We start from the raw sequence: 57,671 nt of genomic DNA, 5'->3' as shown, positions 1-57,671 counted from the left end.
GGGGCTACCGCTCCCGCCCGCCGAGGAAACAGGAGAATACCGATGGCCTCTCCCACGCATGTGGGCGGCGGCGTCAATGTCGACGACCTGCCGCACGTAGACCAGCCGATGATCCAGATGCTCACGCCTGAGGGCAAGCGCGTCCCGGGCGGCGAGTACGAACGTTTCGCGGAGGATCTCGATGACGAGATGCTTCGCCTGATGTACCGGGACATGACCCTCAGCCGGCGGGTCGACGCCGAGGGCACGGCACTGCAGCGGCAGGGCCAGCTCGGCCTCTGGGTCCCCCTGCTGGGGCAGGAGGCCGCGCAGATCGGCCTCGGCCGGGCCACCCGGCCGCAGGACTTCATCTTCCCGTCCTACCGCGAGCACGGCCTGGCGCTCACCCGCGGGGTGCCTCCGGAGACCCTGCTGGGGATCTTCCGCGGCGTCTCCCACTCCGGCTGGGACCCCCAGGCGCACAATCTGCACCCCTATGCCATCGTCATCGGCGCGCAGACCCTGCACGCCGTGGGCTACGCGATGGGCGTGCAGCTGGACGGCGATATCGCCACCGGCGACCAGGACCGCGACACCGCCACCATCGCCTGCTTCGGCGACGGCGCCACCTCCCAGGGGGAGGTCAGCGAGGCCCTCACCTTCGCCGGCACCTACAACGCGCCGGTGCTGTTCTTCCTGCAGAACAACCAGTGGGCCATCTCGGAACCCACCACCGTGCAGACCAAAGCGCCGCTGCACACCCGCGGCGTGGGCTTCGGAGTCCCGGGCGTCCGGGTGGACGGCAACGACGTCATCGCCACCTACGCCGTGGCCCGTGCCGGCCTGGACAGCATCCGCGCCGGCAACGGACCGCTGCTGCTGGAGGCCTACACCTACCGGATGGGCGCCCACACCACGGCGGACGATCCCACCAAGTACCGCAGCGACGCCGAGACCGAGAACTGGCGCGCCAAGGACCCGATCCGGCGTCTGCGCCGGTACCTCCTGGAGTCCGAGATGGCGGACCAGGAGTTCTTCGACGGCGTCGACGCCGAGGCCGATGAGCTCGCCGCCGGGCTGCGCAAGGCCTGCGTGGAGATGCCCGATCCCGATCCGCAGGAGATGTTCTCCCACGTCTACTCGCACGAGCACGCCCTGGTGAGCGAGGAATCCGCCTGGCACGCGCAGTACGAGGCCTCCTTCGCGGAAGCCGAGGCCCGGTGATGGCGCAGCTGACCATGGCGAAGGCCCTCAACGCCGGCCTTCGCAAGGCGATGGAGTCCGATCCCAAGGTGCTCCTCATGGGCGAGGACATCGGCAAGCTCGGCGGCGTCTTCCGCATCACCGAGGGACTGCAGAAGGACTTCGGCGAGCAGCGGGTGCTCGACACCCCGCTCTCCGAGGCCGGCATCATCGGCACCGGCGTGGGGCTCTCGGCACGCGGCTTCCGGCCGGTGTGCGAGATCCAGTTCGACGCCTTCGTGTACCCGGCGTACAACCAGATCGTCACCCAGGTCGCCAAGCTGCACTACCGCACGCTGGGGCACGAGAAGATCCCGATGGTCATCCGGATCCCCTTCGGCGGAGGCATCGGGTCCCCCGAGCACCACTCGGAGTCTCCGGAGGCGATGTTCGCCCATCACGCGGGTCTGCGGGTGATCAGCCCGGCCACGCCCCACGACGCCTACTGGATGATCCAGGAGGCCATCGCCGACGACGATCCGGTCGTCTTCTTCGAGCCCAAGCGCCGCTACTGGCTCAAGGGCGAGGTCGACACCGAGCGCAGCGGCAAGGACACCTACCGGGCCACGGTCCTGCAAGAGGGCAGCGATGTGACCCTGGTGACGTACGGCGCCCTGGTGAGCACCGGCCTGGAGGTGGTCAAGGCGGCCGCCGAGGAGGGCACGAGCGTCGAACTGATCGACGTGCGCAGCATCTCGCCGCTCGACGTCGACACCCTCGCGGCATCGGTGGAGAAGACCGGCCGCCTCGTCGTCGCTCATGAGGCACCCACCTTCCTGGGGCTCGGGGCCGAGATCGCCGCGCGTGTCACCGAACGCTGCTTCTACTCGCTGGAGGCGCCGGTGATCCGGGTGGGCGGCTACCACACGCCGTACCCGCCGTCCCGGATGGAGGAGGCCTACCTCCCCGATCTGGACCGGATCATGGACGGCATCGACCGGGCACTCGCCCACTGACCACGAAAGGTGATGAGCATGACCGACGTTTTCACGCTCCCTGACGTGGGCGAAGGCCTCACCGAGGCGGAGATCGTGTCCTGGAAGGTCCAGACCGGGGACACCGTCACGGTGAACCAGGTGCTGGTCGAGATCGAGACCGCCAAGTCCCTGGTCGAGCTGCCCAGCCCGCAGGCCGGTACGATCGGCGCGCTGCTGGTGCAGGAAGGCCAGACCGTCGAGGTGGGCACGCCCATCGTGCGCTTCGGCGGGACAGGCGGCGCCGATGACGCCCCCGCAGCTGCATCCGGGGCCGGCGGGCAAGCCGGCGCCGATGCGGCCGCCCCGGCCGGTGGAACTGCGGAGGAACCCGATGATGCCGGCGGGGCGACCCTCGTCGGCTACGGAGACCGCGGCGGCTCCGGCTCCCGCAGGCGAGCCCGCCGCGCGCCGGCCGCGGGATCGTCCGCCCCTGCCGGGCAGACGACGGGCGTGCCGGCGGACACGACCACCGCGACTCCGGCGGCCACGAGCGGTGCGGCACCGGCGTCCGCTCCGCCGGCCACTCCCGCCGGGTCGCCTGCGGCGGAATCCGGTCCGGTTCTCGCGTCCCCGGGACGTCCGCTGGCCAAGCCGCCGGTGCGCAAACTGGCCAAGGACCACGGCGTGGACCTCGCCCGGGTGCCGGCCACCGGCAGCCGCGGCGAGGTCACCCGGGAGGATCTGCTGGCCTATCTGGACGGTGCCGGCGGCGGAGGTCAGGCAGGCGCTGTCGCTGGATCCGGGCCCGTCGCGGCGAGTTCCGCGACCGCGGGGACGGGGCAGCCGGAACGCCGTGAGGAACGGGTCCCGGTCAAGGGCGTGCGCAAGGCCACCGCGCAGGCGATGGTCACCTCTGCTTTCACCGCCCCGCACGTCACCGAGTTCCTCGAAGTGGATGTCACCGGCACCATGGATCTGGTGCGCCACCTGAAGGCCACCGGCCTGCTGGGCGAGGACGTGCGGGTCTCCCCGTTGCTGATCGCCGCGCGGGCCGTGTGCTGGGCGGTCCGGCGCAATCCCATGATCAACGCCACCTACGCCGATGACGCGATCACGATCAAGCACTACGTGAACCTCGGCATCGCCGCCGCCACGCCCCGCGGACTGCTGGTGCCCAACATCAAGGATGCGGACCGGCTCGATCTGGCCGGCCTCGCCCGCGAACTGGGCCAGCTCATCGGGCAGGCGCGTGAGGGCAAGACCCCGCCGTCGGCGCAGCAGGGCGGCACCATCACGATCACCAATGTCGGGGTGTTCGGCGTGGATTCCGGCACGCCCATCCTCAACCCGGGGGAGGCGGCGATCCTGGCATTCGGCCAGATCAGGAAGAAGCCCTGGGTGGTGGACGATCAGATCGTCCCCCGAGAGGTATGCCAGCTGGCGGTCTCCGCGGATCACCGCGTGGTCGATGGCGAGACCATCTCGAAGTTCCTCGCCGATGTCGGCGCCGCCATGGAGAACCCGGCCGTCATGCTCTGACGCCTGTTCCGGTCTCTCGCGCCGCTATCTCCCGGGCGGTGCGCACATTCCACCTGAGCTCACCAGGAATGTGCGCACCGCCCGGGACTCACCGGGTCCGCTCGCAGTGCGTCCGTAGGTCGTCGCTGTGCCCTTAGGTCGTCGTCGCCCGGGTCTGGAGGGTGACGATATACGGGCGCGCTGACGATCTAAGGCCGTATCCGCCTGCGGCCCCTGAAGCAGGACGGCCACCGCTTATCGACGGTGGGAATCAGGAACAGCCGCGGGTACTCGTGCGCCCAGCCGCGGAGACCCAGCCCCAGACGCCCGGCTCCGGGGACCCGGCGCCGGTGTCTTAGCGGGCGGCGCTCAGGGCTGGAGCTTCGTGGAGCCCTCGGGGTCGTCGGTATCGGAGAGCTTACGGGCGAAGCAGTCGTCCCGGGAGAGCTCCTCCTGCGCGCAGAACTCGAGCGCGTCATCGGCTTCCCGGTACGGCTGGTCCAGTACGACCACCCAGAAATCGGACATCTGGAAGGTGCTCCAGTCCCCGCTCCACAGCAGCAACGCTTCCGGATACTGCGCCTGATACTGCTGGTAGGACTCCAGGATGTCCCGGTTGGTCCAGGTCTTGCCCTCGGCGCGCAGGCCGACCTGCTTGGCGCTCAGCTGGGTCACCCAGGAGTCGTTGAGCCGGTCGAACGACGAGTCCAGAGTCTCCTCGCGGATGCGCTCCAGCTCCGCCAGCGCCTCTGCTTCCGTGTCCGGCACCGAGCCCGGCGGAGCCGCCTCCGGGGCGCTCTGCGGATCCGGTGCCACGCCGTCGGTGGCCGCGGTGGTCGGGTCCGGCAGGGTCATGGGTTCCGGAGCGGTGCGGTTGCGCTGTTCCAGCAGCACCACTCCGCCGACCATGAGTGCCACGATCAGCAGCGCGCCGGCCACCAGGAACAACATCGGGCCCGCTGCCGGACGCTTCTTCTTCTCTTCCGCTTCGGAGGCTTTGACTACCGGCTGCTGACCGGTGTGATGCTCGATGTACTCGTAATAGTTCGAGTATTCCGGCTGCGAATGCGGCGGCACCGGCACGCCGCCGGTCTGCACCCCCGGCTGTGTGCCCGGAGCTTGCGCGCCCGTCTGTGGTCCCGGGGCGGGCGTACCTGGCCCCGGCTGCGCATCCGTCCCTCCAGCGTTCCCGAACCCTCCGAGCCGGTCGGCCCATGCCGGCTGCCCATCAGGGCGCGCCGGTCCATAAGCTGGCTGCCACGGGGGACGCGGCGGGGCCTGAGCGGCACCGGGTTCCAGCCAGGCCTCGCTGGTTCCCGGCCGGATGCGCGGACGCGGAGGCGTGCCGGGCTGCCCGGATTTCCCGGGTTTCCTGGAACCGGCGGGTGTCCCCTGGTCGGAGGCCCCGCCGTGCGGGGGGTTCGACATCGGGCTCCTCCTGTTCGGATGCGTCTTCGGATGAAAGTGTACGTGCCCCGCGGCCGTGCGGCGGGCCGAACCGCCAGGAACCACAGCACGGCCGGATGCGGCCCTTGTTCGCTCCGGTTCCGCGCGCCGCTGACCTGTCCGGACGGCCCCGGACCTGTACCCGTCTGCCAGATCGTCGCAGCTGCCCATCTTTCTTCTCGCCCCGGCGCCCTGGATCGGACCCATGCGCCTGTGCCATACCGCTGCTGGACGCGCTGGGCCACGGTCCCTGTGCCATACCGCCGCCACGGCCGACCGCGCAGTACTGCACCACCCCGCCGTCGCCGGCGCGCCAACAGGGTGGCGTAGAGCACCGCGGGATCGGTGGAACGCACGCTGTACGCCGCTCCCCGGAAGCCGCCGCCGTACCGGGGCCCGGCCCATCGTGCACGCGCCCCAGTGGTTGTGAAAGCCATGTCCCGGGCGCGGCCGTACTGCGGCACCCGCATGGCGCTACCCGGGCCGCGGGGGGGGCGGACGGGGCGCCCGGGTGAAGGGCATGAGCGGCTCAAGTTGCGGCCGGGGCGTGGAAGTCCATAGAATTGAGAGCTGTCGTCTGCGTCCATTGCGTCATCTGGCGCCGTGAACGTGGGCACGCACTCATTGTGCGCTGCACTCGAGGCTCTTCGACACTCACGCGAGGTGCTTCAGCGCCAGTGAGACATCCGTGTTCGCCCGCTCAACCCACGGGTGACGCGAACATAGCCCGCCACCGGGCGATTGATGAAGACAGTGCACCGCATGAATCTGCTCGGCTCATTCGAAATGTGAGAGCCGAGGGGTTTGAGCCCGGTGACAAAGGTACAGATGTCTACCGGCCGGCAGCACCGCTGCGCGTGGGCGCGCCGGCCGAGAACTGTGAACTGGAGGAGAGTCATGGCAGCCACCTGCCAGGTGACCGGAGCCGTCCCCGGCTTCGGGCACAACGTGTCGCACTCGAACCGCCGCACCAAGCGCCGGTTCGACCCGAACATCCAGAAGAAGCGCTATTACGTGCCTTCTCTGCGCCGCACCGTCACGCTGAACGTGAGCGCCAAGGGCATCAAGGTCATCGACGCCCGCGGGATCGACGCCGTGGTGAGTGAACTCATCGCGAAGGGAGTGAAGCTCTGATGGCCAAGGCACAGGACGTCCGCCCGATCATCAAGCTCAAGTCCACGGCCGGCACCGGTTTCACCTACGTGACCCGGAAGAACCGCCGTAACAACCCCGACCGCATCGTGCTCAAGAAGTACGATCCCGTCGTCCGCAAGCACGTCGATTTCCGAGAGGAGCGCTGATCTCAGCGTGGCCAAGAAGTCCAAGATCGCCCGTAACGAGCAGCGCCAGATCGTCGTCGAGCGCTACGCGGAGAAGCGCGCTCAGCTGAAGAAGCAGCTGATCGACCCCAACAGCACCGACGAGCAGCGGGAAGAGGCACGCCTCGGCCTGCAGAAGCTTCCTCGCGATGCCTCGCCGGTCCGGCTGCGCAACCGCGACCAGGTGGACGGCCGTCCGCGTGGCCACCTGCGCAAGTTCGGACTCTCCCGCGTCCGCTTCCGTGAGATGGCGCACAAGGGCGAACTGCCGGGCATCACCAAGTCCAGCTGGTAAGTTACGAGCTGGTACGGTACTGGTTACGTTCGTACCACCAGTACGCAATCGACTCGGTCCTAAGGAGGACAACCTATGGCTAAGAACCGCAGCGAGCTCGTCGCCGAGGTCGCAGAGAAGTCCGGCCTGACTCAGAAGCAGGTCTCCGATGTGCTCGACGGCGTCTTCGAGGTGTTCTCCTCTGCCGTTGCCAATGGCGAGAAGCTGACGGTCCCCGGCTGGCTGTCCGTGGAGCGCACCGAGCGTGCCGCCCGTAAGGGCCGCAACCCGCAGACCGGTGAGGAGATCGAGATCAAGGCCGGCTACTCGGTGAAGATCTCCGCCGGTTCCAAGCTGAAGGCCGCTGCCGGCTCGCCCAACTGAGCCTAGGTCGTCCTTGGCCACACGCGTGGCGTAGGGCCGCTTGAGAAGCAACACGAAGGCCCGCCCCCCATCTCCCGGGGGCGGGCCTTCGTGGTGCCCGCCCGGCTTCCGGGCCGACACCCGGCGCATAGTTCCGGGGGTGTGCGCTAATTCCGCGTGAACTCACCCGGAATTAGCGCACACCCCCGGACTCAGGGGCTCCTGGGGCGGCGGCTGGGCCGTTGGCTGCCTCCCAGGGTGGGCGCGTACCCTGGAACCATGCGAGTTTCCTCGATTCAGCTGGCCTACAGTGACGACGAGCCGATGGAGGATCGCGTTGCACGTGCGGCGCAGCTGGTCCGGTCCCAGCACGGCGCGGATCTGGTCGTCCTGCCCGAGCTGTGGGCGCCCGGAGGATTCAGCTACCGCGAGTGGGGACACCGTGCCCAGGCCGTCGACGGCCCGGTCGTGGCCGCCATCGCCGAGGCCGCCCGGGACATCGGCGCCTATGTGCACGCCGGGTCCATCATCGAGGCCTCCCCGGAAGCTGCCACCCGGCTGGCCGAGGCCGGCGGGGACATCACCGCGCTGCCCGAGCTCCCCGACGAGTTGCGCGGGCTCTGGAACACCTCCGTGCTGCTGGACCCCGCCGGTGAGGTGATCGCCACCTACCGGAAGATCCACCGCTTCGGCTTCGGCGTGGGCGAGCCCAAGGTGCTCGCCGCCGGCGATGACGTCGTCACCGCCCAGATCGTCGTCGGCGGCCGGCCGGTCACCCTGGGCCTGGCCACCTGCTACGACCTGCGTTTCCCCGAACTGTTCCGCGCCCTGCTGGACGACGGCGCCGAGGTCGTAGTGGTCCCGGCCGCGTGGCCCGCCGCCCGGGTGGATCACTGGAGCCTGCTGGCCCGGGCCCGCGCCATTGAGGACTTCGTCGCGCTGATCGCCGTGAACACCGCCGGATATCATGCCAAGACGCAGATGGGCGGGCACTCCGTCACGCTGGCCGCCGACGGCACCGTCCTGGCCGAAGCCGGCCCCGACGAGACCATCCTGCAGGCGGAGATCGACCTCGACGCGATCGCGGAGCGACGCCGGAGCTTCCCGGCACTGGACGACCGCCGGCTGGGCTCGCCCGCCTCGTGACCGCCGTGACCGCCCGCCGGCTCGGGATCCTGATCCTGCCGGGCCTGCTCGTCGCCGCGTTCTGCGTGGTCCTCCTGGCCGGCACCTACTCCGGGGCCCTCGACGCCTACACCCTCGGTGACCCCGGCCCGTGGGTGCGCTACGGCCTGCCGATCGTGAAGGTGCTCTACAACCTCAGCATCGCCACCTGCATCGGCGCCCTGGCCCTGGCCGCATTCGTGCTGCCGCGCACGGGCTCGCTGCGCCGGTCCCGCGAGCAGAAGCAGCACGGCGCCGGCACACCCGAGCCGCTGTGGGAGGCGGCGATGCAGTACGCCGCCTCCGCCGCCGTGGTATGGACCGTCGCGGCCGCCGGCACCACGCTGCTGATGTACATCGACATCGCCGGCGCCCAGGCGTTCCAGGCCGGCGGCCTCTCCGCCGATTTCGGGTTCTTCCTCACTGGCCTGGACACCGGTCGGGCCTGGCTCGTGATCACCTGCATCGCCGCGGTGGCCGCCATGCTCTGCATCGCCGTGCGCTCTTACACCGGTGTGGGCCTGACGCTCCTGCTCGCGGCCGTCGCGCTCGTGCCCCAGGCGCTCACCGGCCACGCGGCCGGTTCGGACAACCACTCCCTGGCGGTCAACAGCATCGGGCTGCACCTGGTCGGCGCCGTCGCCTGGCTCGGCGTGCTGATCCCGTTCGGCTTCCTGGCGCCCCGGATCGCCGGGCGCGCCGATGCCGGGGCCCTGCTGCGCCGGATCTCCGCCCTCGCACTGTTCGGCTTCGTGCTGATCGCCTCCTCCGGCATGATCAACGGCAGCGTTCGCATGGCCGGCCCCGAGGACCTGCTGACGCCCTACGGGCAGCTGCTGCTGGCGAAGCTCGTCCTCACCGTGGTGCTGGGCGCCATCGGCTGGGTGCATCGCAGCCGGATCATCGGCCGGGTCGAGTCCGGCGCCGGTGCGCTGCCCCTGTTCTGGCGACTGCTCGGAGTCGAGGCGCTCATCTTCGGTGCCGTCTCCGGACTGGCGGTCGCCCTGTCCCGGACTGCCCCGCCGGTGCCGCAGGAACCGCCGGAGGTCGCCACCGCCGCCCGCCTGCTCACCGGTGAGGACCTGCCGCCTCCGCCCAGCGTCGAGGCGGTGTGGACCCAGTGGCACCCGGACGTGTTCTGGATCGCAGTGGCCCTGCTGGCCTCCTACGCCTACATCCGCGGCTTCCTCGCGCTGCGCCGCCGCGGGGACTCCTGGCCGGTGCTGCGGCTGATCTGCTGGCTGCTCGGCATGGCGGGCCTGATCTACGTGACCTCCGGGGCGCCGGCCGTCTATGGCACGGTCCTGTTCAGCGGGCACATGGTCCAGCACATGCTGCTGGTCATGGCAGTGCCGCTGCCGATGGTGATCGGCGCGCCCATCACCCTGCTGATGCGCGCCGTCGCGCCCCGCCGGGACGGTTCCCGCGGGCCGCGCGAGTGGATCCTCGGCGTGGTGCACTCCCGCTTCGCCGGGGTGCTCTCCAACCCCATCGTCGCGGCGGTGAACTTCGCCGGATCGCTCGTGGTGTTCTACTACTCCGGGATCATGTGGTACTCCCTGGACACCCATCTGGGGCACGAGATCATGGTCGCCCACTTCCTCGTGGCCGGGTACCTCTTCGCCCAGAGCCTCATCGGCACCGATCCCGGGGTAAAGCGCTACCCGTACCCCATCCGGCTCCTGGTGCTGCTCATCACGATGGCGTTCCACGCGTTCTTCGGCATCTCCATCATGTCCTCCACCAGCCTCATCGAGCCCAACTGGTTCGGCAACATCGGGCACGGCTGGGTCTCGGCCATCGAGGACCAGCAGACCGGCGGGGAGATCGCCTGGGGCATCGGCGAGCTGCCCACCCTGCTGCTGGCGATCGGCGTGGCCGTGCAATGGACCAAGAGCTCGCGCCGCGAGGCGGTCCGCTCCGACCGGCAGGAGGACAAGACCTCCGATGCCGAGCTGCGCGCCTACAACGAGATGCTCGCCTCGCTCTCCAAGCGCCCGCAGGACCCGCGGCGCTGACGAACGTCCGCCGGGGACCTTACGCCGCCGCGCCGACGACGCCCGCGCCCGTCCGGGTCCCTCGTGCGGCGGGCCTGACGGCACCCGCCCGCCGGGACATCGTGCCACCACGCTGATGACGGCCCGACGAGGTCTTCGCGCCGACGCCCGACGGGCCTTCACGTCGGCGTCCGCCGGTCCGGGGCCCGGGTGTCGCCGCGCTGGTCATGCCCGACGGGCCTTCACATCGGCGCCTGCCGCCGGGGGCCGCGTGCCACCGCGCTGACGATGCCCGACGGCCGGGGAGACCGTGCCGCGGCTCGCCGGGGTTCAGCCGAGCGATGAGCGCGGCGGCTCCGGCGCGTCTTCCCCGTGACCGGAGGAGGGCGGCCGCAGCAGACCGTAGTGCAGCGCGCGGGTCAGCGCCTCCTCCCGCGAAGAAGCACCGAGCTTCGCGTACAGACTGCGCAGATGCGCCTTGACGGTGTTCACCGAGACGAACAGGCGCGCGGCGATCTCGCTGCGCTTGTCCGTTTCGATCAGCACCAGCAGGACCTCGCGCTCGCGGGACGTCAGTGCCGGCGGTGCCGGGTGCCGGGGCGCCTCGTCCGGCAGCATCGGCGGGACGATGGCGCACGCCTCGGTGAGGATCCGCGCCGCGCCGGTGGACCCCGCATCCGTGAGCGCGGCCAGGAGCGCGGCCCGGTCCGCCTCCGGCATCAGTGCCAGCGGCCAGCGCAGCTGATCGCTCTCGACGATGGTGGCCAGGCGCAGCCCGGGCCCGGTCGCGTCCAGGCCGATCCCGCCGCTGAGCGCCAGCCGAACAGCGACCACGGCCGCGATCATGCGGTCCACGGGCGTACGGGCCTCCACTTTGGCGCCGGCCAGGAGCGGCACCGCCTCGTCCGAGCGGCCCTCGGCGGCGGCACTCAGCGCGGTGAGCGCGGACACCGCCGCCGGACGCCGGGAACGGCCGGGGCGGTCATTGCCTGGCGCGGCGCCGCGGGCCAGCGCCAGCAGGGCTTCGGTCACGGCGATGTGCCGGTGCGTGGAAGGCAGCGTGCGCCGGTCCCGCCGTTGCCCGGTGATGTGCTCCCATCGGGATGAGGCCTCCTGCGCCCGGCCCGCCATGACCTCGGCCAGCGCGCGGACGCTGGAGATGAGTTCCCAGTGCTCGATGGTGTCGATGTGCCGGAGGATGCCGCGGGTCTCCTCCAGCGCCTCCTCCGGACGTCCCTCCGAGAGCAGCACCCATGCCCGGGCGATGCGCTCGGGGGTGACCGTGTAGCTGTCATGCCAGGTCTCCGGCCAGTCGCCGGGGTCGATTGCAGCCAGCGCCGCGCGGGCACTGCGCACATTGCCGGCCAGGGCGTGGATCATCCCGAGATTGGCGTAGGCCTCATTGCGGCGGTGGCGCCAGTGCAGTTGCTCGGCGAACCGCGCCGCCAGGAGGTGGGCTTCGCGCGACTGCTCCGGCTCGTCGGCATAGAACAGCCCCATGGCGCACTGGGTGATGGAGACCAGGGTCATGGCGTCCAGTCCCTCGTCCCGCTCCGGGTCGTCCACCGCCTGCGTCAGCACGGGCAGGGCGCTCAGCGCGAGGTCCCGCATGCGCTTGTGCTGTCCCAGCAGGCGTTGCACCGCCGACTCCAGGCTCTGCTGGATGGCGCGTTCGAGCGGCGTGAGGGCGCCGGGCCGCAGCCTGCTCATGAGCCCCGCCGAGGTGAAGAACTCCGCGGCGCGGCTCTGGGTTTCGGCGGAGGCGTTGAGCACCAGCGCATAGCGCAGCGCCAGCAGAGGATGGCGGTGGATCGTCAGGGCCGGCAGTGAGCCGAGCAGACGGGACACGTGCGCATTGTCCTCGGCGGACATCGGATAGGCGCGCATCAGCACCCGGGCCGCGTAGTCCAGATCGCCCGAGCGGAGCGCATGCTCGAAGGCGGCGAGCCGTTCGCCGCGGACGTCGTTGAGCCACTGCGCGATCAGGAAGTGAATCCGGCGCACGCGAGCCGGATGGCGCCGGGCGTAGTCCTGGGCGGCCGCGGCGCGCAGATGCGCGCTGTAGCGGAACACCGGAGCCCGGTCCGGTCCTCCGTGCGACCACTGCCCGGCGCCGGCGTGCTCGATGCCCGTCAGCAGCGCCTCCGCGTCGTGCCGGCCGGTCAGGCGGGCGGCCAGCTCTGCGTCGAGCACGGGCGCGTGCGCGGTGGCGCCGACGAAGTCCAGGACCTCCGGATCTGAGATCCGCGCCAGGATGTCCTGCCGCGCCGCGGCGATGAGCACCTCGTCGATGTCCACGCCGGCATCGTCCCGGGCCAGCAGGGCCTGGCCCAGGGCATCGATGGCGTATCGCAGGGAGGCGATCCGGCGCGCGGCCGGGTGCCCGGCGACCTGCTGCAGGCTCGCCGGGGCGAGCCCGGGCACATGCTGGGCGAGCATCTGCCGGATTTCGTGCTCCGTCAGCTCCAGCTCCGGTTCCGACAGCACGGCGATGTCCAGGGACGCCGCAGTGCCGGGACGCTCCAGCAGACTCGGGTACCGGCCGGCGGCGATGCACCGGACGGCGGGTACGGCGCGCACGATCTCGATCAGATCGAGGCAGACCGCGTCCCAGGAGCTTCCGCCCGCAGGATTGGCGAAGTCGTCGAGGATCAGGGTCAGGTTCCGTCCCGCGGCCGCCAGGAGCCGGGTCAGGGTGGCCGCGATGGCCTCGGGTTCGTCGGCGATCGCGGCCATCTCCCGGTACAGGGTGGCGTCGTCGATCACGCCGCACGAGTGAAGCCGCCCCAGCACGCGCATCCAGTAGCCGGTCCGGGTGCGGGTGCCCTCGTCGGCGGCGATCCACGCCACGGTGCCGGCGGCTGCGCTGGCGTGCTGGTGCGCCCACTGCGCCAGCAGGGTCGTCTTGCCGGTGCCGCTGCCGGCGTGCAGGACGACGATGGGCGCCGGGCCGTCGAGACGTTCCAGGAGGTGCCGGCGCGTCACCAGGCCGGAGGACACCCGCGGGACGTGCTGCAGGCCGCCACCAGGATGCTCGGGGTTCGAGCGCACGTCCACCTCCTTTCGCCGCACCGGCCCCGCCGCGGTCCGGCGGCGGGCGCATGACCAGACCGGTGAGGGTGAGGCCGGGGTGAGTTCCCCTCCCGGCCGGCGCGATCGGAAAGCCCCCCGGGAGTCCTCTTGTGACGCCGCGCGGCGGGCATGCGCGTCGATGCGTGCCGGGAACCGCGCACCGGCGGGGTGAGGGCGGGGCGAGATTCCGTCAACGGGCCGGGAAGCTGCCGATTCAAATACTAGCGTCGACCCGGATCTTGTCGCGGTGGATCATCCGCCACACGTCTCTTCCGTGGGTGCCGAGCGTACACGATCGCCCGCCCTGGCAGTCGCATCGCGCGGACCACGAGGCACTACGAGTTGGAGCACATGAGCATGAACATCACGAAGACAGGCCATCGGCGCCTGCTGCGCACGCTGGCGGCGATGCCGGTGGCGCTGGGCATCGCCGTGGCGGGCATCGTCGCCCTGCCGCCGGGAACAGCGCAGGCCGCGGTGCCGTCCCCGACCCCGGCGACCTCGGTGGTCACGGTCAAGACCGGCGGTGACCGTTCGGGCGGGTCGAGCGTCGCCCCGCTGGAGGGCGTCGTGCTGCATCTGCGGACCGGCGGCACCGGCGGTCCGGGGGAGGCTCGCGCCGATGGCGTGAGCGGTGACGGCGCCGGCTGGGCCAGGTGCGTCTCCGATACGGCCGGGGACTGCAGCTTCATCGTGCCGGGCACGCAGCAGGGCGGCGCCAACCGCTCGGCGCGGTTCTGGGTGGTGCAGCATGCCGCGCCCGAGGGCTGGTTCGTCAATTCCGCGCTGCGCACCGGCAGTGGCGACGGCACGGGCTCGCAGAGCACGCGGTACGCCTTCCGCACCCCGCAGCTGCTGGGCAATACGACCTACGCCAGCACGCAGGCCGGTTTCATGCTGAACACCTCCTCCTCCCAGGACACGCAGGCCACGCGGGACGCCTCGGGCGGAATCTGGCAGCAGTCGCGGGCCAACCCCGCGCTTCCCGACAGCTGCGGACTGGACGTCGCGCTGGTCCTGGACCTGTCCAACTCGGTCTCGAACAACGGCGTGCTGGACGATCTGAAAGCTCAGGCGGACGTCTTCACCGACGCCCTGGTGGGAACGCCCTCGCGGATGGCGCTCTATTCGTTCGGCACCTATTCGCCGTCCCTGCCGTCCCAGCCCAACAACCCCGATCTGACCGCCGTGACGACCCAGGCCGCCGCCGATGCCTTCAAGCGCCGCTACGCCAACTGGGTGACTCCCACGATGGGCGGGAACGCGATGCGAGGCGGCACGAACTGGGACCAGGGTCTCTACATCCCCTCGCTGGCGGCCGGCACACCCGGCACGCCCAACCATTACGACGCGGCCGTCGTCGTCACCGACGGCAACCCGACCTTCTACGGTCCCAACGCCACCACCACGAGCGGCGGCCGGGAAGTCGCGAACAACGGGAACGGCAACTTCACCCGGATCCGCGAGGTGGAGAACGGCGTGTTCTCGGCCAATGCGCTCAAGGCGAAGGGCACTCGCGTCATCGCCATGGGCGTGGGGCCGGGCATCACCGATCCGCTGACCGGTCAGAACCTGTCCGCGCTGTCCGGCCAGGAGGCCTACGACCCGTCTGGCGGGAACGTGCTGACGGCGGACTACTACCAGCTGGACGACTTCGCCGAGGCCGCGGACGCGCTGCGCCAGCTCGTGGAGCAGCAATGCGCCTCCTCGCTCACCGTGACCAAGATGATCGTTCCCGAGGGCAATGAACCCGGCGATCTCTCCGGCGCGGTACCGGCCGGCGCCGGCTGGGAGTTCACCGCGCAGAGCCCGGCGGTGCCGGCACCGAACTCGCGCACCACGACGAATGACGGCACCGGCGCGGTGAGCTTCCCGCTGACGGTGGAGTCCGGCAGCGCCAGAATCGACGTGCGGGAGACGCAGCAGGATGGTTTCACCTATCTGGGTCAGGAATGCACGGTCCGCACTCCCGGCGGCCCCGCCGCCCGCGAGGCGGAGGCACTGGACGACGATGCGGCCCGCCCCGGTTTCAGCGTGGAGGCCGCCCGCGGTGAGCAGATCAGTTGCCTGGTGTACAACACCGCGGCGGAATTGCAGGCGGACGTCACGGTGAACAAGGCCTGGCGGGTCAACGGGACGGATTACGCGCAGGGCGCCCAGCCGAGCGAACTCGGTGCCGGCCTGGCGCTGACCGGCCCGGACGATGCGCCTGCCACCGGCCAGGGCTGGGGCATCACCCGGTTCGGCTACCGGATCGGCGAGGACATCGGCATCGGCGAGGGGATGTTCTACGGCGCCATGGACCGCTGTGAGCTGGTCAGCGCCACCGTCACCGCCATCAACGGCCGGCAGACGGAGCTGGGCTTCCCGGCCCGGGAGGGAAACCTGCCGGCGGAGGACGATCTGCTGCGCGTCACCCTCACGGAGGAACACAATGTCATCGATGTGCGCAATGTGGTCGAGTGCACCAGCGAGCTGACGCTGAAGAAAGAGGTTCAGGGCGGCGACGCCGACCCGGCCGGCTGGACGCTGACGGCGATCCCTGGCGACGGTGCGCTGCCGGGACCGGTGGGCGCGTCGGGGACAGCCGAGGCGACCGCTCCGGTGACACCGGAATCGCTGTACCAGCTGGCCGAATCCGGCGGCGACCCGCGCTACAAGCAGGTCGATCAGCGGCCCCGGCCCCTGGTGAACCCGGACTCCACCGGCAGCTGGCAGTGCGTGCTCGTCGACACCGACGGGAACCCGGTCTCCGGGACCGTCGACGGCCTCAACGGCGGTGCGACCGTGCCGCTCGGGCAGGCGATGGAGTGCACGGCGGTCAATCAGACGTCGACGCTGACCCTGCTCAAGCACGTCGTCGACCCGCAGCCCGGTGGCCACGCCGCCGGCGACTGGACGCTGAGCGCCGCCCCGGAGGACGGCATCGACGGCCTGGACGCCGAGCACGTCCCCGGTAGTGAGGAACCCGCGGAGGGAAGCACCGTCCTGGTACGGCCGGAGCACGTCTACACCCTCGGTGAGGACGGCCCTCCGGGTTACGTCCAGACCCTGGAACGTCTGGCCGGGACGGACGCGGAAACGGGTGAGGAGATCTGGGAGGCGGTGGACGGCACCGAGGTGTCCGTGCCTCGGCTGGAACACGAGACCTACCGTCTGGTGAACGAACGCGAACGCGGCTCGATCGGCTGGCAGAAGGCCATCGGCGGAAGCGGTCAGCCCCTGGCCGGCTCGACCTGGCGGATCACCGGCCCCGGGCACCCCGCGGACGACCCGCTCATCGTCGAGGACGAAGAGATGAGCGGATCCTTCCTGGTGGAAGGGCTCGACTGGGGTGAGTACACCGTCACCGAGATCGAAGCCCCCGCCGGGTACGTGCTGGGTGAGGCTCCGCCGGAGTTCCGTGCCGTCATCTCCGGCGACGCCCTGCACTATGTGCACCCGGTGCCGCTGGAGAACCAGCAGCGCGAGGTCGTCCTGCCCATCGCCGGCGGGATGGGCTGGTGGCCCTATCTGGCCGGCGGCGTCCTGCTGCTCCTGCTGGCAGCGGCGTTCCTCGTCCGCGCACATCGTGCCGGCGGTGTCCACCGGCTCCGCGGCTGAGCGCGGCAGCCGCGGAGCCGCGGTCCGGAATCCAGTCCGTCCCCCGCACGGGGACGGCACCGCCATCACCCGTCATCGCCTCACGAACGAAGGCTTCACGGAGATCTGAAGGAAAGAAGGAAAAGAGATATGAGAACGAAGTCCATCACCCGCGCGGCCAGACGCCTGTCGGCCCTCGTCGCGGGAGTCGCCCTGGCTGCGCTGGCCCTGCCGGCCGCCGCCCACGATGTGGCACCGGGAAACATCGACGCTGACCGGCCGGTGAGCCTGACCATCCACAAGTACGAGCAGCCGGGCACCGGCACGCTCGGCAATAACAACGGCGCCCTGATCGAGGACGTCCCGGCGGATGCCCGAGCGCTCGCAGGCGTCGAGTTCACCGTCTGGCCGGTCAAGAACATCGATCTGCTGACCGTCGCCGGCTGGGACACCGCGGAGGACCTCACCGCCGCCGAGGTGATGGCCGACGCCGGCGCGTACCCGCTGGGCGCCCCGGTCTCGGGCGTGACCGGTGCCGACGGCGCGCTGACCTTCGACCGCTTGGACGGACTGGGGATCGGCCTCTACCTGGTGCGGGAGACGCATCCGGGGAGCAATCCCATCGTCCAGCCGGCGGTCCCGTTCCTGGTGGGCCTGCCCCAGCCGGAGGGTGACGGTTCCTGGAACTACGATGTCCACGTCTATCCGAAGAACGCCCTGAGCGACGTCACCAAGGGCGTCGACGACAGCGCCGCCGTGGTCATCGGCGATGTCGTGGACTGGACGGTGCGCTCGGCGGTGCCGGTGCTGCCGGAGAGCACGAGGTACACCGACTACGTCATCCAGGATGTCCTGGACTCCCGCCTCGGCTTCGACTCGATCTCGGTCGCCCTGGAAGGTGCCGGTACCCTGACTGGCAGTGACTACGCCGTCAGCGCTCCCGCGAAGGGCGCCAATGGCGAGGTGACCGTCGAGTTCACCGAGGCCGGCCTGGGCAAGCTGGACTCCGCCGGCCCCGGCGCCGCGGTCGTGGTGAACCTCTCCACCGTGGTGCTCGCACTCGGTGACGGCGTGATCCCCAACACCGCCACGGTGTTCATCAACGATCCCAGCCGGTCGAACGGCCACGAATCCAACCAGGTTCAGACGAAGTGGGGCGCGCTGCGGATCGTCAAGCATGCCCAGGGCGATCAGGCGGCGACGCTGGAAGGCGCCGAGTTCGACGTCTACGCGGTGGATCCGTCCACGTCCGGTGCCGCGCCGGTCGCCTCGATCCGCAGCGGCGCCGACGGTGCCGCCTCGATCGAGCTGCAGACGGGACAGGCGCACACGCGTGACTACTGGCTGGTGGAGACCCGGGCCCCGGCGGGCTACCTGGTGGACGCCACGCCCATCCCCGTCACGGTGACCGCCGGCGCCCTCACCGACGCCACTGTGGTCACCATCGCCAATGAGCAGGTTCCGGCGTTCGCGCTGCCGGCCACCGGCGGCATCGGCACCCTGGCGTTCACGGTCCTCGGCCTCGGCCTGGTGCTGGTGGGTGCCGGCGCCTACGCCGCGGCGCGACGGCAGCGGCTCGCCGCCCCCGCGGTGTGAGCACCGGTCTGCCAGTTTCGCGCCCGGCGCCCGGGCTGCCCGGCGAACCCAGCGGTTCGCCGGGCAGCGGCGTCCGGGCGCCACGGCGTGCGCCACGCCGGCGGATCCTGGCGGCCACGCTCGCGCTCTGCGGCGTCCTCGTGATGCTCTATCCGCCGGCGGCCTCGTGGTGGGCCGAGTCCACGGCCGCGGGCCGCCTTGCCGTCCACGCCGAGCAGAACCGCAGCCTTGACCCGGCCGCCCGGTCGGCTCTGCTGACCGCCGCCGAGGACTACAACGCCACGCGCGTCACGGGACTCGTCGTCGATCCGTTCAGCAATGTCGAGGGCGCCGACGCCCACGGGATCGACGACGATGCGCGAGACTACCTGGCGCAGCTGGCGCACGATCCAGAGGGGATCATGGCGCGGGTGAGGGTCCCCGGCATCGACGTCGATCTGCCGGTCTACCACGGCGCGACGGAGGAGACCCTGCGGCGCGGTTCCGGGCATCTCTACGGTTCCTCGCTGCCGGTCGGCGGCCCGGGCACCCATGCCGTCCTGACGGGGCATTCCGGCCTGCCGGAAGCCAAGCTCTTCACCGCCGTCCACGACCTGCGGGCCGGGGACGACGTCTTCATCGACGTGCTCGACCGCACACTCGCCTACCGGGTGACCGGCGCGGAAGTGGTGGAACCCACCGATGTGGCGGGGCTGGCGGTCAGACCCGGCGAGGACCTGCTGACGCTGGTGACCTGCACACCCATCGGCGTCAACAGCCATCGTCTGATCGTGCATGCCGAACGCGTCGACCTGCCGGACGGCGGCGCCCCGCCCGAGCCGTCCCGGCCGTTCCCGTGGTGGGCGGTGCTGGCGGTCGTCGCCGTGCTCGCCTGGGCCGCGACGGTGCTCGCCCCCGCCGGGCAGCCGCGTCGGCACTGAGGCGCGCGGGCACCGTTAAGCGGTAAGTGCGCCGATCAGGGCGGCTTGTGTGCGACACCCCCCTCGGAGGGATGCGAGCGGAGCCGAAGCTGTGCGTAAAATGTGGCCACCATGTGTGCCGCATCACAGTGCGGCGCCTTCGCGCACAAGGAGCTCAATGATGAGTGCATCTCCCACGGCCCCCTCCGAGCGCACCCAGCTCAGACGGGTCGTCGCCGCTTCCATGGCCGGCACGATCGTCGAATGGTACGAGTTCTTCCTCTACGCCTCGGCGGCGACGCTGGTCTTCAACGTGCTGTTCTTCCCCCAGAGCGACAACCCGCTCGACAATGTCATCCTGGCCTTCGGCACCTACGCGATCGGCTTCGTCGCCCGGCCGCTCGGCGGCATCGTCTTCGGGCACTTCGGCGACAAGTACGGCCGGAAGAAGCTGCTGCAGCTGAGCATCATCCTGGTCGGCGCCGCGACGTTCCTGATGGGCTGCATCCCGTCGTTCGACGTGGTCGGCTACCTCGCCCCCATCACGCTGGTGACGCTGCGCTTCATCCAGGGCTTCGCCGTCGGCGGTGAATGGGGCGGCGCGGTGCTGCTCGTCGCGGAGCACTCCCCGAAGGACGAACGCGGCTTCTGGTCCAGCTGGCCGCAGGCCGCGGTGCCGCTGGGGAACCTGCTGGCCACCGCCGTGCTTTACGTGCTCAACGCCGTGCTCTCCGAAGAGGCGTTCATGTCCTGGGGCTGGCGGGTCGGCTTCTGGCTGTCCGCCGTCATCGTGGTCATCGGCTACTACATCCGCACCCGGGTGAAGGACGCCCCGATCTTCGAGGCGGCCAAGGCGGAGATCCAGGAGGGCGACGCCGGCTACGGCGTGGTCGAGGTGTTCAAGCGCTTCCCGCGCGGCGTGTTCACCGCGATGGGCCTGCGGCTGATGGAGAACATCTTCTACTACATCCTGGTGACCTTCACGATCACGTATCTGACGTTCTCCGTGCAGCTGGGCTCCAGCGACGTCCTGGGCCTGCTGCTGATCGGCCACGTCATCCACGCAATCGTGGTACCGCTGATCGGCCGCCTGACCGACATCTTCGGCCGCAAGCCCATCTACGGCATCGGCACGGCACTGGCGGCCACCTGGGGGTTCTTCGCCTTCCCGCTGTACGACACCGGCGAGCCGCTGAACATCGGCATCGCGCTCACCGCTGGGCTGATCTTCCACGGGCTCATGTACGCCGGCCAGCCGGCGATCATGGCGGAGATGTTCCCCACCCGGATGCGCTACTCCGGCGTATCCCTGGGCTACCAGGTCACCGCCATCGTGGCGGGCTCGCTCGCCCCGATCATCGCCACCTGGCTGCTGAGCACCTACCAGAGCTCCCTGCCCATCGCCATCTACCTCCTCATCGCCGCCATCATCACCGGCGTCGCCGTGGCCGCCTATCGGGAGACGCGCGGTGTGGACCTCACTACGCTGGACCAGGCAGATGAGGACTACCGGGCGGACCTGCGGGCCGCGCGAGGACAGGAGAACAGGTGAGCCGTACGGTGATCGCCCCGGACGCACTGACAGGACGGCGCGCCGTCGTCACCGGAGCGGGCCGGGGACTGGGCAAGGCCATCGCCCAGTCCCTGGCCGCGGCCGGGGCGCAGGTCACGGTCGCGGATGTGGACGCCGATGCCTGTGCCGCCACGGCGGCCGAGCTCGGCGGCACCGCGTGGCCGGTGGACCTGAGCCGCACCGAGGAACTGGACGAGCTCCGCTTGGACACGGACATCCTGGTGAACAACGCCGGTATCCAGCGGATCCATCCGGTCGAGGAGTTCCCGCCGCAGGAGTGGCGGCTGATCCACCGCATCATGCTGGAGGCCCCGTTCCTGCTCACCCGAGCGGCGTTCCCGGCGATGAAGGAGCGCGGCTGGGGCCGGATCATCAACGTGTCCTCGGTCCACGGGCTGCGCGCCTCGCCGTTCAAGAGCGCCTATATCGCCGCCAAGCACGGCCTGCAGGGCCTCACCAAGACGGTCGCCCTGGAGGGCGGCCCGCACGGGATCACTGCCAACACCGTCAATCCCGGCTATGTGCGCACCAAGCTGGTCGCCGATCAGATCGCCGATCAGGCGGCCTCGCGGGGCATCAGCGAGGAAGCGGTCACCGAGGAGGTCTTCCTGGCCAAGTCGGCCGTGCCGCGGCTGGCGGAGCCGGAGGAGGTGGCGCAGCTGGTCGCGTTCCTGGCCACGGATGCCGCCGGCCTCATCACCGGTGCCGCGCACAGCGTCGACGCGGGCTGGTCCGCCGGCTAGCTAGCCGTCGCCCGGTGAGCCGGGCCCGCCGGCTGGCCGGGCACGAAGAGGGCAAGGGTGCCTGGAAGGAGAAGCATCGTGAGGGAACCGATCCGCACGCGCTGGATCTGGATCGTCCTGGTGGCGCTGGTCGTCTTCAATGCGCCCTGGTACCTGCCGGCGGGCAGCATCGAGCCGTTCGTGCTGGGTATCCCGTACTGGGTGGTGCTCGTCGTGCTGCTGTCCGTGGCGCTGAGCGCGTTCCTCACCTGGGTGTGCCTGCGGCACTGGAACCTCGTCGAGGACGAGGAGGAGAACGGGCGGGAGGCCGGCTGATGGAAGAGGAGACCCAGGAACTGGCCTTCGCCGGCACCGACGCGATCGTCATCCTGTGCCTGTACGGCGTCGCGATGATCCTCATCGGGTGGTGGTCCGGGCGCGGCAAGCAGCTGGGCAAGAGCGTCTCGGACTACTACCTCGCCGGACGCAATCTCGGCGTCATCACCCTGTTCTTCACGCTCTACGCCACCCAGTACAGCGGCAACACGGTCGTCGGCTATGCGCCGCAGGCTTACCGGGAGGGTTTCTCCTGGCTGCAGTCGATCCCGTTCTTCATCCTCATCATCGGCGTCTATCTGCTGTTCGCGCCCCGGCTGTACGTGATCGGCAAGAAGCAGAACTTCATCACGCCGACGGACTGGATCACCCACCGTTTCCAGTCCCGCGCCGTGACGATCCTGGCGATCGTGCTGATGCTATGGGGCCTGGCGAACTACCTGCTGGAGCAGCTGGTCGCGATCGGCCACGCGGTGGCGGGCCTGACCGCCGGCGCGATCCCCTACGGCTGGGCGGTCATCGGGTTCATCGTCATCATGCTGACCTACGAATGGCTCGGCGGGATGCGGGCGGTGGCGATCACCGATGCGCTGCAGGGCATCATCCTGATGATCGGCATCGCGATCATGCTCGCCGGGGCGCTCGTGCTCTCTGGCGGCGGGGTGAGCGACCTGACGGCCTCCATCGCGGCCCAGCAACCCGAGAAGATCGGCGTGCCGGACCTGGCGACCAATATCAACTGGCTCAGCATGCTGATCCTGGTCGGCTTCGGGGCGGCGATGTACCCCCACGCGGTCCAGCGGATCTACTCCTCCCGCAGCGAGCGCATCCTGAAGAGGTCCCTGGCCAGGATGACGTGGATGCCGTTCATCACCTCCGGTGTGGTGTTCGTGGTGGGCATCATCTGCATCGACCTGTATCCGGGCCTGGACGTCTCCGCCTCGGAACAGCTCGTGGGGCTGCTGGCCAATGACGTCGCCGGGCTGCACCCGTTCTTCTACTGGACGATGGTGCTCCTGTTCGGCGCGGTGGTGGGCGCGATCGTCTCCACCGCGGACTCGGTGCTGCTGAGCTTCTCCTCGATGATCTCCCACGACATCTACGGCCGCTACATCGATCCGGAGGCGCCGCAGCAGCGGAAGGTCATGGTGGGCAAGCTCGCCGGCATCGTGCTGATCGCGCTGCTGCTGTGGATCGCGTGGAACCCGCCAGGCACGCTGTACCAGATCTTCGTGCTCAAGTTCGAGATCCTGGTGCAGGTCGCCCCGGCGTTCGTGCTGGGACTCTACTGGAAGCGGCTGGCCGCCTGGCCGGTTTTCTGGGGCATGCTCGCCGGGGCCGTCCTGGCCGGGGCAATGACGCTCACCGGCAACAGCACCGTCTTCGGCATTCACGGCGGCGTGTACGGCCTGGCGGTCAATTTCGCCGTGTGCGTCGCGGGGTCCTTCCTGTTTCCGCCGACTGCCGGGAAACAGGCGGAGAACAGCCGTATGACGAGCCTGGAGGCCGCGGTTCAGAACGCCCGCTAATTTTCATGGAAAGTGTTTACCGGCGCCGGAATTGTACTGACGGCGGCGCCAGCATCCTGCGCCGCCCGCTGGCCAGGCCTCACCCGCATCCCTCCGGATAAACGCATTTCTAGGCCTTTGACCTGCGGAGATGCATCCTTTTCCGGCCCTCTCCCGTGCTTCTCACCCCGAGGGTGATTGTGAAAGTCGCCCTCTGACAGCTCGATATTCCGGTCGCCGTCCCCCGATAGTGGTGGACGGACCACCAAGGTTCCGATATTGGGCCCAGTTTTGCCTCGATGGGCCTTTTTCGTGCCCGGGGCGTGCGCCCCTGGCTTTTACGTTCAGGTGGATAGACCGTGCCCGTGTCCCGGGCGTTTCTGTGCTGTCGGAAGGTGACCTCGATGATGAAGCAGTCCTCTGCGCTCCACGGGGGTGATGTCGCGGGTGCTCATCCCGGGACCGCACCCGCCGGTTTCGCCCGCCGTCTGGCTCAGGACGGCCATCACGTCGACGACGAGACCGCGGAGCTGCTGCGGGCGCGGACTGCGGGCCATCCGGCCTGGGCGGCAGCCGTGCTCCGGGTGACCGGAACACACGGGGTGCGGGACCTGATGAACAGCCGGGCCGTGGCGCTCGCGCTGGCGGAGGAGCTGAGATCGCTGTGGGACCAGGACGACGGTGATGTTCTCCGCGCCGCGGCGCTGTGCGCCTCTCTGCTCGACACGGTCACGCCGGCTTCCCTGCAGGCCGCCATCACCGCCTGCGCGCCGCGCCTGGGCGTGGGCTTCCTCCAGGACGCCGCGCTGGAACCCGCGCAACTCGTCGTGGACATGGTCGCCGCCGGCGTGCTGGTACCGGCCGGGGTGTGCATCAGCCCGCAGGACGACTCCCGTCCCGGCTGGTCTGTGCCCTGGGCGGTGGGCCGTGCGCTCATGCAGGCCATGCCCCTCGACCTGGACCGCCGGGCGCTGAGCGCCGGTCTCCTGGACGCGCTGACCGCCGCCCGCGCGAGTGATCTGCTCGGCGAGCAGCTGATCCAGGCCCGCCGCGCCGGCCGCTGGGACGTCCTGGTGCACTTGTGCGCCCACCGTTGCAGCGACGCGCTCACCCACTATCACCGGCAGACGCGCCTGGCTCTGGACAATCTGCCCCGCGCCGTGGCGCAGCACGCTCCCGTGCTGCGGCTGATGGGCGTGCACGCCGCTTTCGTCACCCCGAAACCCGGCGGTACCGCCACCTGCGAGATGGTGCGCGGGCTGTCCCGTGCCCGGCCCCACCTCGTCGCCGCGACCCGGTCGCTGCGGCCGGATTTCCTGAGTGTGCTCAAGGGTGCCGACGAGGTCGCCGTCACCGCCGGCTACGCCACCTTCGCCCTGCACGCTCAGGGCCGTAACGGCGACGCCGTCCGGCTCGGTCTGCTCGCCCAGCGCAGGCTGGAGCAGCTGGCGAGGGCCGGCAAGCTGCCCGCCCGCCAGGCTCTGGAGATGTTCCACTACCACCGCGGCGTGGCCGCCGGGCTCACCGGGGAACTGGACGCCGCGGCGGAGCAGTTCTCCTTCGCCGCTACGCCGGGCGTCCGCCAGGCGTGCGAGACACCCGTGTCGCGGAAGTCCGGCGACTACGTCGCGCTGATCCACGCCTTCCTGAGCGGCCGCAAGGCCCTCCCGGACGCCTGGGAGCCCAGCGGCCTTTCCCTTCCGGGGGAGTACACGCGCGCGCTGACCCTGCTGGACGCGCTGGCGGTGCCGGAGGCCGGGAAGATCATCGCGGACCGGGAAGGCCAGCTGACGGAGATGGCCCTGTGGCCGCTGCTGGCGGCGGTGGAGCATCTGCACACCCTGCTGTCCGGGGAGACCGGCCGCTGGTCGCTGCGGATCGACGACATGGCGCACCGTCACCCCGCGCAGCTGCGGGCCAAGGGGCTGGCGACCGCGGTCTACACGCGGATGCGCGTCGAGGCGCTGCTGGCGGCCGGACGTCTCCAGCAAGCGAAGGCGCTGCTGGACGAGCACCTCGCCGATGTCTCCAGCCTCCGGGTGCCGGCGGCGCGCCTCTGGCTGATCGGCGGGCAGTATGAGCGCGCGGGGCACCTGGCCGGGCAGTACACCGATTCGATGGATCTCCTGATGCGCGAACGCGCCGAGCTGCGCGCGATCGCGGCGATGGCGTGGTTCGCCGAGGGGCAGCCCGCCCGCGGTGAGCGCGAACTGCGCCGTGCGGCGGAGATGTGCGCGAGCTTGGGCACCCTGACTCCGCTGGTCCTCCTGCCAGGGCGATTCAAGCAGGTGGCGCTGAGGCTGCTGGAAGACCACCCCGTGTGGGACGACGTCGCCGCTCGCCACGGTGAGACGGGCGTGACCGCTCAGACGCTGCGAACCCGTGCCGCCCGGACGCGCGATGTGTTCCCCGATGAGGCGCTCGTGGTGGAGCTGACCCGCAGGGAACTCCACATCCTCAGGGAAATCGACAGCGGCGCCACTCTGCAGGAGATCGCCGAGCGGGAGTGCCGGGCCCTTTCCACGGTGAAGAAGCAGGCGCAGGCGGTGTACCGGAAGCTGCAGGTGAACTCCCGGGAACAGGCCATCACGCGGGCCCATGAACTCGGGCTCTTCGCGCAGCGCTGAGCCTTAGCGGCCGGGCGGGAGCCTGAACCGTTCTGAACTGTCCTGGACGCAACACAGTACTCGGTGTCACCTGCACGCTCCACGAGAGACGAGGCCCAGCCCGGGGACCATAAACCCCTCAATACGTAGATCTGCACTCAGGAACTTCCCAGAGTGAGAGTGACCCATTGGCTCCCGGGGCGCACTGCGCTTGTCGCATTGACCCGAGGGACAGCGGGGTATTCCCTATTGAGATGGAAGAAGGAGCGAATTGTGCTCAGCTTGCTGAGACGGTTCTCGCCCTCGCACGCACGCCGGTATGGCGGGCGCAGCGCGACGGCTGCCGAGAACGTCAGTATGTCAGCGGGGATCCTCGCGATCCTCGCGTTGCTCGCCGGGACGGCACTCGTGGTCGTCTCTCCGGCTACAACCCCGGCGTACGCAGCGCCGGGAAATCCTGGAATCCCGGGTGACCCAGAAGTCGTGTACGAGGAAGACTTCGAGAACCGCCAGCCGAACACGAACATCCTCCTGACTGACTACACCGGCGTCTCGGGCGCAACGTACACCGGCGACGGTTACTGGGTCAGCCGCCCGAACTGCAACGGTTTCATCATCAACCAGCAGAGCCCCAGGGACCCGTCGGACTGTGGGGGACCGGAGCACTACAACAACCTCAGTGCGGTTCCTTACGCGCTCGGTGTTCTACGAGGGGCGGCTGACCCGGCGCAGAATGCTGCCGCAGCCTCCTACACGTCGGGTAGTGCGGCGGACAACCTCGTCCAGTTCCGTACTGTCAACCCGCTTCCGTTGGTACGGGAGAACCGGTTTCTGACGTTCTCGGTCGATGCAGGCGCCATGAACTGCCACGCCACGCATCCGGAACTCCGGTTCTACCTTCTAGACGCGAACGGCAACGAAATACCGGTATCCAACACAGCTATCGACCCATGTGACGACCCTCGCGCAACAGAACTGACTGTTCCGCGTGCCAATGGGACGCCTGTTCCAGTCAGCGTGGGCAGCTTCGCTGCAGATTCGTCGATTCTGGTCGATGGAGACAATTTCGGAATCGTTCTCCGCAACGAGAACGGTAACGGCGGCGGTAACGACGGCGCCTACGACAACATCCGGGTACTGGACGTCACCCCGCAGCTAGACAAGGAGTTCGCTCCGTCCCGCGTACCGGTGGGTGAGTCTTCGCGGCTGACACTGACGGTGACCAACACCTCAGAGCTGGCAGAAAAAGGCGGCTGGGGCTTCACGGATCGTCTTCCGCAAGGTCTCGTCCTGGCAGGCAACCCCAACTTGTCCACGACCTGCACAGCGGATATAGATGCACCGGCTGGCGGATCAGCTATCACGGTGACGAATGGAACTCTGGCAACAGGGGTGGCTTCCTGCACCATCTCGGTGGACGTCACTTCCGAAGCGCCGCGCGGTGCCGACGAATCACCGGTTACCTACGTGAACGGGCCCGACAACATCGAGGACAACCGCGGGCTCAACCCGCCGGATCCGGCTGAGGTCGAGTTCTACAGCGAACCCGTGCTCAACGTGACGAAGAGTTCAGACGCTTCGGTGGAGACCCGCGTCGGGAACACCGTCACCTACACCGTTGAAGCGACGAACACCGGCACAGGTGACTTCACCAGCCAGAATCCCGCGGTCGTCCTGGACGATCTGTCCGGTGTGCTGGATGACGGCGGCATCGTCCCGGGGTCGCTCAAGGCCACCGTCGACGGTCAGCCGGTGAGCGATCCGGTCGTGGTGGGCACCCTGCTCTCCTGGAGCGGTCCGCTGGCGGCCGGTAAGACGGTCGTGATCGAGTACCAGGTCGAGCTGCGGCACGGCGGCGACCGCGAGGTCAAGAATGTCGCCTGGCCCGGTGATACGCCTCCGGATCCCAATGACCCGCCGACCACGCCGGACTGCGGCGATGACGGCGTGGCCTGTGAGGAGTTCGATCTGCCCGGCCTGACGATCGTCAAGAGCGCGGACAAGACCGAACTGCCCGAGGTCGGTGAGACGCTCACCTACACGGTGACGGTCACCAATGTGGGCCCCGGGAACTACACCGCGAGCGCCCCCGCCTTGGTCGAGGATGATCTGTCCGACGTCCTGGACGACGCGGCCCTGGTGGACGGCTCCCTGTCCTCCACCGTCGGCGCCGCCCCGGCCATCGACGGCACGACGCTGAAGTGGTCCGGTCCGCTCACCGCGGGCCAGACGACGGTGCTGACCTACACGGTCACCTACACCGGCGAGGGCAACCAGGAACTCATCAACTCCGCCTGCGTGCTCGGCGGCCAGGCCGTCGACGGGCTCGACTGCGATTCCACCATCACGCCCGGATCGGATCTGACCTGGGGCAAGACCTCGGTCTCGTCCGATGACCCGCTGGTGGCCGGTTCGACGGTGACTTACACGCTGTGGTTCAAGAACGACGGCAAGGCCGCCGCCACGGTCGATCACACCGACTACCTCGGCTACGTCCTGGACGACGCCTCCGTGGTGGACGGTTCGGTCAGCGCGGACGACGGGCTGACCGCATCCCTGAACGGCGATGAGCTCGGCGTGACCGGCTCCGTGCCGGCCGGGGACCGCCTCACCGTGACCTATCAGGTCGAGGTGCTGCCCGACGGCGACCGTGGTGACGACCGACTGGTGAACCACCTCCTGGACGGCGACGAGGAGATTCCTCCGCCCCCGTCCGAGGAGGACGAGTGCGAGGACACCGACACCTCCACCTGCTCGCCGATCGCCGCGGTGGCCTATGAGAAGACCGTCGCCGCCAGCGACGATCCGATCGAGGCCGGCACCGTGCTGACCTACACGATCACCGTCACCAACACCGGCGCGACCGCCGGCCCGGTGGATCGCGAGGACGTCCTGAGCGATGTGCTCGACGACGCCGAGCTGACCGCCGCGCCGCAATCGGACAACCCGTCCGTCACGGTGAGCCAGGTGCAGGACGGGCGCTTCCACATCGGCGGTCAGCTCGCCCCGGACGAGACGGCCACCATCACCTACCAGGTGACGGTGAAGCCGGAGACCGAACGCGGCGACAACCTCGCCGGCAACTTCCTGGTGCCGCCCGGCGAGGTCCCGCCGCAGGAGTGCGAGGCTGACAACCCGGAGTGCACCGAGACCCCGCTGCCGAACGTTCTCGGCGGCAAGCTCGTGGACGCTGGCAACGAGGAGACCGTCCTCGCCGGCGACGAGGTGACCTACACCCTCGTGTTCGAGAACACCGGTCAGGCCGCTGGCAAGGTCGATTTCACCGATGACCTGTCCGGCGTGCTCGACGACGCCGATCTGATCGACGGCCCGGTGGTCGTCGACGGCGGCCTGAACGCCCAGATCGCCGACGGCACCATCCAGGTGACCGGTGCCCTCGATCCGGGCCAGACCGGCGCGGTGGAATACACCGTGAAGGTCAAGGCCGACGGTGAGCGCGGGGACAACCAGCTGGAGAACGCGATCGTCAAGACCGGCACCGACGAGTGCGTCCCGGTCGACGGCTCGGAGTGCTCCACGACGAACCCGATCCCGGAGATCGCGGACGCCAAGTCCGTGAACCCGGCCTCGGGGACCCCGGTGGTGCCCGGCCAGGAGCTCGCCTACACCATCGAGTACGTCAACACCGGCAAGGCTGCCGGCACGGTCGACCGTGTGGACAGCCTGGTGCACGTGCTCGACGATGCGGAGCTCATTGGCGGCCCCGACGTCGACGGCGGCCTGACCGCGGTCCTTGACGGCGAGGTCATCCGGATCTCGGGTGAGCTCGGTGCCGGGGACACGGCCACCGTCACCTACACGGTGAAGGTCAAGGACTCTGATCGCGGCGACGACGTCCTCGCGAACTTCGTCCTCGATCCCGATCAGGAGGTGCCGGAGGACCCGAACGAGGCGTGCGAGGAGAACAACGACCATGCCACGTGCAACCCGGTCGGCGATATCAAGCCCGGCAAATCGGTCAACCCCGAATCGGGCACCGAGGTGGACGCCGGTGAGGTTCTCACCTACACCCTGTCCTTCGAGAACACCGGCAAGGGCGCGGCCCAGGTGGCCTACACCGACCATCTGGCCGAGGTGCTCGACGACGCCGAGTGGGTCGGCATCGGCGAGGTCTCCGAGGGCCTGAGCGTGGACGGCCCCCAGGATGGGACGCTGCAGATCACCGGAACCGTGGAACCCGGCGCGACGGGCACCGTCACCTACCAGGTGAAGGTCAACCCGCACGCCGAGCGCGGCGACGGGGCAGTGGCGAACTTCCTCGTCCCGGACGGCCAGGAGCCGCCCACGGAGTGCGTGGAGGACAACCCGCTGTGCACCTCCAACCCGGTCAGCGAGCCACCCGCCCAGCCAGGTGGCCCGGGCAAGGCCGGCGGCCCGGACCGGTTGCCCTTCACCGGCACCGAGCTGAGCGCCCTGCTGGCGGCGCTCGTGCTCCTCGCCGCCGGTGGCTCGGCGCTCTACCTGAGCCGCCGCAAGCGCGGCACCGCCGGAGCGGATCAGGACAACTGATCCTGCGTGATCGGCGGCGGATGAACGCCGTCGCCTGAGAGCCCGATGGGGCCGGACCTCGCCAGGGTCCGGCCCCATCGGCGCCTACCGGCTGCGGACGGGACCCGGGCGCCGGCGTACTGGCCTATACTGCCGATGACGTGGGCGGTGCGGCTTGGTCCGTTCGCAGCGTCCCGCGCTGCGTGTGTGCTGCGACTTTCGTTCCTCTCCGTTCGTGGAGGCTCCATGCGAAGGACCGATGTATCCGACCCGGGTGCCTCCGGGATGCAACGTTCGCGGCCGCTGAGGTCCGTCTTGCATGCTCCCGCGGTCGCTCCCGATCTTGCGCCCAGGGACCGCGTGCATGGCCTGATCGACGAGGCCATGGCCGCCACCGGGCTGACCATCCTGCTGGGCCCGCACGGTTCGGGGAAGACGACCGCCGCGGCGCACTGGACCCGCCGCCCCGGTGCCCGTCCGACGGTGTGGATCGACGCTGCCAGGGCCGTCGCCGACGGAGAGGACTGGGAGTTCCTGACCGCCCTCATCGACGAGCTTTCCGGTGCTCTGGGCACCCCTGACGCCGAGACGCTGCTCGGCGGCGCAGGCGAACGTCGTCCGCTCGGCCGGATGACCGAGGAGCTGGGCCGCGCGCTGACGGCGGCAAGGTGCCCGGTGGACATCGTGGTCGACGGCGCCGAGCGGATCGGCCCGGAGGGCCTGGAGATCATTCCCGGGCTGCTCGCCGGGTGCCGTGGACTGCGGTTCCTGGTCCTGGCCACCCACCTCGATCCGGCGGCCCTGCTGCGCGCCGAGATGACTATGGACGCGCGGGTCATCGGTGCTGCGCAGCTCTCCTTCACCGAGGAGGAGGTGGCGCAGGAACTCGCCCGCGCCTCGCTGTCCGTCCCCGATCCGGCGGTGACCCGTTTGCTTGAGGGCTCGCCCTTGATGGTGCGCGCGCTGATCTGCCGTGCACGGCGCTACGGCGAGCAGATCGTCACGGCCGCCCAGGCGGAACAGCTGGGCAAAGAGGTCGCGACACAGTCGTTGCAGCGAGTGCTCGCGGCGCACGCCGGCGGCGCCGATGGCCGGCCCCTCCTGTTGCTGGGGCTCAGCGGCATCGGGGACGCCGGCTTGCTGGCCGCCATGCTGGGTATCCCAGAAGCCGATGCCGGCGGCCTGCTCGACGGTTTTCACCGGGCCGGCCTGGTGTCGCTGAACCCAGGCGGGCAGCTCTTCCGCGTGGACGGGGCGCTGGGCGCGGGTCTTCGGGAGCTGGCCGGCGAGCGTCTGGACCAGCAGGAGCTGCGCCGCGCGCACGCCGTCATCGCCTCCTGGTTCGCGGAGCAGGGAGAACCGGTCGAGGCGCTGCGTCATGCGCTGGCAGGTGACGACTGGGACCGGATCGCCTCGCTCACGCTGCTCTACAGCACCGAGCTGCTCACACATGGTGAGCAGGCCATGCGCGAGGCGTTCGAGCAGGTCCCCGCCCAGGCGCTGCGGCGCTACCCGCATCTGGCCTGGTACCGGTTGATGTCGCTGGTCCGCCGGCAGGAGATCACCTTTCCCGCGCTGCGTGCCGCGGGCGAGGAGGCGCTCGCAGCCCTGGACCCCGAGGCGCAGGGTCCGGCGCTGCTCCTGGGCGATGCGATCCGGTTCGCCACCGCGCGGGCGGTGGGCGATTTCGACCTCACCGATGCCATCGCCGGGACGCTGCTTCCCCGGGTGGACATGCTGCTTGCCATGAGAGAGGGCGCCATCGCCGAGCTGGCACCGGCGGAGCGCCTCATCGTGGTCGCCGTCCGCAGCTGGGTCGCCCGGACCCTACGCCAGTACGCTGCGACGAACCGGCTCTTCCAGGGCGACCACATCGGAGCGCTGGCACTCGTGGAGCCGGTCGTGCTGCCACCGGTCACCGAGCAGGCCGGATTCGACTGGCGCAGGCTCCAGGCCGCCGGTACCAAGGCGCTCGCGCTCGCGGCGAGTGGGCGTATCGGCGATGCCCGCCGGGTCCTGGACTGGCTTGAAGGCTTCACCCTGCCGCCTGGCTGGGACGAATCCTATGCCAGTGCCCCCGCCGTCCTGGCCCGTGCGTATGTGGCGCTGGCCGAGCGGCGCCCGGACGTGGCGCGGGCCGAGGTGGGCAAGCTGCGGCGGCACGAGGGCACCATCGAGAGCTGGCCGTATTTCGTGGAGATCCGCGCCCGCGCCGCATTGCACGGACCCGCCGGCACTGGGCTGAGCGAGTTCGTCACCGCGGTCGAGGCTCACCGGGAGCGTCCGCCGACCAGCGCTTACCTGAGCGCGAAGCTGTACGCGATGGGCGCGGTGCTGGCCGCGCGTTCGGGGGCTATCCGGCAGGCGGAGGAGTATCTCGCGACGGCACGCCAGGCGGTGCCCGGTCGCTACGCCGGTCCCGCGGCGGTTCCGGCAGATGGTTTCCCGTCCCTGGCCGGTAACGATGCAGCAACCGCCGCCGGGGAGACCGGGCCCGGTCCCGCACCTGACGGCGGCGGATGCCGGCAAGCGCGGACCTGGGCGCTCGTCGAGCTGGCGCAGGGCCTGCTGGACCTGATGGGCGGCCAGCTGGGGCAGCTGACGGAACGGATGCTCGCGCTGACGTCCCACCCGCTCACCCCGCGCGTGGAGATCGGGGCGCGGCTGCTCCGGGCCGCCGCGGCACATGCCAGTGGTGACCCGCAGGCCGCCGGGATCGCGGCGGAGGAGACCGGCAGGGCGCTTGCGCTGGCGGAGGACTGCGAGTGCCTGTCCGATGTGTTCCTGCTGCCGGCCGAGCACCTGGCCGCGCTGGTGCAGGCCTACGCCCCGCACCGGAGCGGGCTGCTGTCAATGATGCCGCCGGAGGTCCAGGGGAACCCGGCACCGGATCTGACGGACGCCGAGCGGCGAGTGCTCGAGGAACTCGTCCACAATTCCTCGCGGGCCGTCATCGCGCACCGGCTGTATCTGTCGGTGAACACGGTCAAGACCCACCTGCGGAATCTCTACCGCAAGCTCGGTGCGGAGTCCCGGGCCGAGGCGCTCCAGGCGGCGTACCAGGCCGGTGTGCTGGTCAGGGGGCCGGCCGGTCCAGAGGGGCAGGGTGCGCAGGCGCCGGAGGAATGACCGTCTCCTCGCCGGCCAGCCGAAGCCAGAGCACGGCGCTGAGCGCCCACAGCCCGGCGACGCCCATCACCACCGGCACCAGGCCGGTCAGTTCCGCCATGACACCGGCCAGCAGGACGCAGACCCCTCCGGCCGCCGCCGACATCAGGGCCTGTGCCGAGACGATCCGCGCACGTGCGCGGTAGGGCGAGCGTTCGGCCAGGACCGCCGCCCACAGCGGATTGGACAGGCCCAGGCCCGCGCCGATGACCACGCCCAGCGGGAACACCAGGGCCGGGCTGAGCATGAGCGGCGTCGCCAGCAGGCCCGCCACGCCCACTGCCAGCGAGCAGATCACGGTGACCCGCCGCCCCACCCGGCGGGCGAGCGGCAGATGCGCGAGCGAACCGGTCATCGTCCCCAGCGCGTAGCCGGCGGTGATGAATCCCAGGTGCTCCGCGCCGCCGGCCTCCTCGGCGATGATGGGGGCGGCCACCTGCTGGAAGACGGCCAGGACGCCGGCCACCACACTGCCCATGAGCACGGCGCGGACGAGTTCCGGATGGCTGCGCAGAACCAACCGCGCGGTGTGAGGCCATCGCCCCACTGGCGGAGCCTCGGGGGCGGTCGTCTTCGGCGGGACGGCGCCGGCCGCCGATGCGCGCGGTCGTGGCCGGCCCAATCCGGCCGGGAGCGTCAGCATGCCCAGCAGTCCCAGCGCGGTCAGGAGCGCCGCGAGCCAGAAGACGAGGGCGCCATCCGCATCGTCCCGCAACAGGAACCCGCTGACCAGGGGAGTGGCGACGAATCCTCCGGCCAGAGCGCATTCGCGGCCGATGGTGATGACGGTGTGGCGCAGCCCCGTGTGCTCGGCCAGATCGGGGACGAGGGCTTTGCGTGAACTGGATCCGGCTCCTCGCGCGACCGCGATGACGGGAGCCAGCACCAGCATCAGGCCGAGGGTCAGGACGCCCGCCTGGGCTGCGAGCGCGGACAGCACCGCCCCGGCCAGGACCATCGCATCGGCCGCCAGGCAGGACAGCCGCCGCCCGGCGTAGTCGATGACCGGTCCCAGGAGCGGCGCCAGGATGGCTCCGGCCAGGAGGGTGAGCGCGCCGAGCAGCCCGATCAGCGCGGGACTCCCGGTTTCCTTCAGCGCGAGCCAGGGGAAGGCAAGGACGAAGATGGAGGTGCGTGAGGCCGAGGTGAGGATGGTCAGCCAGAAGACAGCCGCGAGAGCGCCCGGGCGTGTGCGGGCCGGGGGTGTCACGAGCGGCGCGCCGGGACCCGCGGGAACCGGATAGGGGACCACATGCCTAGGATCATACGCTCGACTAGATGGTTGTGCCGGAAAGGGTCATTCCCGGGCCGTCCCGTTTCGGTCTGCAAAGCCCGGCGGGCCTGCCGGGCAGGGTCCGCGTGAGGGCCCAATACCGCCGTCTTCCGCTAGGCGGAGTGCTCGACGCCCGCCTAGCGTGGAAGCGCCGGCTGTCCGCGGCGCCCACCTCGTCTGCAGGCGGCCGGCTTCATCGTGCGGGCACTACAGGCACTTCCCGTTATCAGAACGTTATATTCCATACGCTCCGATACGGGTTTCCCCGCAGGCGCCGCCTCGACCTCCGACGCTTAACTGATGTGACGCATGGCACAAGCTCACGGAGGTCAGAATGTCAACGGAATCAGCGTCCCACCTGAGACGGGAGTCGCTGCCCCAGGGAGCCAAGCGCGCGGTCTTCGCCAGCAGCTTCGGCAACCTGATGGAGAGCTACGACAACCTCGTATACGGGTACCTGGCCGTCTACATCGGGCAGCTGTTCTTCCCCACCACGAACGAGACCGCCTCGCTGCTGGCGACGTTCGCGACGTTCGCGGTCGGATTCGTCGCCCGGCCGCTGGGCACGCTGATCTTCGGGCACCTGGGTGACAAGTTCGGCCGCAAGCTGGCGCTGCTGCTGTCCGTCATCGGCATGGCCGCCGTCACCGTCATGATCGGCCTGCTGCCGACCTACCAGACCATCGGCGTGCTGGCGCCGATCCTCCTCGTCCTGTTGCGGATGTGCCAGGGCATCGCCGTGGCCGGGGAATGGTCCGGCTCCGCTGCCGTCCTGGTGGAGTACGCGCCCTCCCACCGGCGCGGGTTCTTCGGCAGCTTCAACCAGGTGTCCACCGCCGGCGGCTTCCTGCTCGCCTCCGGGGTCGTCACCGGCCTCACCACCATCCTGGACGACGAGCAGATGCTCGCCTGGGGCTGGCGCATCCCCTTCCTGCTGGGTGCGCTGACCGGCATCGCCGCCATCGTCCTGCGTTACGGCATGAAGGACACCCCTGCCTTCCGGGAGGAGAAAGCCAAGGACAATGTGGTCAAAGCACCGCTCACGGTCGCGATCAAGACCCAGTTCCCCGCCATCGTCCGGGGTTTCGGGTTCACCGTGGTGTGGACCGTCGCCTACTTCTTCTTCCTGACCTACGTCCCGACGTTCCTGAGCAGCACGGTCGGCGTCGATCCCGGCTTCGCCCGGTTCTCCAACTTCATCGTGCTGATCTACTTCATGCTGCTGATCGCGCCCTTCGGCCTGCTCTCCGACCGCATCGGGCGCAAACCGCTGCTGCTGGTCGGCTCCGGTGGCTTCCTGCTGCTCAGCTTCCCGGCGCTGTACCTCATGACCACCGGCTCGCACGCCCTCATCCTCGTCGCGCAGTTCGTCATCGCGACCATCCTGGCTGCGTTCTCCGGCGCCGGCATCGCCGCCCTCAGCGAGTTCTTCCCCACGAACGTGCGTTATTCGGCACTGGGCATCGGCTACAACTTCTCCGTCATGGCGTTCGGCGGCACCGCGCCCTTCATCGGCACCGCCGTCGTCAGCGCCACCGGCGTTGCGCTCAGCGCCGCGCTGCTGCCCACGGTCGCGGGCCTGATCACGCTGATCGTGATCGTCCGGATGCGCGAGACCTACAAGGAGGAGCTCAGGTGAGCGGGCAGGCCGCGCCCAGGCTGATCGTCGCCCGGGGCACGCCCCGCGAGATCGGCGCCCAGATCGGCGCCGCCACCGGCGCGGAGATCCAGGCCACCCTGGAGCACTACGCCAGGCGCTTCTCCGCCGAGGCCCGTCTCAGCCGGGACGAGCACCGGCGCTGGGGCGAGACCTTCCTGCGGGTCGCCGGCGACTACTCCGCCACGGTCCGGGACCAGCTGATCGGGCTGGCCGAAGGGGCCGGCGTCGAGCCCTACGCCATCGCGGCGCTGAACGCCCGTACGGAGATCCTCTACGGCACCGGCTACCACGACGACGGCTGCACGACCGCCGGCATCATGCCCCAGCGCACCGCGAACGGCTCCACTTACCTGCTGCAGAACTGGGACTGGCGGGTGGCGTTGAAGGACACCACCTTCGTCATCGCCACCGAGGACACCACAGGACACCGGGTCATCTCCCTCACGGAAGCCGGCATGATGGCGAAGTCCGGCCTGAACTCCGCCGGCATCGGCGTCTGCGCGAACCTCCTCGCATCCGATGCGGACCGCGCCGGCATCGGCGTTCCCTATCACTACCTGCTCCGCGGCGCTCTGGAGAGCACGAATCTGAGCCGCGCCATGACGGCCATCCTCAACACCGAACGCGTCGCCTCGGGGAACATCGTGCTCGGCTCGGGGGAAGGCGAGGTGATCGACCTGGAGGTGGCGCCCGGGACGTTCGGGCGCGTACTGCCCGAACGAGGCATCCTCACCCACTCCAACCACTTCCAGAGCGCCATCGGGCACCGGGACGCGTTCGCACCGCGCTCAGCCCTCACCCTGATCCGCGACACCCGGATGCACCGGCTCCTGGACGACGCCGCGCCGCTGCTCACCGAGGACCAGATGGCCGGCGCCCTGCGCGACCACCTGTCCTTCCCCGAGAGCATCTGCCGGCATGCCGACCCGGCCGCGGCACCGGACACCGCCGTCTCCACCCTGTACTCCGTCGTCATGGACCTCACCCGCAAGGTGTTCGCCATCGCGCCGGAAAACGCCTGCCGCCACCCCTACACCGCCTGGCAGCTGGACCGGGTCTTCGACGACCCCGAGCCCGAGACGGTACTCGATCCCCGTACCCCGCACACCCGAGCCGAGGAGGCCGTGACCCTATGACACCCCGAGTCGCCATCACCCTGGACTTCGACGCGATCGCGCTGTGGATGGTCCGCGGCATGACCTCGCCCGGCCCGGTCTCCCGCGGGGAGTTCGGAGCCTACGCGATCCCGCGCATCCTCGGCTCCCTTCGCTCGCGGGACATCACGGCCACGTTCTTCGTGCCCGGGCACACCGTGGAGACCTACCCCGAGCAGTGCCGGATGATCCGCGACGCCGGTCATGAGCTGGCCCTGCACGGCTACGTGCACGAGCTCGTCTCCACTCTGACCGAGGAGGGCGAGCGGGAGACCATCGAACGCTCGGTCGAGGCCTTCGACCGGGTCCTGGGCGTCCAGCCGGTAGGCCTGCGCACCCCCAGCTGGGACTTCACCGCGCACACGGTCCCGCTGATCGAGGAGGCCGGCCTGATCTACGACTCCAGCCTGATGGGCCAGGACTACGAGCCGTACTTCGTCCGCAAGGGAGACGCCTGCCCGCCGGACGCGCCGTTCGTGTTCGGTGAGACCACCGGCATCGTGGAGATCCCCGTCGCCTGGTCGCTGGACGACTACCCGCAGCTGGAGTGGCTCAAGAGCGATGCCGGCGTCCAGCCCGGGCCCAAGACGGCCAAGGAGATGTTCGAGGCGTACTTCGACGACTTCACCTATATGACGCAGATCCAGCCCGGCGGCGTCTCCATCGCCACCTTCCACCCGCAGGTGCTCGGCCGCGGCCAGCGGATGCTGCACTTCAACGCCTATCTGGACCGCCTGCTGGAGGCGGGCGCCGGGTTCGTCACCTGCGAGCAGGTGGCGCGGGACTTCCTGGCCGCCGGGAGGTGACGCCGGTGACCGGCTCCGAGCGCTTTGACGCCGTGGGTGGCGCCGAGCAGAGCGGTGCGGTAGGCGGGGCCGCCGTCGTCTCCGGGGCGTCCGGTGTGCTGGGCACCGCCATCGTGCGGCGGCTCCAGCGGGAGGGCAGGTACGTCATCGGCGTCGACCTTCGCCCGGAGAGCGAGGCCGATGCGCATGTGCCCGGCGATACCGGCGTAGCCGAGACCTGGCAGCGGGTCGCCGCCGCGCTGGAAGAGCGCAGCTCCGCGGCGCCGGGCCACGGAGAGCCCGGGGAGAGAAGGGCACGGGGCCGGAGTGAACCGGAGGAGGAAACCGCGCCGGGACAGGCCGGGGCGACGACGGCGAGCGATCCGGTCGCCCTGGTCATCGCCGCCGGCGCAGGCGGCCGCAGCTCCGTGCTCGACTGCACGGAGGAGGAATGGGACCGGCTCCTGCGTGCGAATCTCACCTCCACCTGGCTGGGCATCAAGCACTGCGCCCCCGCGCTGCCACCGGGATCGTCGATCGTGACCATCGGTTCCATCTACGGCCAGAACCCGCCGCCCGGCCCGCCGAACATCCCCAGTTCACCGGCCTATCAGGCGGCCAAGGCCGGCATCGAGGCGCTCACCCGCCTGACGGCGTCCGAACTGGCGCCGCGGGGGATCCGGGTGAACTGCCTGGCGCCGGGTCTCTTCCGGACCGGGATCACGGACGATCTGAGCCCCGAGCAGTTCTCCGCCCGGCTGTCTCCGGCCGCGCTCGGGCGGCCCGGGGAGCCGGCCGAGGTCGCCGGTGCCGTCGCGTTCCTCGTCTCCGGCGAGGCGACGTACATCACAGGTAGTGTTCTCAACGTCGACGGAGGGTATCTGCTGCGGTTATGAGTACGAACGATCACGCCTGGCTGGGTCTGAGCGGGGCCCGCATCGCCGTCGTCGGCGCGGCCGGCGCCATCGGTGCGGCGGTGTCCACGGCGCTGCGGGCCGCCGGCGCGCAGGTGCACGGGCTCGACCGGGAGCCGCGTGCCCCCGGTGACGGCCTTTTCGCCTCCTGGGACGCGATCGACCTGGACGACGTCGATGGGGCCGTCGCGGCCCTCCGCCGGCTGACCGGCCGCATCGGCGCACCGGACGGCCTGGTCATCGCTTCCGGTCTGTATCCGGCCCGGCGTTTCAGTGAGCACCCGGCCGCGGAGGTCGAGCGGCTGATGCGGATCAACGCCCTCGCCCCGGCCGCGCTGCTGAACGCCTACGCCGATGCCCTGGGGGCGCCGGACGCGGCAGCCGCATCGGATGCGCCGGCCGCCCCTGCGGGCGGCCCCGGCGGCAGCGCCGTCGTGACCTCCAGTCTCGCGGCATCCCGGCTGAAGATCGGCACCGCCGCCTATTCGGCCTCCAAAGCCGCGCTGGACGTCCTGGTCCAGACCCTCGCCCTGGAGCGGCACGTCGACGGGCTGCGCGCCAACATCGTCGCCCCGGGCTATGTCTCCGCGGGCTCCGAGCTGAACGCGATCCCGGGCGGCTACGAGGAGAAGCTGCTCTCGGGCGCCCTCACACCGCGGCTGGCAGTCCCGGACGACCTGGTGGACACCTACCTCTGGCTGCTGAGCCCCCGGTCGGCGTGGGTCAACGGCGCGGTGGTCCCGGTGGACGGCGGCAACCGGCTGGGCACGCCGGAGAGCACGGCGTGGCTGGGCTGACGGTCCCTGAGCGCCGCGCGGAGATCGTACGGCTACGGGCGGAGCACACCGGCACCGGTGTCAGGTTCCAGGGCGCCTCCCCGGATGATGTGGTCCGGGGTGTCGAGGCGGTCGTGCCGCGCTTCCTGCGCTCCTCGCTGTCACAGCTGCGCTTCTACGTGATCGACCTCGGCGGCACCCGCACGCGGGTCACCCTGGAACGCGGCCATCATCTGCGCGCCCGCCCGAGCTGCGATGTCCTGATCGAACGCGGGATGAGCTTCGGCGGGCTCACGCCGAGCGAGCATCGCATCGCGAGCCTGGTCGCGGCCGGCAACACCAATGCGCAGACGGCGCTCCAGTGCGCCTGCACGCCGCGCACCGTGGAGAAGCATCTGTCCAATATCCTCGGCAAGCTCGGGCTGCCCTCCCGCGCGGCACTGGCGAGCCTAGTGGCCGCCCGCTCCGGATGGGTGCATCCGGTCTGCCTCGACGGGGGTGCGGGCAGCTTCCTGGAGGAACTCGCCGTGCTGGGCCCGGAGACCGCTCCCGCCGACGGTGACGGACTCCGGCTGGCGGCAGCCGAGTCCCAGGAACGCGTGTTCCGCATCGGCGCGCTCATCGAGGGCGTCGTGCCGCGCAAGCACGATGTGCGGGCCATGATGATGGGTCAGGACTACGCGGTGGAACGGCTGAGCGGCTCGGCCACTGTGCCCGCGACCTGCCGGGTCCAGCTGACGCGCGCCCTGACCAGCCCGGAGCGGCGCGAGGATGATCTGCGCGCGCTGCTGGCGACCGGGATCGACGCGCTCATCATCGGCAATACCAGCACCCGCGGGCTGAGCTCGCTGTTCGACCTGGTCACCGAGGACGGCCTGCCCACGGTGCACTCCATGGTCAACGAGAGCCTGGCCCGGTACGTCGACTTCCGCTCCCGTCGCTCGTCCGTCTTCCAGATGTGCTCGGACGAGTCGGTCTACGTCCGCGCGTTCACCGAGTTCATCGACGAGCATATGAACGTGGCCTCGCTCCGGCGCGGCGGAGGGGTGGCACTCGTCGTCCGCCACGACGACCTGGGTCTGAGCACCCGCGATTCGCTGGTGCAGAGCCTGCGGGAGCGGCACGGCATTGATCCGCTCGTGATCACCTACGACGACGGCGCCGAGGAATGGGCCACGGTGGCGCTGGAACTTCACCAGGCGGGCGCGCAGGTGGTCTACCTCGGGATCTACATCGAGCAGGCACTCGTCAGCCTGCTGCGCCATTTCAGGACGCTCGGCTACGATCCGCTCAAATACTGCGTCTGGGCGCCCGGGATCCCGGGGTTCATCGACCGCAACGCCGAGCTGGCCGAGGGGCTGGTGTGGACGACGCTGGTGGGCAACTCGAACAACTACCTCGGGCGGCAGTTCGAGGCGGGTTTCCGCGAGCGATACGCGGAGGAACCGGGCATCGGCAGTGCGGCAGTGCACTACGACATGGTGAACCTGCTGGTGGAGGCGTGGCGCGCCAACGGGTTCAGCGGCGATGCGGAGGGCCTGAACCGGCGGGTCTCCGAACTCGTCTTCCACGGCGTGACGGGTACTTACCATTTCGACCAGGGTCGGCGGAAGACGCTCTGCTATCCCTACGACACCGATGACCCCACCATCGGCCAGCCCTTTCTGTCGTTCCGCATCCGGCGCGGACGGCATGTGCTGCTCGCCGGCTGAACCGGAACGCTGGCCGCTCGTAGGGTGCGTGCCCGTGAAAGCCACGGCTGTTTCCAATATCCACTCGTGATCAGCGGTGGGAATCTGGAACAGCGGCGGCTTTTCGGCCGCTGCCGGGGCGGTCTGACGGGCGTGTCTGCGCCCGCTCGCCGGCGGAAGCGCGTGATCTGAAGAAGAACTGCCCGGCGGTCGCACTGCGACTGTCCTTGCCCAGACATCTGGTCGAGGAGTACCCGATCTGCGAGCGCATGGAAACCGCTGTGTTCCTCGACATCGATGCGATCAGGCGTGCCTGCCAGCGGTACGGCGTGGAACGCCTGCGTGTCTTCGGCTCGGTGCTCACCGACCATTTCGATCCAGAGACGAGCGATGTCGACTTCCTCGTTGCCTTCCAGCCAAACCGGGAGAACCTCTTCCAGGACTACTTCGATCTGAAGGTCGATCTGGAGCGGATCGTCGGTCGAGAAATCGATCTCGTGATGGAGCGCTCGGTGAAGAACCCGTTCTTCAAAGCGTCAGCCTTGGAGAGCGCACAGGACGTCTATGCGAGCTGAAGCGGGGCTGTAGCAGTGCTGCGGCGAAACTCGGCACGGTGATAGTACTCGTGGTTGGGGAGACCCTACGGTCCGCAGGTCTATCTGTGCCCTTGGGTCGCGGCGGCCTGGTGCTGGAGGGACGCCAGCGCGGCCGCCACGAGGGGGTTCGCGGCGGTCTCCTGCCTGAGGTGGGCCACGATGCGCCGTTGAACCCGCGGCCGGACCAGCGGGCGCGTCACAGCGCCCTCCGGTAGCCGCGCGAGTGCCAGGCGCGGCAGCACGGCCACGCCGAGACCCGCCGCGACGAGGCTGAGCGCCGCATGATGGTCGTCCAGCCGGGCCGCGAACCGCGGCGTGAACCCCGCGGCCTGGCACCCGGCCAGGACGATCCGGCCGGTGGGGCTGTCGTAGATGTCATGGTCCACCCACATCTCGTCCCCCCAGCTCCTGCATCGGGACGGACCGCAGGGCGGCCAGCCGGTGCTCTTCCGGCAGCACCACCGCGAACTCCTCCACGCACAGCGGCACCCGCGTGTACCCCTCGAAGTGCTGGGCGGCGTCATCCGGGGACTCGTTGCGCAGGTCGATGTCCGCCGGGCGGCGCCCGCCGCCCCCGGAGGGTTCGTTCAGGCTGATCTCGACGGTGGTCTCCTGGTCCTGCCGCCGCACGCTTCGCACCACCTCCGGCAACCACTGCTCGGCCGCGGAAGAGAAGGTCGCGATGGCCAGGCGCGTGGACCGGCCCTGCCGCAGATCCTCCACCACCGTGTCGAGGCGGTCCAGCGTGGAGAGCGCCTCCTCGGCCTGCTCCGCCAGCTTCAGGGCCGCGCTCGTCGGCCGCAGTCCACGGCCGTCCTTCGTGAACAGGACCAGTCCGGTCTCCCGTGCCAGCGCGCTCATGTGCTGGCTGACCGTGGCCGGCGCGTAGTGCAGATTGCGTGCCGCGCCGTGCACCGAGCGGGCCGCGACCACGGCCTGCAGCACCCGGAGCCGATGAGGACTGAGCATGAAGAAATCGTAGGCGATGGCGAACGATTCGTCGGAATCGTGTGCTTGTCCCGGACGCCGATGCCTTCCAGGATGGGAACACCGGAGAGTTAGGCGAGGGAAGGCGGGGACAGGCAATGACGGAACAGGCCGAGCAGACCGAACAGATCGCACAGGCCGGACAGGCCGACAAGTTCTGGGACAGGGCACGGCGGTACGTCGCGCGGTACGGCGGGGCGTACTCGCCCGTCGTCATCGACCGCGCGAACGGTTCGTACATCTACGACGGCGACGGCAACCGGATCCTCGATTTCACCTCCGGCCAGATGAGCGCCGTGCTCGGGCACGCCCACCCGGCCGTGGTCGAGACGGTGTCCAGGTCCGTCGCCACGCTGGACCACCTGTTCTCGGGCATGCTCAGCCGGCCGGTCGTCGACTTCGCCGAGCGCCTGGCCGGCACCCTTCCGGAACAGCTGTCCAGGACCCTGCTGCTGACCACCGGGGCGGAGTCCAACGAGGCGGCGCTGAAGATGGCCAAGATGTACACCGGCGGCTACGAGGTGGTCGCATTCGACCGCTCCTGGCACGGCATGACCTATGGTGCCGCCTCCGCCACGCTCTCGGCCGGGCGGCGAGGCTACGGTCCGTGGATGCCCGGCAGCCTCGCCCTGCCGACCCCGCACCCGGCCGCCTCGCCGTTCCGGAACCCCGACGGAAGCCACGACTGGGCCGGAGAGCTGGACTACGGGTTCGCGCTCATCGACCGTCAGTCCACCGGCGCGCTCGCGGCCTGCCTCGTCGAGCCGATCCTCTCCTCCGGCGGGATCATCGAGCTGCCGCCGGGCTACCTCACCCGGCTGAAGGAGCACTGCGAACGCCGCGGCATGCTCCTGATCCTGGACGAGGCCCAGACCGGGCTGGGCCGCACCGGGACGATGTACGCGTTCGAGCGCGACGGGGTCGTGCCGGACATCCTGACGCTCTCCAAGACGCTCGGCGCCGGGTTGCCCGTGGCGGCCGTCGTGACGACACCGGAGATCGAGGAACGCTGCCACGAGCGCGGCTACCTGTTCTACACCACGCACCTCAACGATCCGCTCGCCGCCTCGGTGGGTCTGGCCGTCCTGGAAGTGATCGAACGGGAGGGCCTGGTGGAGCGCGCCGCGTCCCTCGGCGCACGCCTCCACCGCGGCCTGAGCGACCTGCGAGAGCGGTCAGCCGTCGTCGCCGATGTCCGCGGCCGGGGCCTGTTGCAGGGCCTGGAACTCGGCGAGCCCGGCGGAGGCCGTGCCGGCGCGGAGGACCGGACGGAGGCGCTCGTCGATGAGGTGACGCGGGAGTGCCTGCGGCGGGGCCTGCACGTGAACATCGTGCAGATCCCGGGGATGGGCGGCGTGTTCCGCATCGCGCCGCCGCTGACCATCACGGAGGCCGAGCTGGACCGCGGTGTGGAGATCCTTGGGGAGGCGCTCGACGCCGTGGCGGGCTGAGACCGCGCCGCCTGCTCAGGGCTTGGGACGGGCTCCGAACACGGTCGAGCCGATCCGCACCATCGTGGCGCCCTCCTCGATGGCGAGCTCGAAGTCGCCGGACATGCCCATCGAGAGCTCGGTGGCGTGCTCCGGCAGCGCTCCGGAGGAGATGAGGTCTTCCCGCAGCCGCGCCAGCTCGCGGTAGGAGGGGCGGATCTCCTCGGGAGTCTCCCCCGGGAAGCCGATCGTCATCAGGCCCCGGATGCGCAGCCGCTCCATGCCGCTCACCGCACGGGCGAGCGCTGCGGCGTCCTCGGGTGCCACGCCGGACTTGCTGTCCTCGCGCGAGGTGTTCACCTGGAGGAACACCTCGATGGCGGCATCGCGGTCCTCAAGGCGCCGCTGGATCTTCTCAGCCAGCCCGGCGGAGTCCACCGACTGGATGCAGGAGGCCAGCCCTAAGACCTTGTTGATCTTGTTGGACTGCAGCGGCCCGATCAGATGCGCTTCATGGGGCACCGCGCTCAGCGCCTCGGCCTTGCCGACGAGTTCCTGGACCCGGTTCTCGCCGATGAGCGTGTACCCGGCCCGGAACGCCTGGAGAATCGGCTCCGGCGGCTGCATCTTGGTCGCCAGCAGGATCGCCGCGCTCCCCGGCTCCCGGCCGGCGCGCTCCAGGGCGGCGTCCACCCCGGCCTGCACGTCAGCCAGCCTGCTGGCCACATCAACGGCAGGAGCGGCATCGGCGCCGGGAGTGTCCTCGGCGGGCGGAACACCAGGGCGACCGGACGCGTCGGCGCTCATCTACATCCTCCCGTGCTGCTGGTAGTTCTCATGCCAGCGGAACGCCTCGCTGAGCAGATGCGGGGTGTGCTGCCCCTCGGGGTTCGCGGCCACGGCCCGATCGTAGTAGTCCTGCAGCCGGTCCCTGTAGTCCGGGTGGGCGCAGGCGGCGATGATCCGCTTGGCGCGCACCGAAGGGGACAGACCACGCAGATCGGCCAGGCCCTGCTCGGTGACGATGATCTGGGTGTCGTGCTCGGTGTGGTCGATGTGGCTGGCGAACGGCACGATCGAGGAGATCGCGCCGCCCTTGGCGACGGACGGTGAGACGAAGAAGTTCAGATAGGCGTTCCGGGCGAAATCCCCGGAGCCGCCGATCCCGTTGATGATGGAGCTGCCCATCACGTGGGTGGAGTTCACATTGCCGTAGATGTCCGCCTCGACCATGCCGTTGATGGCGATGACTCCCAGCCGGCGGATCGCCTCCGGGTGGTTGGAGATCTCCTGCGTGCGCAGCAGGATCCGGCCCTTGTACTCCTCGGCGCGGGCGTTGAAGCTCGCCGCCCGTTCGGCCGAGAGGGAGAACGAGGTCGCCGACACCGCGGTGAGCTTGCCGGTGTCGAGCAGATCGAGCATCCCGTCCTGGATCACCTCGGTGTACGCGGTGAGGTGCTCGAACTCGCTCTCCGCCAGCTCGGCCATCACCGCATTGGCGACGTTGCCCACCCCGGACTGCAAAGGGAACAGGTTCGCCGGCAGGCGTCCGTGGGAGATCTCGTGCCGCAGGAAGTCCACCAGGTGGCCCGCCATGGCCTTGGAGTTCTCGTCCGGCGATTTGAACGGCAGATTCCGGTCCGGGGCGTCGGTCTCCACGACCGCCACCACCTTCCCCGGGTCCACCCGCAGGTAGGGGTCGCCGATGCGCTGCATCGGCTCCAGCAGCTGGATCGGACGGCGTTCCGGCGGGCGCTTGGTGCCGTAGTAGACGTCGTGGAAACCCTCATAGGCCCGCGGATGCCAGGAGTTGACCTCCAGGATCACCTTGTCCGCCAGCTCCAGCCAGGTCTTGTTGTTGCCCACCGAGCTGCCCGGCACCAGCATGCCGTTGGGCAAGATCGCGGCGACCTCCACCACCGCCACATCGAGGTTCCCGTAGAACCCGAACCAGGCCTGCTGCGCCGAATGGCTCAGGTGGGTGTCGATGTACTCCGTCGCACCCGAGTTGATCTTCGCCCGCAGCGTCGGATCGGACTGGAAGGGCAGGCGCTTGGCGATGACCCCGGCCTCGGCCAGGACGCCGTCCAGCTCGGGCGCCGTCGAGGCACCCGTCCACAGTTCGATGGAGAAGTCCTCGCCCCGCCCGTGCGCCGCTTTCGCCCGTTCCGCGACCGCCCCGGGGACCGCCTTGGGATAGCCGGCACCGGTGAAGCCGCTCATCCCGACCCGCTGACCGTGGCCGATGTGCGTGGCCGCCTCCTGGGCGGTGGTGACCTTGGTCTTCAGGACGGGGCAGGTGATTCTCGGCATCGAGTACTTTCCTTGAGACGACTCGGACGGGTGGCAGGCGGACGGGTGCGTTCCCGGTTCCCGAGCAGAGTACGGGGGTGCGCGTTCCGGTGACCTCCAGCTTATTCGACCGGTTCGCACGGCCCGTGCCTGCCCGCGCCCGGTGCGGCGCCCACACCTGCCTCGGCCCGGCGTCCGCGCGGGAGGGGGCGCGGCGCCTTCCGGTGGCGGTGACGTGCTAGCTTCGGGGCGTATGGAGCACCTCGAGGTGACCGTCATCGCCGATCCGGGCATGCCCACCCGGCTGGTGAACCGCGTGAAGGAACGGGTTCAGGACCGCCTCGCCGCGCGGTACCGGGCACCGGTGCGCATCACGGTGTCCACGGAGCTGCTGCCCCTGGACGAGGACGCGGCGTTCGACACCAGCGTGATCGACCGGTACGCCGACGATGACGCCTCCCGCCTGTTCGTCCTGCTCACTGAGATCCCCCGCTACCGGGACGCGACGATCTTGCTGGCTGAAGCGGTGCCCGAGCGTGGACTGGCCGTCGTCTCGGTGCCCGCCCTGGGAGCGTTCGGCGCCCGGCGGCGTCTGGCCCGGGTGCTGCTGTCGTGCGTGGAGGCGCTCGCGGACAACGGCACGGCTGATCGGGCCGTCGCGCCTGATCCCGGCGGGACGCTGCCGGACTGGCGCCGCGACCACGCGCACGGCACGCTGGTGCTGCGCACCCCTAAGCTGTTACGCACCCCGAAGATCCTGGTCGGCATGGTGCTGGCGAACGAGCCGCTGCGTACCGTGCCCCGGTTGTCCAGCGCCCTGGCGGCAGCCTCGGCGACGGGAGCGTTCGGCATCTTCTACAACTCAATCTGGCAGATGGCCGCCCACCTGTCCGCGTTCCGGCTGACCGCCATCGGCGCCCTGGCGATCACCGCGATGGCGGCCTGGCTGATGATCCGCAACGGCCTGTGGGAGAGGACGTCGTCGGCGCATCGGCGCACCGCCACGTTCCACTACAACTGCTCGACCGCGCTCACCCTCCTGATGTGCATGCTGCTGCTCTATGTGCTGCTGTTCGTCCTCATCCTGTTCGGCGCCCTCATCGTGATCGACCCGGGGTTCATGGCGGAGATCCTCGGCGGGACGCCGGGCCTCATGCAGTACGTGGAGATCGCCTGGCTCAGCGCGGCGATGGGCGTCGTGGCCGGGGCGCTGGGCTCGGGCTTCGACGACAGCACCGATGTCCGCCGCCTCACCCATGGGCAGCGTGAGCGGCTGCGGTTCCGTGACACAGCGGACGAGGATTGAACCGCCCCGCCCCTGGTGTGACAGCCGGTACGGCACGGAGCGGCCGGGAGTGGAACACTTGAGGCATGACTGCTTCACGTGTACGCCTGCGCGCCCCGGAACTCACCGGCCGGCGCTGGCTCAACACCGGCGGCAAGGACCTCAGCCTGGCGGACCTGCGGGGCAAGGTCGTGCTGCTGGACTTCTGGACCTTCTGCTGCATCAACTGCCTTCACGTCCTGGATGAGCTGCGCCCGCTGGAGGAGAAGTACGCCGATGTGCTGGTCATCCTCGGCGTCCACAGCCCGAAGTTCGAGTTCGAGCGCACCGAGGCCGCCGTCGAGCAGGCGGTGGAGCGCTACGAGGTGGCCCATCCCGTGCTGGACGACCCGGACCTGGTCACCTGGCAGGCCTACACGGCGCGCGCCTGGCCGACCCTCGCGGTGATCGACCCGGAGGGGTACCTCGTCGCCTCGATGTCCGGGGAAGGACATTCGGCGGGCCTGGCCAGCCTGCTGGAGGACCTCATCGTCGAGCACGAGGGCAAGGGCACGCTGCGCCGCGGCGACAGCCCCTACGTCCCGCCGCCGCCTTCCTCCCACGAGCTGAAGTACCCAGGCAAGGCGCTGGCACTGCCGTCGGGCACCTGGCTGGTGTCCGACTCCGGTCACCATTCACTGGTGGAACTCGGCGCGGACGGCGAGACCGTGCTGCGGCGCTTCGGCACCGGTGAGCGGGGCAGCGCCGATGGCGGTCCCGGCGAAGCGAGCTTCTCCGAGCCGCAGGGACTCGCGCTGCTGCCGGAAGACCTCGCCGCGCAGACCGGCTACCACGTGGTGGTCGCCGACACCGTGAACCACCTGCTGCGGGGCCTGAACCTGGACACCGGCGAGGTCACCACGCTGGCCGGGACCGGGGAGCAGTTCATGGTGGGAGCCGCGGACAATGTGACCGGCACCCATGACCTGGAGGCCGGGCGGTACTGGGGTCCGGCACGGGACATCAAGCTGTCCTCCCCGTGGGACGTGCTCTACTCGCCGGAGACCGGGCGAGTCCTCATCGCGATGGCGGGGCATCACACCATCTGGGCCTTCGACCCGCTCACGGGCGAGGCCGGCTGGTTCGCCGGGACCATGAACGAGGGCCTCAAGGACGGCCCCGCCGAGCAGGCCTGGTTCTCCCAGACCTCCGGCCTGGCCCGGGCACCGGAGGGCACCGTCTGGCTCGCCGATTCCGAGTCCTCGGCGCTGCGATCCCTGGATCCGGGCAGCCGGGAGACGACCACCGCGGTCGGGGAGGGACTGTTCGACTTCGGTTTCCAGGATGGCCCGGCGGCGCAGGCGCGCCTCCAGCATCCGCTGGGCGTGACCGTGCTGCCCGACGCGTCCATCGCCGTCGCCGACACCTACAACGGTGCCATCCGCCGCTACGAGCCGGCCACCGGCCAGGTCAGCACCCTGGCGCGCGGCCTGGCCGAACCCTCGGACGTCCTGGTCGCAGGCGCCGGCACCGGCGAGGACCCCTACCATCTGATGGTGGTGGAGTCCGCCGCTCACCGGCTGACCCGGGTCGCCATCCCGGCCGACGCCCAGATCGTCGACGACGGGGCCAAGTCCACGACGCGTCCGCCGACGCCCGTGGCGCCGGGAACCCTGGACGTGCAGATCGGGTTCACCGTGCCGGCCGGTCAGAAGCTGGACGACCGGTGGGGCGATCCCACTTGGCTGGAGGTCTCCTCGACACCGCCGGAGCTCATCGCCGAGGGCGCCGGCGGCAGCGAGGGACTCTCCCGCACCCTCACGCTGAGGGACGGCATCGAATCCGGCGTCCTGCATGTCACTGCGCGGGCCGCGGCCTGCGACGGCGAACCCGGCGGGGAGATCCCGCTGCACGCCGCCTGCCATCTGTATCAGCAGGACTGGGGTATCCCGGTCACGGTGAACGAGGGCGCCGAGGCCGCCCTGCACCTGGACCTGCGCGGCGCCTGAGGACTTCGCGCGGCGACCCGGGCCCCGTCCGGTGCCGCGGCCCTCATGCGGGGTGCCCCGTGTGAGAGCCGCGGCGGGCGTTCGCTAGGGTGGGTACCCCGATGAGATGAGGTGATCAGCATGCTGCACACCGATATCCCTTCACCTGCCGATATCAAGGCGCTCGCCGACGTCCGCGCCGAGCCGGCGGTCTCGATCTACGTGCCGACCTCCCCCGTGCCGATGGGCCCGGAAGGCGCCGGCCGGGACAAGCTCGCGGTGAAGAACGCCTTCAAGGAGGCCGCAGCCCAGCTGGAGGCGGCCGGCCAGGGACAGGAGGCCGTCGGCGCACTGGAGTCCCACGTCGAGGAACTCCTCGCCGATGAGGGCTTCTGGCGGTATCTGTCCACGTCCCTGGCGGTGTTCCTCACCACGGATTCCATCCGCACCTACCGGCTGCCGAACCGCCTCAGCGAAGCGGTGGAGGTCTCCGACCGGTTCTTCCTGACCCCGCTGCTGCGCGCCGTCACCTTCCCGCATACGGCCTTCGTCCTGGCCCTGGCCCAGAACTCGGTCCGTCTGATCGAGATCTCCCCGGACGCCCCGCCAGCACCCGTGCAGCTGGACAGCCTGCCCGCCGACATCGAGAGCGCCCTGGGAGCCGCGCTGACCGAGGACACCGAGCCGTCGCTGCGGCTAGTCGGCGAGGAAGGCAAGAAGGTACGGCTGCGTCAGTTCGCCCGTGCGGTGGACCGTGGCCTGCGCCCGCTGCTGACCGGCCGGACCGAGCCGCTGATCCTCGCCGCGACGGAGCCGTTGTCGAGCATCTACCGGGCGGTCAACAGCTACGCGCATCTGGCTGACGACGACATCGACGGCAATCCCGAGGGCCTGCCTGACAGCGAACTCGACCGCGCCGCACGGGAGGTGCTGGACCGGATCTACCGGCAGCAGGTCGAGGACGTGCGGCAGCGTCTGGAGGACGGCACCACCAACCAGCATGCCGCCCTGGATCTGCAGCAGGTGGCCCGCGCTGCGACGTACGGCGCCGTGGAGACGCTGCTGGTGGACATCGACGGGCAGCTACCGGGTCTCGTGGACGAGCAGGACGGCACCGTGACCCTGCACGAGGACGGTGACGCGCTGGACCACGGCGTCCTCGACGAGATCGCCCGCCGCGTGCTGCTGACCGGCGGCCGGGTGCTGGCCGTACGCGCCGAGGACATCCCGGAAGGCGCCTCCGCCGCGGCCGTGCTGCGCTTCCCGGTCTGAACCGCGGGGCCGCCCCCGGCCTGAGCGGCCCGGTGCCGTCCGCAGGGACGGTGCCGGGCGTGCTGCTGCGGCGCGACGGTGATACTCCCGCCAGCACTGCTCAGGACCTTCCGACGTTCCTGCTAGCCCCGTTCAGGGTCTTCGGACGAGCGGCCGATGGCGCCGGCATGCGCCCCGGTCGTTAGGATGAGCGAGGTTTTGTTGGATGGGGCACGGCGGTGGGACGTTCCGGCTGCCGGCTGGACGTGCGCGGGAAGGGCCGGATGGAGATCTTCGCGGGAGCACCGGAGGGACTGTTCCCCGAGGGCCTGACACTGGCGACGCTCCTGCTGATCCTCCTCGCTGCTCTGCTGGCCGGTTGGATCGATGCGGTGGTCGGCGGCGGCGGGCTGCTGCAATTGCCCGCGCTGCTGCTGATCCCGGGCATGACACCGGTGCAGGCACTCGCGGCGAACAAGATCTCCTCCGTGTTCGGCACCACGGTCAGCAGCATCACCTACTTCCGGCGGGTGAAACCGGATCTGCGCACCGCGGCGCCGATGGCGCTCGTCGCGCTCGCCGGCAGTTTCCTGGGCGCATCCGCGGCGGCGCTGCTGCCGGCGGAGGTGTTCAAGCCGGTCATCGTGATCGCGCTCGTGGCGGTCGGGCTCATGACGGCGCTGAAGCCGGCCCTCGGGGTGGAGACCCAACTGCGTTTCTCCGGCCGTCGGCATCACGGCATCGCGGCGGCGGTGGGGGTGGCGATCGGCTTCTACGACGGCATCCTGGGGCCGGGGACGGGAACGTTCCTGATCATCGCCCTGGTGAGCTTGCTCGGTTACGACTTCCTGCACGCCAGCGCCAAGGCGAAGATCGTCAATCTGGCCACGAACATCGGCGCCCTGCTGTTCTTCATCCCGCACGGTTCGGTGTTCTTCGGCCTGGGCCTGATGCTCGCGGCGGCCAATGTGGCCGGCAGCTACATCGGCTCGCGGATGGCCATCGCCCGGGGCAGCGGCTTCATCCGGGTGGCATTCCTGGCCGTCGTGGCGGTGCTCGTCGTCAAGCTCGGTTACGACGTGTGGGTGGAGAACCTCCGGTCGTGAGCCGGACGGGCAGCCGGTCCGCCCTTGTGTTCGGCAGCCCGTGGTGCGCGTATGGCGAGTGGACCTTGGCGTGATGCCGTCCACAGGGGGTTTCTTGGTCTCGGGAAGCTGTCTAGCATGGTGTCATGGATACGGCAGTGCGGCTTGACGACGATGTGCGCAAGGCGGCTGAGCGACTTCAGCAAGAGAAGCACATCAGTTTCAGCGATGCTGTCAATCAGCTTGCTCGTGCAGGTGCAGAGCAGCGGGGAGAGACACGGCGCTTCGTTCAGCGCAGCCGTTCCGTGGGCTTCGCCGTAGATGTCACACGTGTTGCGGAGACGCTGGAGTCACTGGATGACGAGCACCGTGCATGATCGTCGATGCGAATATCCTGCTTTATGCAGTAGATGCCGATAGCGAGCACCACGAGGCGTGCGCGGAATGGATCGAAACGGCACTGAACGGTTCCGCGCGCATTGGCCTTCCCTGGGTTTCGCTGATGGCGTTTCAGCGGATATCCACGCATCCGCGTGTTTCGCGTTTGCCCATGAGCCCGGGAGAAGCATGGTCATACATAGAAGACTGGCTTGCCGCGGATGCCGCGTGGATACCGAATCCGGGTGCCGGTCATGCGCGCATTCTGGGGGAATTGCTCATAACGGTAGGTGCCCGAGGCAACCTTGTGCCAGATGCGCACGTGGCTGCTCTTGCCATGGAACATGGCATTGGGGTGTGTTCCGTTGACTCTGACTTTGGAAAGTTTCCCGGTTTGACGTGGTTCAACCCAGTGGAGAACCTCCGGCCGTGAGCGGCTGCGGCCCTACAGTGCCTCGACGGGCTGCCGGAGGATTGTACGGAGCTTCTCCGGTGTCGTCCGCCGGGCGTCGCTGAGGTAGATCTCGTGGTGCGTGCCGGTCATCCGCAATCCCTGGCCGGGAATGAACTCCTGATGCATGCGGGACAGGACCTCCGCCTCGTCGTCGTACCGGCCGATGTGCAGCGTCTGCACGCACCGCCCCTCCGACAGGGTCTCCAGCCGGACGTCACCGAGGCGCGGAGGCAGTGCTTTGGCGGCCTTGCGACTCTTCTGCCGCAGTGCTTCCACCCCGGCGGCGAACAGGTCCGGCCCGATCCACTCCGGTGTCATGATCAGCAGCGTCCAGCTCCACGCCGTTTTGTCACGCGCGACGGTGAAGGCGGACATATCCTCCGCCCACCACAGGCCTTCCAGCGGCATCACGGTGTAATCGCGTCCCAGCTCCCGCTTGCTCAGGAACTTCAGCGTGTAGGCCAGCGGGTAGAGGGTCTCGATCGCGGCCCGGTACGCAGGCTCGGTGTTGGGATCCCCGTACCCGTCGATCATGAGGTACTCCAAGGCGGGGACATCGACGAGCCGGAACTCGCCCGCGCGGGCACGGTAGGCGTCGAGTTCCCGTTTGAAATCGGTCTTCCCGGCTGCGGCGCGGTCCTGGTTCATTGCACCGGTCCCATGCTTGTCGTGTCTGTGTGGTCCATTCTGCCGTGAGCATGTGCCCTGGACGCTCCCGGACGTAGCGCGGCGTCGGCAGCTTCCTGCGGGTCTTGTGGCGGCCCAGCCGCCAATCCATCGCGGGTGCCATCGATTGCTCCCTGGGCTCTAGTTTCAGTTACGGACATCGTCAGCAATAAATGGACATATGAGACTCATTTCCTCATATTTACTCACGCGCAGACCTAAACGAACTTTCCGGGAAGTCTGCGTGTCTGAGGGCCGTAGAGTGACCAGAGCGGTCGCCCGGGAACCGGGGATTGCCTGATCTCAGAATCACGATGCTTTCTTTTTCGGCAAGGAGACCGATGTCCCGGGAGTTGATTTACAACGCGTTCCTGCATTTGACCCCGAACCATCACAGTCATGGTTACTGGCGTACGCAGGAAGGGCGCGTGCAATATGGGTACTCCAAGCTGGAGCCGTACGTCGATGTGGTGAAGACCTTGGAGCGCGGTCTCTTCGACACCTTGTTCATTGCCGATGTCTCCGGCGTCTATGACATCGACAAAGGTGATGACAGCGCCACCGTCAGGGCAGGTTCTCAGTTCCCGGAACCGGATCCGATCACGATCGTCTCCGCGCTGGGTCTGGTGACGGAACACCTTGGTTTCGCAGTGACCAGCAACGTCGTGCAGAGCCACCCTTTCCAGTTTGCCCGGCAACTGTCCTCGCTGGACCACTTCACCGACGGCAGGGCGGCATGGAACATCGTCACCTCGTATCTCACGAACGGTTTCGAGAACTTCGGTTATGACAGGATCGTTCCCCACGACGAGCGGTACCGCTGGGCTCAGGAGTACGTGGACGTGACCTACAAACTGTGGGAGAAGTCCTGGGAGGACGGAGCTGTCCTTCACGATCCGGAAAGCAACCGGTTCTTCGACCCCGAACGTATTCACCGCATCGACCATCGCGGAGAGTACTACAGCGTTGCCGGTCCTCATATCGTCGAACCCTCACCGCAGCGCACCCCGGTGTTGTTTCAGGCTGGAAACTCCCAGGCGGGACGTGAATTCGCCGCGCGCAATGCGGAAGTGACGTTTCTCCCTTCGTATACGCCGGAGACGGCACGCAAGGACATCGGCATCCTGGATGAAGAGTCCCGTAGGCAGGGGCGGAACCCCTCTGCGCTGAAGAAGATCGTCCAGCTGTCCACGGTGATTGGTTCGACGGAGGACGAAGCCCGCCGGAAGCAACGGCATCTGCATGAGAACGTCGACTTCGACGCTTTGCTGGGCTTCTTGAGCGGGGGGAGCGGGATCGACTTTACCGGCATCGACCCGGACACCCCGCTGTCAGAACTGCGTAAGCGGGTGGAAAAGGGCGACCATGTCAGGTCGATCATCCGTGCCGCGGCCGAAGCCGACTACGGCACCGAAGGCGAAGCGACGTTCAAGGACTATCTGCTGAGCCACGCGTTCTTGCCGGGTAAGTTCGCGGGTACTCCGGAGCAGATCGCGGACCACGTCCAGCGATGGTCGGACGCGGGCGTCGACGGGTTCAACGTCGTGCCCGTCACCACGCTGGGATGGTGGGACGAATGGGTAGAGCACGTCGTGCCAGTCCTGCAGGAAAGGGGACTTGCGCAGCGCGAGTACCACCCGGGAACGCTGCGGGAGAAGCTGTTCCGCGACGGGGCGCGGATCGCTTCGGAGCACCGCGCCCACCGCGTCGCTATCCCCGCACGCGGATAGGTCGGGTCGGCTGATGACATCTGTCGACGACACCCGGAAGGCGCTTTCCGGCCTGATCTCTCAGCTGAGAGAAGGAGCCGTGGAACGAGAACGCGGGCGTCTGCTCCCTGATCAGGCGGTGCGTGACCTTCTACGGGCAGGCATAGGCGCGCTGCGAGTGCCCGCTGAGCACGGCGGGCAACAGCAGAACGTCCACCAGCTCACTGAGACCCTCATTCAGCTGGCCGCCGCTGACTCGAACCTCACCCAGATCATCCGGGGGCACCTGGGGTTCGTCGAATTACTTCTCCTCTGGCGCAGGACTTCAGCCACGACAGCGTTCCTCGAAGCAGCCGGAAGAGGAGAGTTCTTCGGCCCCGCGGCCTCTGAGAAGGCCCGCCGGGGCGAGGGCGTTACCGAACTCCTTCAACTGCACACTGTGCTGGAGGAAACGGACGGCGGGTTGTACCTGAACGGCGAGAAGTTCTACACCACCGGGAGCATCTTCGCTGACTGGCTCAACGTGCTGGTGCGGTACGGCGGCACATACGCGGAGGTCGTCGTGCCCCGGAGTTCCCCGGGCATTGAGATCACGGATGATTGGAACGGCTTCGGCCAGCGGCTCACCGCCAGCGGAACCGCCCGATTCACCGGGGTTCCCGTCGAGCGTGACCACGTCCTGGTGCATGACGATGCAGACGCCTTCACCTACGTCCAGGCGTTCTATCAGCTCGTGCACTCCGCTACCCAGGCTGGAATCGCCCAGCGGGTGGCAGAGGACCTCGGCGAGGCGGTGCGTCATCGGAACCGGAAGTACCCGCTCGCTCCCGGCGGTGCCGAACCGCGCGAGGATCCCCAGGTGCTGCACACCGTCGGCGCTGTGGGCGCGGAGGCTTTCTCCTTGCGTGCGACGACTCTCGCCGCCGCTGAGGCCCTCGACGACTACCTGCTGGCGCGGCAGGGTCCCGGCGCGGACAGCGACGCGACTTCCAGGGCACTCAGCCACGCCGCGGCCGCGTCGGCCGCCGCGCAGGTCGTGAACGGTGCCCGTCTTCCGGCGCTGACATGGAACTTCTTCGAAGCCACCAGCGCCTCCGCGCTGGACGCTGATAAGGCGTTCGACCGTCATTGGAGGAACGCCAGAACCGTGTCATCCCACAACCCGTCGGGCTACAAGGCCCGGGCCATCGGGGATTTCCTCGTCAACCAGCGGCCACCCGGCCAGCCTCGCTAGATCTCTCCGCAGACCAACTTCCGAAGAAGGCCGTCCATGACTCAACCTACTCGCGTTCATCACTCTGCCGGCCTGACTGCCGGCGCCACCTCTATTCTGCTCGCAGTCGCCGGCTGCGCCCCCGCCGGTTCCGGGGCCGGCGACGGTGAGCGGATCGAGGGCGGGACGATCACCTATGCGCATTATCAGGAACCACCCTGCCTATGGGGCGGCTGGGTGCAGCAGGCATACACCTCCCGCCAGGTCTTCGACTCCCTCGTCAGTTACGGTGACGACGGTGTGGAATGCCCCCGG

General features: G+C 69.4%; 43 protein-coding genes and 2 pseudogenes. 37 read left to right on the top strand and 8 right to left on the bottom strand.

Annotated features, from left to right (window positions below):
* Positions 1 to 108: 108 nt before the first annotated feature.
* The 3 genes from pdhA to IEW13_RS15350 are packed head-to-tail and all read left to right on the top strand — an operon-like array spanning position 109 to position 3,677.
* Positions 109 to 1,203: a pyruvate dehydrogenase (acetyl-transferring) E1 component subunit alpha gene (gene pdhA, locus IEW13_RS15360; protein WP_188551839.1), complete on the top strand. Its 1,095-nt coding sequence runs from the start codon at positions 109 to 111 to the stop codon at positions 1,201 to 1,203.
* Positions 1,203 to 2,177, top strand: coding sequence for an alpha-ketoacid dehydrogenase subunit beta (locus IEW13_RS15355; protein ID WP_188551816.1), 975 nt, complete (start codon positions 1,203 to 1,205; stop codon positions 2,175 to 2,177). The genes pdhA and IEW13_RS15355 overlap by 1 nt, the downstream gene beginning before the upstream one ends.
* A gap of 18 nt (positions 2,178 to 2,195) precedes the next feature.
* Positions 2,196 to 3,677 carry a dihydrolipoamide acetyltransferase family protein gene (locus tag IEW13_RS15350; protein ID WP_188551815.1) on the top strand — a complete coding sequence of 494 codons (1,482 nt, stop codon included), beginning with the start codon at positions 2,196 to 2,198 and terminating at the stop codon, positions 3,675 to 3,677.
* 348 nt (positions 3,678 to 4,025) lie between these two features.
* On the opposite strand, the gene IEW13_RS15345 is transcribed toward IEW13_RS15350, so the two are convergent.
* A complete protein-coding gene (locus tag IEW13_RS15345; protein WP_188551814.1) occupies positions 4,026 to 4,754 on the bottom strand; it encodes a hypothetical protein in 729 nt (242 codons plus the stop codon).
* 1,245 nt (positions 4,755 to 5,999) lie between these two features.
* On the opposite strand from IEW13_RS15345, the gene rpmB reads away from it, so the two are divergent.
* From rpmB to IEW13_RS15315, 6 genes are all read left to right on the top strand, one after another.
* Positions 6,000 to 6,236: a 50S ribosomal protein L28 gene (rpmB, locus tag IEW13_RS15340; protein WP_188551813.1), complete on the top strand. Its 237-nt coding sequence runs from the start codon at positions 6,000 to 6,002 to the stop codon at positions 6,234 to 6,236.
* Positions 6,236 to 6,403, top strand: a complete 168-nt coding sequence (gene rpmG, locus IEW13_RS15335) for a 50S ribosomal protein L33 (protein ID WP_188551812.1) — start codon at positions 6,236 to 6,238, stop codon at positions 6,401 to 6,403. Before rpmB ends, rpmG begins: the two co-directional genes overlap by 1 nt.
* A 7-nt stretch (positions 6,404 to 6,410) precedes the next feature.
* Positions 6,411 to 6,716: a 30S ribosomal protein S14 gene (gene rpsN, locus IEW13_RS15330; protein WP_188551811.1), complete on the top strand. Its 306-nt coding sequence runs from the start codon at positions 6,411 to 6,413 to the stop codon at positions 6,714 to 6,716.
* 75 nt (positions 6,717 to 6,791) lie between these two features.
* Entirely contained in the window at positions 6,792 to 7,079 is a 288-nt protein-coding gene (locus IEW13_RS15325) for an HU family DNA-binding protein (protein WP_188551810.1), read from the top strand.
* A 258-nt stretch (positions 7,080 to 7,337) separates the two neighbouring features.
* Entirely contained in the window at positions 7,338 to 8,204 is an 867-nt protein-coding gene (locus tag IEW13_RS15320) for a nitrilase-related carbon-nitrogen hydrolase (RefSeq protein WP_188551809.1), read from the top strand.
* Positions 8,201 to 10,240 (top strand): bifunctional copper resistance protein CopD/cytochrome c oxidase assembly protein, encoded by a 2,040-nt coding sequence (locus IEW13_RS15315; protein ID WP_229745228.1) that lies wholly within the window; start codon positions 8,201 to 8,203, stop codon positions 10,238 to 10,240. The genes IEW13_RS15320 and IEW13_RS15315 overlap by 4 nt, the downstream gene beginning before the upstream one ends.
* Positions 10,241 to 10,549: 309 nt before the next feature.
* On the opposite strand, the gene IEW13_RS15310 is transcribed toward IEW13_RS15315, so the two are convergent.
* Positions 10,550 to 13,270 carry a helix-turn-helix transcriptional regulator gene (locus IEW13_RS15310; RefSeq protein WP_188551808.1) on the bottom strand — a complete coding sequence of 907 codons (2,721 nt, stop codon included), beginning with the start codon at positions 13,268 to 13,270 and terminating at the stop codon, positions 10,550 to 10,552.
* A 378-nt stretch (positions 13,271 to 13,648) separates the two neighbouring features.
* Between IEW13_RS15310 and IEW13_RS15305 the strand changes: the two genes are divergently transcribed.
* The 11 genes and pseudogenes from IEW13_RS15305 (at position 13,649) to IEW13_RS15260 (ending at position 33,751) form a co-directional block, all read left to right on the top strand.
* Positions 13,649 to 16,894, top strand: a complete 3,246-nt coding sequence (locus tag IEW13_RS15305) for a SpaA isopeptide-forming pilin-related protein (RefSeq protein WP_188551807.1) — start codon at positions 13,649 to 13,651, stop codon at positions 16,892 to 16,894.
* A 129-nt stretch (positions 16,895 to 17,023) separates the two neighbouring features.
* Entirely contained in the window at positions 17,024 to 18,469 is a 1,446-nt protein-coding gene (locus IEW13_RS15300; RefSeq protein WP_188551806.1) for a SpaH/EbpB family LPXTG-anchored major pilin, read from the top strand.
* Positions 18,466 to 19,389, top strand: a complete 924-nt coding sequence (locus IEW13_RS15295) for a class C sortase (RefSeq protein ID WP_237143185.1) — start codon at positions 18,466 to 18,468, stop codon at positions 19,387 to 19,389. The genes IEW13_RS15300 and IEW13_RS15295 overlap by 4 nt, the downstream gene beginning before the upstream one ends.
* 160 nt (positions 19,390 to 19,549) lie before the next feature.
* On the top strand, positions 19,550 to 20,920 hold the full coding sequence (locus IEW13_RS15290; protein WP_188551804.1) for an MFS transporter: 1,371 nt from the start codon (positions 19,550 to 19,552) through the stop codon (positions 20,918 to 20,920).
* Positions 20,917 to 21,684 (top strand): 3-hydroxybutyrate dehydrogenase, encoded by a 768-nt coding sequence (locus IEW13_RS15285; protein ID WP_229745227.1) that lies wholly within the window; start codon positions 20,917 to 20,919, stop codon positions 21,682 to 21,684. Before IEW13_RS15290 ends, IEW13_RS15285 begins: the two co-directional genes overlap by 4 nt.
* 78 nt (positions 21,685 to 21,762) lie before the next feature.
* Entirely contained in the window at positions 21,763 to 21,999 is a 237-nt protein-coding gene (locus IEW13_RS15280) for a hypothetical protein (RefSeq protein ID WP_229745226.1), read from the top strand.
* Positions 21,999 to 23,528, top strand: a complete 1,530-nt coding sequence (locus tag IEW13_RS15275) for a sodium:solute symporter family protein (protein ID WP_188551802.1) — start codon at positions 21,999 to 22,001, stop codon at positions 23,526 to 23,528. The genes IEW13_RS15280 and IEW13_RS15275 overlap by 1 nt, the downstream gene beginning before the upstream one ends.
* Positions 23,529 to 23,911: 383 nt before the next feature.
* Positions 23,912 to 26,134, top strand: coding sequence for a helix-turn-helix transcriptional regulator (locus tag IEW13_RS15270; protein WP_188551801.1), 2,223 nt, complete (start codon positions 23,912 to 23,914; stop codon positions 26,132 to 26,134).
* Between the two features lie 336 nt (positions 26,135 to 26,470).
* Positions 26,471 to 27,538: pseudogene (locus IEW13_RS17875) on the top strand (DUF7933 domain-containing protein); the annotation flags it as partial.
* Positions 27,539 to 27,580: 42 nt separating this feature from the next.
* Entirely contained in the window at positions 27,581 to 30,643 is a 3,063-nt protein-coding gene (locus tag IEW13_RS15265) for a DUF7927 domain-containing protein (protein WP_188551800.1), read from the top strand.
* A gap of 225 nt (positions 30,644 to 30,868) precedes the next feature.
* Entirely contained in the window at positions 30,869 to 33,751 is a 2,883-nt protein-coding gene (locus IEW13_RS15260) for a LuxR C-terminal-related transcriptional regulator (RefSeq protein WP_188551799.1), read from the top strand.
* Here the strand turns inward: IEW13_RS15260 and IEW13_RS15255 are convergent.
* A complete protein-coding gene (locus IEW13_RS15255; RefSeq protein WP_188551798.1) occupies positions 33,699 to 35,042 on the bottom strand; it encodes an MFS transporter in 1,344 nt (447 codons plus the stop codon). The genes IEW13_RS15260 and IEW13_RS15255 overlap by 53 nt on opposite strands.
* 355 nt (positions 35,043 to 35,397) lie before the next feature.
* Between IEW13_RS15255 and IEW13_RS15250 the strand changes: the two genes are divergently transcribed.
* The 7 genes from IEW13_RS15250 (at position 35,398) to IEW13_RS15220 (ending at position 42,618) form a co-directional block, all read left to right on the top strand.
* Positions 35,398 to 36,702: an MFS transporter gene (locus IEW13_RS15250; RefSeq protein ID WP_188551797.1), complete on the top strand. Its 1,305-nt coding sequence runs from the start codon at positions 35,398 to 35,400 to the stop codon at positions 36,700 to 36,702.
* The gene (locus IEW13_RS15245; RefSeq protein WP_188551796.1) at positions 36,699 to 37,859 is read left to right on the top strand and encodes a C45 family autoproteolytic acyltransferase/hydrolase; all 1,161 of its coding nucleotides are present in this window, start codon (positions 36,699 to 36,701) and stop codon (positions 37,857 to 37,859) included. The genes IEW13_RS15250 and IEW13_RS15245 overlap by 4 nt, the downstream gene beginning before the upstream one ends.
* On the top strand, positions 37,856 to 38,683 hold the full coding sequence (locus tag IEW13_RS15240) for a polysaccharide deacetylase family protein (RefSeq protein WP_188551795.1): 828 nt from the start codon (positions 37,856 to 37,858) through the stop codon (positions 38,681 to 38,683). Before IEW13_RS15245 ends, IEW13_RS15240 begins: the two co-directional genes overlap by 4 nt.
* A 5-nt stretch (positions 38,684 to 38,688) precedes the next feature.
* A complete protein-coding gene (locus IEW13_RS15235) occupies positions 38,689 to 39,558 on the top strand; it encodes an SDR family NAD(P)-dependent oxidoreductase (protein WP_188551794.1) in 870 nt (289 codons plus the stop codon).
* Entirely contained in the window at positions 39,555 to 40,373 is an 819-nt protein-coding gene (locus IEW13_RS15230; RefSeq protein WP_188551793.1) for an SDR family NAD(P)-dependent oxidoreductase, read from the top strand. Before IEW13_RS15235 ends, IEW13_RS15230 begins: the two co-directional genes overlap by 4 nt.
* A complete protein-coding gene (locus IEW13_RS15225; RefSeq protein WP_188551792.1) occupies positions 40,361 to 42,064 on the top strand; it encodes an ABC transporter substrate-binding protein in 1,704 nt (567 codons plus the stop codon). Before IEW13_RS15230 ends, IEW13_RS15225 begins: the two co-directional genes overlap by 13 nt.
* 260 nt (positions 42,065 to 42,324) lie before the next feature.
* The gene (locus tag IEW13_RS15220) at positions 42,325 to 42,618 is read left to right on the top strand and encodes a nucleotidyltransferase family protein (RefSeq protein ID WP_229745225.1); all 294 of its coding nucleotides are present in this window, start codon (positions 42,325 to 42,327) and stop codon (positions 42,616 to 42,618) included.
* Positions 42,619 to 42,698: 80 nt separating this feature from the next.
* On the opposite strand, the gene IEW13_RS17695 is transcribed toward IEW13_RS15220, so the two are convergent.
* Positions 42,699 to 43,031: a LysR substrate-binding domain-containing protein gene (locus IEW13_RS17695; RefSeq protein WP_188551791.1), complete on the bottom strand. Its 333-nt coding sequence runs from the start codon at positions 43,029 to 43,031 to the stop codon at positions 42,699 to 42,701.
* Positions 43,015 to 43,608, bottom strand: coding sequence for a LysR family transcriptional regulator (locus tag IEW13_RS15210; protein ID WP_188551790.1), 594 nt, complete (start codon positions 43,606 to 43,608; stop codon positions 43,015 to 43,017). The genes IEW13_RS17695 and IEW13_RS15210 overlap by 17 nt, the downstream gene beginning before the upstream one ends.
* A 116-nt stretch (positions 43,609 to 43,724) precedes the next feature.
* Between IEW13_RS15210 and IEW13_RS15205 the strand changes: the two genes are divergently transcribed.
* Positions 43,725 to 45,077, top strand: coding sequence for an aspartate aminotransferase family protein (locus IEW13_RS15205; protein WP_188551789.1), 1,353 nt, complete (start codon positions 43,725 to 43,727; stop codon positions 45,075 to 45,077).
* Positions 45,078 to 45,092: 15 nt separating this feature from the next.
* On the opposite strand, the gene IEW13_RS15200 is transcribed toward IEW13_RS15205, so the two are convergent.
* Both IEW13_RS15200 and scpC read right to left on the bottom strand, forming a co-directional pair.
* Positions 45,093 to 45,863, bottom strand: a complete 771-nt coding sequence (locus IEW13_RS15200) for a YggS family pyridoxal phosphate-dependent enzyme (protein ID WP_188551788.1) — start codon at positions 45,861 to 45,863, stop codon at positions 45,093 to 45,095.
* Positions 45,864 to 47,369: a succinyl-CoA:acetate CoA-transferase ScpC gene (scpC, locus tag IEW13_RS15195; protein ID WP_188551787.1), complete on the bottom strand. Its 1,506-nt coding sequence runs from the start codon at positions 47,367 to 47,369 to the stop codon at positions 45,864 to 45,866.
* A gap of 232 nt (positions 47,370 to 47,601) precedes the next feature.
* On the opposite strand from scpC, the gene IEW13_RS15190 reads away from it, so the two are divergent.
* The 6 genes from IEW13_RS15190 (at position 47,602) to IEW13_RS15165 (ending at position 53,747) form a co-directional block, all read left to right on the top strand.
* Positions 47,602 to 48,654 (top strand): hypothetical protein, encoded by a 1,053-nt coding sequence (locus IEW13_RS15190; RefSeq protein ID WP_188551786.1) that lies wholly within the window; start codon positions 47,602 to 47,604, stop codon positions 48,652 to 48,654.
* A gap of 65 nt (positions 48,655 to 48,719) precedes the next feature.
* Entirely contained in the window at positions 48,720 to 50,621 is a 1,902-nt protein-coding gene (locus tag IEW13_RS15185) for an NHL domain-containing thioredoxin family protein (RefSeq protein ID WP_188551785.1), read from the top strand.
* A gap of 120 nt (positions 50,622 to 50,741) precedes the next feature.
* Positions 50,742 to 51,872 carry a baeRF11 domain-containing protein gene (locus IEW13_RS15180; RefSeq protein ID WP_188551784.1) on the top strand — a complete coding sequence of 377 codons (1,131 nt, stop codon included), beginning with the start codon at positions 50,742 to 50,744 and terminating at the stop codon, positions 51,870 to 51,872.
* 263 nt (positions 51,873 to 52,135) lie between these two features.
* Entirely contained in the window at positions 52,136 to 52,957 is an 822-nt protein-coding gene (locus tag IEW13_RS15175; protein ID WP_188551835.1) for a sulfite exporter TauE/SafE family protein, read from the top strand.
* 125 nt (positions 52,958 to 53,082) lie between these two features.
* The gene (locus tag IEW13_RS15170) at positions 53,083 to 53,313 is read left to right on the top strand and encodes a CopG family transcriptional regulator (RefSeq protein WP_188551783.1); all 231 of its coding nucleotides are present in this window, start codon (positions 53,083 to 53,085) and stop codon (positions 53,311 to 53,313) included.
* Positions 53,310 to 53,747 (top strand): TA system VapC family ribonuclease toxin, encoded by a 438-nt coding sequence (locus IEW13_RS15165; protein WP_188551782.1) that lies wholly within the window; start codon positions 53,310 to 53,312, stop codon positions 53,745 to 53,747. Before IEW13_RS15170 ends, IEW13_RS15165 begins: the two co-directional genes overlap by 4 nt.
* Positions 53,748 to 53,759: 12 nt before the next feature.
* Here IEW13_RS15165 and IEW13_RS15160 read toward each other — a convergent pair whose 3' ends face one another.
* Positions 53,760 to 54,416, bottom strand: coding sequence for a GyrI-like domain-containing protein (locus tag IEW13_RS15160; protein WP_188551781.1), 657 nt, complete (start codon positions 54,414 to 54,416; stop codon positions 53,760 to 53,762).
* Positions 54,417 to 54,775: 359 nt separating this feature from the next.
* On the opposite strand from IEW13_RS15160, the gene IEW13_RS15155 reads away from it, so the two are divergent.
* From IEW13_RS15155 to IEW13_RS15145, 3 genes and pseudogenes are all read left to right on the top strand, one after another.
* On the top strand, positions 54,776 to 56,164 hold the full coding sequence (locus IEW13_RS15155; RefSeq protein ID WP_188551780.1) for an NtaA/DmoA family FMN-dependent monooxygenase: 1,389 nt from the start codon (positions 54,776 to 54,778) through the stop codon (positions 56,162 to 56,164).
* Positions 56,165 to 56,177: 13 nt separating this feature from the next.
* Positions 56,178 to 57,377, top strand: a complete 1,200-nt coding sequence (locus IEW13_RS15150) for an acyl-CoA dehydrogenase family protein (RefSeq protein ID WP_188551779.1) — start codon at positions 56,178 to 56,180, stop codon at positions 57,375 to 57,377.
* 36 nt (positions 57,378 to 57,413) lie between these two features.
* Positions 57,414 to 57,671, top strand: a pseudogene (locus tag IEW13_RS15145) (ABC transporter substrate-binding protein); the annotation flags it as partial.

Source organism: Sediminivirga luteola, assembly GCF_014639315.1.
In the GTDB taxonomy this organism is placed as follows: Bacteria; Actinomycetota; Actinomycetes; order Actinomycetales; family Brevibacteriaceae; genus Sediminivirga; species Sediminivirga luteola.
The sequence above is the reverse complement of the archived record's forward strand: the minus strand, read 5'-3'. Positions and strand labels throughout refer to the sequence as shown.

What these genes read in the sequence shown, in the direction of transcription:
- IEW13_RS15200 (WP_188551788.1), bottom strand. Translation starts at nt 45,863, where the DNA reads ATGAGCGCCGACGCGTCCGGTCGCCCTGGTGTTCCGCCCGCCGAGGAC.
- IEW13_RS15260 (WP_188551799.1), top strand. Translation starts at nt 30,869, where the DNA reads ATGCGAAGGACCGATGTATCCGACCCGGGTGCCTCCGGGATGCAACGT.
- rpmG (WP_188551812.1), top strand. Translation starts at nt 6,236, where the DNA reads ATGGCCAAGGCACAGGACGTCCGCCCGATCATCAAGCTCAAGTCCACG.
- IEW13_RS15290 (WP_188551804.1), top strand. Translation starts at nt 19,550, where the DNA reads ATGAGTGCATCTCCCACGGCCCCCTCCGAGCGCACCCAGCTCAGACGG.
- IEW13_RS15180 (WP_188551784.1), top strand. Translation starts at nt 50,742, where the DNA reads ATGCTGCACACCGATATCCCTTCACCTGCCGATATCAAGGCGCTCGCC.
- rpmB (WP_188551813.1), top strand. Translation starts at nt 6,000, where the DNA reads ATGGCAGCCACCTGCCAGGTGACCGGAGCCGTCCCCGGCTTCGGGCAC.
- IEW13_RS15270 (WP_188551801.1), top strand. Translation starts at nt 23,912, where the DNA reads ATGATGAAGCAGTCCTCTGCGCTCCACGGGGGTGATGTCGCGGGTGCT.
- IEW13_RS15155 (WP_188551780.1), top strand. Translation starts at nt 54,776, where the DNA reads ATGTCCCGGGAGTTGATTTACAACGCGTTCCTGCATTTGACCCCGAAC.
- IEW13_RS15160 (WP_188551781.1), bottom strand. Translation starts at nt 54,416, where the DNA reads ATGAACCAGGACCGCGCCGCAGCCGGGAAGACCGATTTCAAACGGGAA.
- scpC (WP_188551787.1), bottom strand. Translation starts at nt 47,369, where the DNA reads ATGCCGAGAATCACCTGCCCCGTCCTGAAGACCAAGGTCACCACCGCC.
- IEW13_RS15175 (WP_188551835.1), top strand. Translation starts at nt 52,136, where the DNA reads ATGGAGATCTTCGCGGGAGCACCGGAGGGACTGTTCCCCGAGGGCCTG.
- IEW13_RS15150 (WP_188551779.1), top strand. Translation starts at nt 56,178, where the DNA reads ATGACATCTGTCGACGACACCCGGAAGGCGCTTTCCGGCCTGATCTCT.
- IEW13_RS15350 (WP_188551815.1), top strand. Translation starts at nt 2,196, where the DNA reads ATGACCGACGTTTTCACGCTCCCTGACGTGGGCGAAGGCCTCACCGAG.
- IEW13_RS15355 (WP_188551816.1), top strand. Translation starts at nt 1,203, where the DNA reads ATGGCGCAGCTGACCATGGCGAAGGCCCTCAACGCCGGCCTTCGCAAG.
- IEW13_RS15240 (WP_188551795.1), top strand. Translation starts at nt 37,856, where the DNA reads ATGACACCCCGAGTCGCCATCACCCTGGACTTCGACGCGATCGCGCTG.
- IEW13_RS15210 (WP_188551790.1), bottom strand. Translation starts at nt 43,608, where the DNA reads ATGCTCAGTCCTCATCGGCTCCGGGTGCTGCAGGCCGTGGTCGCGGCC.
- IEW13_RS15250 (WP_188551797.1), top strand. Translation starts at nt 35,398, where the DNA reads ATGTCAACGGAATCAGCGTCCCACCTGAGACGGGAGTCGCTGCCCCAG.
- IEW13_RS15300 (WP_188551806.1), top strand. Translation starts at nt 17,024, where the DNA reads ATGAGAACGAAGTCCATCACCCGCGCGGCCAGACGCCTGTCGGCCCTC.
- IEW13_RS15325 (WP_188551810.1), top strand. Translation starts at nt 6,792, where the DNA reads ATGGCTAAGAACCGCAGCGAGCTCGTCGCCGAGGTCGCAGAGAAGTCC.
- IEW13_RS15320 (WP_188551809.1), top strand. Translation starts at nt 7,338, where the DNA reads ATGCGAGTTTCCTCGATTCAGCTGGCCTACAGTGACGACGAGCCGATG.
- IEW13_RS15185 (WP_188551785.1), top strand. Translation starts at nt 48,720, where the DNA reads ATGACTGCTTCACGTGTACGCCTGCGCGCCCCGGAACTCACCGGCCGG.
- IEW13_RS17695 (WP_188551791.1), bottom strand. Translation starts at nt 43,031, where the DNA reads ATGTGGGTGGACCATGACATCTACGACAGCCCCACCGGCCGGATCGTC.
- IEW13_RS15230 (WP_188551793.1), top strand. Translation starts at nt 39,555, where the DNA reads ATGAGTACGAACGATCACGCCTGGCTGGGTCTGAGCGGGGCCCGCATC.
- IEW13_RS15305 (WP_188551807.1), top strand. Translation starts at nt 13,649, where the DNA reads ATGAACATCACGAAGACAGGCCATCGGCGCCTGCTGCGCACGCTGGCG.
- IEW13_RS15170 (WP_188551783.1), top strand. Translation starts at nt 53,083, where the DNA reads ATGGATACGGCAGTGCGGCTTGACGACGATGTGCGCAAGGCGGCTGAG.
- IEW13_RS15205 (WP_188551789.1), top strand. Translation starts at nt 43,725, where the DNA reads ATGACGGAACAGGCCGAGCAGACCGAACAGATCGCACAGGCCGGACAG.
- IEW13_RS15275 (WP_188551802.1), top strand. Translation starts at nt 21,999, where the DNA reads ATGGAAGAGGAGACCCAGGAACTGGCCTTCGCCGGCACCGACGCGATC.
- IEW13_RS15165 (WP_188551782.1), top strand. Translation starts at nt 53,310, where the DNA reads ATGATCGTCGATGCGAATATCCTGCTTTATGCAGTAGATGCCGATAGC.
- IEW13_RS15190 (WP_188551786.1), top strand. Translation starts at nt 47,602, where the DNA reads ATGGAGCACCTCGAGGTGACCGTCATCGCCGATCCGGGCATGCCCACC.
- pdhA (WP_188551839.1), top strand. Translation starts at nt 109, where the DNA reads ATGATCCAGATGCTCACGCCTGAGGGCAAGCGCGTCCCGGGCGGCGAG.